Origin of the sequence: Streptomyces rugosispiralis (genome assembly GCF_024505145.1) — a bacterium.
Classification (GTDB): Bacteria; Actinomycetota; Actinomycetes; order Streptomycetales; family Streptomycetaceae; genus Streptomyces; species Streptomyces rugosispiralis.
Genome location: NZ_JANIAA010000014.1, coordinates 56,368 through 113,782, shown reverse-complemented (window position 1 = coordinate 113,782; position 57,415 = coordinate 56,368). Strand labels below are relative to the sequence as shown.

The 57,415-nt window shown below is 71.5% G+C and carries 48 protein-coding genes, 1 tRNA gene and 2 pseudogenes (1 of these 51 cut by a window edge); 22 read left to right on the top strand and 29 right to left on the bottom strand.

Annotated features, from left to right (window positions below; genetic code table 11):
• Positions 1 to 146: the 5' portion of a DUF397 domain-containing protein gene (locus NP777_RS22190; protein WP_044573220.1), read on the bottom strand. The gene continues 136 nt to the left of window position 1, outside the view; 146 of the gene's 282 nt are visible here — the first part of the coding sequence; its start codon is at positions 144 to 146; the stop codon falls past the left edge of the window.
• Positions 147 to 403: 257 nt separating this feature from the next.
• Between NP777_RS22190 and NP777_RS22185 the strand changes: the two genes are divergently transcribed.
• From NP777_RS22185 to NP777_RS22160, 6 genes are all read left to right on the top strand, one after another.
• The gene (locus NP777_RS22185; protein WP_256651917.1) at positions 404 to 2,092 is read left to right on the top strand and encodes a bifunctional 3'-5' exonuclease/DNA polymerase; all 1,689 of its coding nucleotides are present in this window, start codon (positions 404 to 406) and stop codon (positions 2,090 to 2,092) included.
• A 131-nt stretch (positions 2,093 to 2,223) separates the two neighbouring features.
• Positions 2,224 to 3,270, top strand: a complete 1,047-nt coding sequence (locus NP777_RS22180) for a rod shape-determining protein (RefSeq protein WP_256651916.1) — start codon at positions 2,224 to 2,226, stop codon at positions 3,268 to 3,270.
• 174 nt (positions 3,271 to 3,444) lie between these two features.
• A complete protein-coding gene (locus tag NP777_RS22175; RefSeq protein WP_075200395.1) occupies positions 3,445 to 4,041 on the top strand; it encodes a sigma-70 family RNA polymerase sigma factor in 597 nt (198 codons plus the stop codon).
• On the top strand, positions 4,038 to 4,850 hold the full coding sequence (locus NP777_RS22170; RefSeq protein ID WP_256651915.1) for a zf-HC2 domain-containing protein: 813 nt from the start codon (positions 4,038 to 4,040) through the stop codon (positions 4,848 to 4,850). Before NP777_RS22175 ends, NP777_RS22170 begins: the two co-directional genes overlap by 4 nt.
• A gap of 132 nt (positions 4,851 to 4,982) precedes the next feature.
• Complete coding sequence (locus tag NP777_RS22165) at positions 4,983 to 5,528, top strand: RNA polymerase sigma factor (protein WP_037955421.1); 546 nt, start codon at positions 4,983 to 4,985, stop codon at positions 5,526 to 5,528.
• Positions 5,525 to 6,022 carry an anti-sigma factor family protein gene (locus NP777_RS22160; protein ID WP_256651914.1) on the top strand — a complete coding sequence of 166 codons (498 nt, stop codon included), beginning with the start codon at positions 5,525 to 5,527 and terminating at the stop codon, positions 6,020 to 6,022. The genes NP777_RS22165 and NP777_RS22160 overlap by 4 nt, the downstream gene beginning before the upstream one ends.
• 151 nt (positions 6,023 to 6,173) lie before the next feature.
• On the opposite strand, the pseudogene NP777_RS48550 reads toward NP777_RS22160, so the two are convergent.
• From NP777_RS48550 to NP777_RS22135, 5 genes and pseudogenes are all read right to left on the bottom strand, one after another.
• A pseudogene (locus tag NP777_RS48550) lies at positions 6,174 to 6,497 on the bottom strand (signal peptidase II); the annotation flags it as partial.
• Between the two features lie 318 nt (positions 6,498 to 6,815).
• Positions 6,816 to 8,093 (bottom strand): glycoside hydrolase family 5 protein, encoded by a 1,278-nt coding sequence (locus NP777_RS22150; protein ID WP_256651912.1) that lies wholly within the window; start codon positions 8,091 to 8,093, stop codon positions 6,816 to 6,818.
• Positions 8,090 to 8,434 (bottom strand): DNA-binding response regulator, encoded by a 345-nt coding sequence (locus NP777_RS22145; protein ID WP_201852545.1) that lies wholly within the window; start codon positions 8,432 to 8,434, stop codon positions 8,090 to 8,092. Before NP777_RS22145 ends, NP777_RS22150 begins: the two co-directional genes overlap by 4 nt.
• Positions 8,435 to 8,750: 316 nt before the next feature.
• Positions 8,751 to 9,824, bottom strand: a complete 1,074-nt coding sequence (locus NP777_RS22140) for a glycoside hydrolase family 6 protein (protein ID WP_256651911.1) — start codon at positions 9,822 to 9,824, stop codon at positions 8,751 to 8,753.
• Positions 9,825 to 9,842: 18 nt separating this feature from the next.
• Positions 9,843 to 11,054 carry a S8 family serine peptidase gene (locus NP777_RS22135; RefSeq protein WP_256651910.1) on the bottom strand — a complete coding sequence of 404 codons (1,212 nt, stop codon included), beginning with the start codon at positions 11,052 to 11,054 and terminating at the stop codon, positions 9,843 to 9,845.
• A 294-nt stretch (positions 11,055 to 11,348) separates the two neighbouring features.
• Here NP777_RS22135 and NP777_RS22130 point away from each other — a divergent pair, with 294 nt between their 5' ends.
• From NP777_RS22130 to NP777_RS22080, 11 genes are all read left to right on the top strand, one after another.
• Complete coding sequence (locus tag NP777_RS22130) at positions 11,349 to 11,858, top strand: GtrA family protein (protein ID WP_256651909.1); 510 nt, start codon at positions 11,349 to 11,351, stop codon at positions 11,856 to 11,858.
• Complete coding sequence (locus tag NP777_RS22125; RefSeq protein ID WP_256651908.1) at positions 11,855 to 13,150, top strand: glycosyltransferase; 1,296 nt, start codon at positions 11,855 to 11,857, stop codon at positions 13,148 to 13,150. The genes NP777_RS22130 and NP777_RS22125 overlap by 4 nt, the downstream gene beginning before the upstream one ends.
• Complete coding sequence (locus NP777_RS22120; RefSeq protein WP_256651907.1) at positions 13,140 to 15,131, top strand: glycosyltransferase family 39 protein; 1,992 nt, start codon at positions 13,140 to 13,142, stop codon at positions 15,129 to 15,131. Before NP777_RS22125 ends, NP777_RS22120 begins: the two co-directional genes overlap by 11 nt.
• Before the next feature lie 24 nt (positions 15,132 to 15,155).
• Entirely contained in the window at positions 15,156 to 16,745 is a 1,590-nt protein-coding gene (locus NP777_RS22115; protein ID WP_256651906.1) for a hypothetical protein, read from the top strand.
• A 190-nt stretch (positions 16,746 to 16,935) separates the two neighbouring features.
• Positions 16,936 to 17,367 (top strand): hypothetical protein, encoded by a 432-nt coding sequence (locus NP777_RS22110; protein WP_256651905.1) that lies wholly within the window; start codon positions 16,936 to 16,938, stop codon positions 17,365 to 17,367.
• Positions 17,368 to 17,369: 2 nt separating this feature from the next.
• Positions 17,370 to 19,304, top strand: a complete 1,935-nt coding sequence (locus NP777_RS22105) for a PAS domain S-box protein (protein WP_256651904.1) — start codon at positions 17,370 to 17,372, stop codon at positions 19,302 to 19,304.
• A complete protein-coding gene (locus NP777_RS22100) occupies positions 19,301 to 19,990 on the top strand; it encodes a response regulator (protein WP_256651903.1) in 690 nt (229 codons plus the stop codon). Before NP777_RS22105 ends, NP777_RS22100 begins: the two co-directional genes overlap by 4 nt.
• Positions 19,991 to 20,402: 412 nt before the next feature.
• Entirely contained in the window at positions 20,403 to 21,104 is a 702-nt protein-coding gene (locus NP777_RS22095; protein ID WP_391858549.1) for a phosphatase PAP2 family protein, read from the top strand.
• A gap of 5 nt (positions 21,105 to 21,109) precedes the next feature.
• The gene (locus NP777_RS22090; protein ID WP_256651902.1) at positions 21,110 to 21,799 is read left to right on the top strand and encodes a response regulator; all 690 of its coding nucleotides are present in this window, start codon (positions 21,110 to 21,112) and stop codon (positions 21,797 to 21,799) included.
• Positions 21,796 to 23,850: a GAF domain-containing protein gene (locus NP777_RS22085; protein ID WP_256651901.1), complete on the top strand. Its 2,055-nt coding sequence runs from the start codon at positions 21,796 to 21,798 to the stop codon at positions 23,848 to 23,850. The genes NP777_RS22090 and NP777_RS22085 overlap by 4 nt, the downstream gene beginning before the upstream one ends.
• 100 nt (positions 23,851 to 23,950) lie before the next feature.
• On the top strand, positions 23,951 to 24,898 hold the full coding sequence (locus NP777_RS22080; protein ID WP_256651900.1) for a polyprenyl synthetase family protein: 948 nt from the start codon (positions 23,951 to 23,953) through the stop codon (positions 24,896 to 24,898).
• Here NP777_RS22080 and NP777_RS22075 read toward each other — a convergent pair.
• From NP777_RS22075 to NP777_RS22065, 3 genes are read right to left on the bottom strand one after another with little or no spacing between them, the layout of a single operon-like run.
• Positions 24,873 to 26,120 carry a glycosyl hydrolase family 8 gene (locus NP777_RS22075; protein WP_256651899.1) on the bottom strand — a complete coding sequence of 416 codons (1,248 nt, stop codon included), beginning with the start codon at positions 26,118 to 26,120 and terminating at the stop codon, positions 24,873 to 24,875. The two genes, NP777_RS22080 and NP777_RS22075, sit on opposite strands and share 26 nt — an antisense overlap.
• A complete protein-coding gene (locus tag NP777_RS22070; protein ID WP_256651898.1) occupies positions 26,117 to 26,287 on the bottom strand; it encodes a hypothetical protein in 171 nt (56 codons plus the stop codon). The genes NP777_RS22075 and NP777_RS22070 overlap by 4 nt, the downstream gene beginning before the upstream one ends.
• 39 nt (positions 26,288 to 26,326) lie before the next feature.
• Positions 26,327 to 26,683 carry a PRC-barrel domain-containing protein gene (locus NP777_RS22065; protein WP_256651897.1) on the bottom strand — a complete coding sequence of 119 codons (357 nt, stop codon included), beginning with the start codon at positions 26,681 to 26,683 and terminating at the stop codon, positions 26,327 to 26,329.
• Between the two features lie 164 nt (positions 26,684 to 26,847).
• Between NP777_RS22065 and NP777_RS22060 the strand changes: the two genes are divergently transcribed.
• Positions 26,848 to 27,015: a hypothetical protein gene (locus NP777_RS22060; protein WP_020870302.1), complete on the top strand. Its 168-nt coding sequence runs from the start codon at positions 26,848 to 26,850 to the stop codon at positions 27,013 to 27,015.
• A gap of 166 nt (positions 27,016 to 27,181) precedes the next feature.
• On the opposite strand, the gene NP777_RS22055 is transcribed toward NP777_RS22060, so the two are convergent.
• Both NP777_RS22055 and NP777_RS22050 read right to left on the bottom strand, forming a co-directional pair.
• On the bottom strand, positions 27,182 to 28,081 hold the full coding sequence (locus NP777_RS22055; RefSeq protein WP_305890020.1) for an RNA polymerase sigma factor SigF: 900 nt from the start codon (positions 28,079 to 28,081) through the stop codon (positions 27,182 to 27,184).
• 92 nt (positions 28,082 to 28,173) lie between these two features.
• Positions 28,174 to 29,394 (bottom strand): MFS transporter, encoded by a 1,221-nt coding sequence (locus NP777_RS22050; protein WP_256651991.1) that lies wholly within the window; start codon positions 29,392 to 29,394, stop codon positions 28,174 to 28,176.
• Positions 29,395 to 29,522: 128 nt separating this feature from the next.
• Between NP777_RS22050 and NP777_RS22045 the strand changes: the two genes are divergently transcribed.
• Complete coding sequence (locus NP777_RS22045) at positions 29,523 to 29,909, top strand: ArsR/SmtB family transcription factor (RefSeq protein ID WP_256651895.1); 387 nt, start codon at positions 29,523 to 29,525, stop codon at positions 29,907 to 29,909.
• 123 nt (positions 29,910 to 30,032) lie between these two features.
• Positions 30,033 to 30,725 (top strand): DUF4232 domain-containing protein, encoded by a 693-nt coding sequence (locus NP777_RS22040; protein ID WP_256651894.1) that lies wholly within the window; start codon positions 30,033 to 30,035, stop codon positions 30,723 to 30,725.
• A gap of 158 nt (positions 30,726 to 30,883) precedes the next feature.
• Here the strand turns inward: NP777_RS22040 and NP777_RS22035 are convergent.
• The 11 genes from NP777_RS22035 to bldG all read right to left on the bottom strand — a co-directional run bounded on the left by NP777_RS22035 (position 30,884) and on the right by bldG (position 47,895).
• Positions 30,884 to 30,960, bottom strand: a tRNA-Thr gene (locus NP777_RS22035).
• A gap of 103 nt (positions 30,961 to 31,063) precedes the next feature.
• The gene (locus NP777_RS22030) at positions 31,064 to 32,608 is read right to left on the bottom strand and encodes an alpha/beta hydrolase (protein WP_256651893.1); all 1,545 of its coding nucleotides are present in this window, start codon (positions 32,606 to 32,608) and stop codon (positions 31,064 to 31,066) included.
• Positions 32,609 to 32,792: 184 nt separating this feature from the next.
• On the bottom strand, positions 32,793 to 34,019 hold the full coding sequence (locus NP777_RS22025) for a DNA polymerase III subunit delta' (RefSeq protein WP_256651892.1): 1,227 nt from the start codon (positions 34,017 to 34,019) through the stop codon (positions 32,793 to 32,795).
• 159 nt (positions 34,020 to 34,178) lie between these two features.
• The gene (tmk, locus tag NP777_RS22020) at positions 34,179 to 37,511 is read right to left on the bottom strand and encodes a dTMP kinase (RefSeq protein WP_256651891.1); all 3,333 of its coding nucleotides are present in this window, start codon (positions 37,509 to 37,511) and stop codon (positions 34,179 to 34,181) included.
• 121 nt (positions 37,512 to 37,632) lie between these two features.
• A complete protein-coding gene (gene topA / locus NP777_RS22015) occupies positions 37,633 to 40,482 on the bottom strand; it encodes a type I DNA topoisomerase (protein WP_256651890.1) in 2,850 nt (949 codons plus the stop codon).
• A 209-nt stretch (positions 40,483 to 40,691) separates the two neighbouring features.
• Positions 40,692 to 40,889, bottom strand: a complete 198-nt coding sequence (locus NP777_RS22010) for a hypothetical protein (protein WP_256651889.1) — start codon at positions 40,887 to 40,889, stop codon at positions 40,692 to 40,694.
• 296 nt (positions 40,890 to 41,185) lie between these two features.
• Complete coding sequence (locus tag NP777_RS22005) at positions 41,186 to 42,760, bottom strand: DUF7059 domain-containing protein (protein ID WP_256651888.1); 1,575 nt, start codon at positions 42,758 to 42,760, stop codon at positions 41,186 to 41,188.
• A gap of 213 nt (positions 42,761 to 42,973) precedes the next feature.
• A complete protein-coding gene (locus tag NP777_RS22000) occupies positions 42,974 to 43,540 on the bottom strand; it encodes a small secreted protein (protein ID WP_256651887.1) in 567 nt (188 codons plus the stop codon).
• Positions 43,541 to 43,778: 238 nt separating this feature from the next.
• Positions 43,779 to 46,217, bottom strand: a complete 2,439-nt coding sequence (locus NP777_RS21995; RefSeq protein ID WP_256651886.1) for a sodium-translocating pyrophosphatase — start codon at positions 46,215 to 46,217, stop codon at positions 43,779 to 43,781.
• Positions 46,218 to 47,032: 815 nt separating this feature from the next.
• Positions 47,033 to 47,461 (bottom strand): ATP-binding protein, encoded by a 429-nt coding sequence (locus NP777_RS21990; RefSeq protein ID WP_020870239.1) that lies wholly within the window; start codon positions 47,459 to 47,461, stop codon positions 47,033 to 47,035.
• 92 nt (positions 47,462 to 47,553) lie between these two features.
• Positions 47,554 to 47,895: an anti-sigma factor antagonist BldG gene (gene bldG, locus NP777_RS21985; protein ID WP_014061729.1), complete on the bottom strand. Its 342-nt coding sequence runs from the start codon at positions 47,893 to 47,895 to the stop codon at positions 47,554 to 47,556.
• Positions 47,896 to 47,949: 54 nt separating this feature from the next.
• Between bldG and NP777_RS21980 the strand changes: the two genes are divergently transcribed.
• Complete coding sequence (locus NP777_RS21980) at positions 47,950 to 50,406, top strand: DEAD/DEAH box helicase (protein ID WP_256651885.1); 2,457 nt, start codon at positions 47,950 to 47,952, stop codon at positions 50,404 to 50,406.
• Positions 50,407 to 50,535: 129 nt separating this feature from the next.
• Here the strand turns inward: NP777_RS21980 and NP777_RS21975 are convergent.
• From NP777_RS21975 to ssd, 7 genes and pseudogenes are all read right to left on the bottom strand, one after another.
• A pseudogene (locus NP777_RS21975) lies at positions 50,536 to 50,733 on the bottom strand (Rv3654c family TadE-like protein); the annotation flags it as partial.
• 107 nt (positions 50,734 to 50,840) lie between these two features.
• On the bottom strand, positions 50,841 to 51,368 hold the full coding sequence (locus NP777_RS21970) for a TadE family type IV pilus minor pilin (protein WP_256651990.1): 528 nt from the start codon (positions 51,366 to 51,368) through the stop codon (positions 50,841 to 50,843).
• Positions 51,369 to 51,441: 73 nt separating this feature from the next.
• Positions 51,442 to 51,639: a DUF4244 domain-containing protein gene (locus NP777_RS21965; RefSeq protein ID WP_256651989.1), complete on the bottom strand. Its 198-nt coding sequence runs from the start codon at positions 51,637 to 51,639 to the stop codon at positions 51,442 to 51,444.
• A 164-nt stretch (positions 51,640 to 51,803) separates the two neighbouring features.
• Positions 51,804 to 52,625, bottom strand: a complete 822-nt coding sequence (locus NP777_RS21960) for a type II secretion system F family protein (RefSeq protein ID WP_256651884.1) — start codon at positions 52,623 to 52,625, stop codon at positions 51,804 to 51,806.
• Positions 52,622 to 53,584 carry a type II secretion system F family protein gene (locus tag NP777_RS21955; RefSeq protein WP_256651883.1) on the bottom strand — a complete coding sequence of 321 codons (963 nt, stop codon included), beginning with the start codon at positions 53,582 to 53,584 and terminating at the stop codon, positions 52,622 to 52,624. The genes NP777_RS21960 and NP777_RS21955 overlap by 4 nt, the downstream gene beginning before the upstream one ends.
• The gene (locus NP777_RS21950; protein WP_256651882.1) at positions 53,581 to 54,747 is read right to left on the bottom strand and encodes a TadA family conjugal transfer-associated ATPase; all 1,167 of its coding nucleotides are present in this window, start codon (positions 54,745 to 54,747) and stop codon (positions 53,581 to 53,583) included. Before NP777_RS21950 ends, NP777_RS21955 begins: the two co-directional genes overlap by 4 nt.
• Positions 54,744 to 55,853, bottom strand: coding sequence for a septum site-determining protein Ssd (gene ssd / locus NP777_RS21945; RefSeq protein ID WP_256651881.1), 1,110 nt, complete (start codon positions 55,851 to 55,853; stop codon positions 54,744 to 54,746). The genes NP777_RS21950 and ssd overlap by 4 nt, the downstream gene beginning before the upstream one ends.
• Before the next feature lie 453 nt (positions 55,854 to 56,306).
• Here ssd and NP777_RS21940 point away from each other — a divergent pair, with 453 nt between their 5' ends.
• Positions 56,307 to 57,143 (top strand): HAD family hydrolase, encoded by an 837-nt coding sequence (locus NP777_RS21940; protein ID WP_256651880.1) that lies wholly within the window; start codon positions 56,307 to 56,309, stop codon positions 57,141 to 57,143.
• Positions 57,144 to 57,415: the final 272 nt, after the last annotated feature.

Here is a 57,415-nt window from a genome sequence, read left to right as displayed (position 1 = left end):
TCCCCACCGGGCAGCTTGGCGAACTCGACACACGACCCCTGGGAGTTGCTGTGTCTGCTCTTCTGCCAGACGACTCCCCGGAGATCCGCGGCCGCCATGCCGTTGTAGGGGTGGTCGCGCACAGGGCTTCTCCACTGTTCGTGCATGCGTGCAGCTGTCAACTGTCCGGGATCATAGCTGCGTTCCTTTGCGAATGCATGGGCAAATGCATCTGCGTATGCGCAGGTAGATGCACAAGCAGATGCACGTGCACCATCCGTATCGGCATGATCACCCGACACCCGGGATCTTCTGCCCGGAGTGAAGAAGAGCAGTCGTCATGAATGACGTCCGGGTCCCCCTCCGGGTTGAGCGGGCCTCGGACATCGGAGCGTTGTCAGACCCCCCTGCCAGAATCCCTGGCATGAGATGGGCGGCGGCGGAGACGGATCACGGGGGTGTTCGTCTCTGCCCGCTCGACCCCGGGGGAAAGGCCGCCGGACCGGTCGTCGAGGTCACGGCGGAGCAGGGCGGGATCGCCGAGGCCGTGCGGTCCCGCCCCGAGGCCGACCGGTGGGTGTGGCGGTCCACCGCCGAGGTCTATCCCCGGCTGCTGGCCGCCGGGGTCCGGGTCGACCGGGCCTATGACATCGAGGCGGCCGAGGCGCTGCTCCTCGGCCATGAGGGGCGCTCGGGCGCACCGCGTTCGCTCGCCGCCGCCTGGGCGCGGCTGCGCGGGCTGCCCGTCCCCGAGGACCCGCCGCCCCGGGCGGCCGGGGGCCAGCCGTCCCTGTTCGAGCCCGGTCCGCCGCCGCTGCCGCCGGGCACCGACCCGCTGGACGCGCTGCTCGAGGTGTACGCGGGCCAGCTGGTCCGTACGGACGCGGCCGAGCACCCGGACCGGATGCGGCTGCTGACCACCGCCGAGTCGGCCGGGATGCTGATCGCCGCCGAGATGCGGCGCGCCGGGGTGCCCTGGCGCGCCGACCGCCACCGGGAGCTGCTGGACGAGCTGCTCGGCGAGCGCTATCCGGGCGGTCTGGAGCCGCAGCGCCTGGCCGAGCTGGCCGACGAGGTCTCGCGCGCCTTCGGCACCCGGGTGCGGCCCGATCTGCCCGCCGAGGTCGTCAAGGCGTTCGCCCGCTCGGGCATCGCGCTCGGCTCGACCCGCGCCTGGGAGCTGGAGCGGATCGACCACCCCGCCGTGGAGCCGCTGCTGCGCTACAAGAAGCTCTACCGGCTGCACACCGCCCACGGCTGGGCCTGGCTCCAGTCCTGGGTGCGCGAGGGCCGCTTCCGCCCCGAATACCTGCCCGGCGGCACCGTCTCCGGCCGCTGGACCACCAACGGCGGCGGGGCGCTGCAGATCCCCAAGGTGGTGCGGCGCGCGGTGGTGGCCGATCCGGGCTGGCGGCTGGTGGTGGCCGACGCCGACCAGATGGAGCCCCGGGTGCTCGCCGCGATCTCCCGCGACCCCGGGCTGATGGAGGTCGCGGGCAGCGACCGGGATCTGTACGCGACACTGTCCGACCGCGCCTTCTCCGGCCGCCGCGACCTGGCCAAGCTGGCGCTGCTGGGCGCGGTGTACGGCCAGACCTCCGGCGACGGGCTGAAGCACCTCGCGGCCCTGCGGCGCCGCTTCCCGGCGGCGGTGGCGTACGTGGACGAGGCGGCCCGCGCGGGCGAGGAGGGCCGGCTGGTGCGCACCTGGCTGGGCCGCACCTGCCCGCCCGCGGGCGGCGCCGCCGAGGAGACGGCCGACGAGGCGGGGCTGCCGCGGGACCAGGAGGAGCCGTCGTACGGCAGCACCGCGAGCGCCCGCGCCCGGGGCCGCTTCACCCGGAACTTCGTGGTGCAGGGCAGCGCCGCCGACTGGGCGCTGCTGATGCTCGCCGCGCTGCGGCGGTCGCTGACCGGTGCGGGGCTGCGCGCGGAGATCGTCTTCTTCCAGCACGACGAGGTGATCGTGCACTGCCCCGAGGCGGAGGCCGACGCGGTGCGGGAGGCGATCGCCGAGGCGGGCGAGACGGCCGGCCGGATCGCCTTCGGACCGACCCCGGTGCGGTTCGCCTTCACCATGGCGGCGGTGGAGTGCTACGCGGACGCGAAGTAGCCGGCCCCAGGGTGCGGCTTCTCCCCCGACCGGCGCAGCCCCACGGGCAGCGGGCCTGATCGTCCCCACACGATGAGAGCGGAGGGCCGCCGGGCGGCGGCCCGCCACGCCGCCCACAGGGGAGACCTGCCATGACCATCAGCCTCGAGGCACTGCGCCGCTGCTCCATCGCCGTCGACCTCGGCGCGGCCAGGACGCGCGTCTACCTCCGGCGCACCGGGCTCATCGTCGACGAGCCGACCGTGGCCGCCGTGAACACCCACACCGGCGGGCTGATCGCGGTCGGCACGCTGGCGCAGCGGATGACCGGGCGGACGCCCGCGCACATCCGGGTGGTCCGGCCGGTCTCCAACGGCACCGTCGTGGACATCGAGATGGCCCAGCGGATGCTGCGGCTGCTGCTGGGCAACAAGCTGCGCCGCGCCTGGCGGCGCCGCCCACTGGTGAGCGCCGCCGTCTGCGTCCAGCACGACGCCGACCCGCTCGCCCAGCGGGCCGCCGTGGAGACGCTCACCGGGATCGGCGCCAGGCGGGTCGAGCTGGTGGACACCCTGATCGCCGCCGCCGTGGGCTGCGGTCTGCCGGTGGAACGGCCCGAGGCGACGATGATCGTGGTGTGCGGCGCGGCCACCACCCAGGTCGCGGTCCTGTCGCTGGGCTCGATCGTGGCCGCCGAGCGGGTGCCGGTGGGCGGCGAGAGCGTGGACCACGCCGTCATCCAGCATCTGCGCAACGAGCATGCGCTGATGCTGCCCAGCCAGGCCGTCCACCCGCTGCATCAGATCGTCAAGGACAGCGCGGGCGGCGTGGACGGTGCCCCGGCCGCACAGAGCACCGAGGTGCACGGCCGGGACGTGGCCACCGGGCTCGCCCGGACCGTACGGATCGATGTCGAGGGCGTACGGGCCGCCATCCGCACCCCGCTCACCGGGGTGCTGGACGCCATCGGCACGGTGCTGCGCCGCTGTCCGCCGGACCTGGTGGCCGACCTCGCCGACCGCGGCATCATGCTGGCGGGCGGCAGCGCGGTGCTGCCCGGGTTCGACACGATGCTGCGCGAGGCCACCGGGATGCCGCTGAACATCGCCGACCACCCCGACGTCTGCGCGGTCGAGGGGCTCGGCGCGATGCTCGACGGCAAGGTGCAGCCGCTGCTGCTGGACGCGATGGTCTCCTGACCCGTTCCGCGCCCGTACCTCAGTACCTCGCCCCGGCACCTGCCCCCCCTGACCCCTGGTCGGAAATTCTTCGTGACGCGTTGAGCGGCTGCCTCCCCCCGTGCGTAGTGAAGGGGGAAGAGGCCGACATGGCCGCCGATCCCCCCCGGGGCTCAGACCGGGAGTCGTCCGTTGATGTTGTCCAACTCAGGTCAGGTCCTGGAGGTTCAGGTGCACGACGACGCCGCCGTGGCCGATGAGCGTCCGTCAAGATCCAGGCGCGGTACGCCGGATGAGCAACTCATGCGTGCGCTCTACCAGGAGCACGCCGGGCCGTTGCTCGCGTTCGTGCTGCGTCTGGTCGCGGGCGACCGGCACCGCGCGGAGGACGTCGTCCAGGAGACCCTGGTGCGCGCCTGGCGGAACGCCGACCAGCTGTCCCGGGCCACCGGCTCCATCCGGCCCTGGTTGGTCACCGTCGCCCGGCGGATCGTGATCGACGGACACCGCAGCCGGCAGGCCCGGCCGCAGGAGGTCGACCCCTCCCCGTTGGAACTCATGCCCGCGGAGGACGAGATCGACCGTGCACTGCGGCTCATGACCCTGACCGACGCGATGCAGGACCTCAGCGACGCCCATCGCGAGGTGCTGGTCGAGACCTACTTCAAGGGGCGGACCGTCAACGAGGCGGCCCAGACCCTCGGCATACCCAGCGGGACGGTACGGTCCCGGGTCTTCTACGCGCTGCGCTCGATGAAGCTCGCGCTCGAGGAGAGAGGAGTTACGGCATGACAGCGCAGACGCACCACCCGGGACATGACGCCGTTGGCGCGTATGTGCTCGGCGTGCTCGACGAGGCGGAGGCCACCTATTTCGAGGAGCATCTGGCCGGCTGCGACCAGTGCGGACGGCAGCTGGACGAGCTGACCGGACTGGAACCGCTGCTGGCCGATCTGGCCGCCGACGTCCCCGGGATCCACGGCAGCCCCGGGCGGACCCAGCTCACGGGCCACACTCCGCATGCCTTCAGCGCCACTCCCAACGCCATCGAGACCCTCACCGCGCGCCCCGGTCCGGCCCTGTTCAACCGGATGGTCGGCGAGGTCGCCGCGTCCCGCGCCAAGCGGCGGCGGCGCGGTCTCTACCTGGTCGCGGCGGCGGCCGTACTGATCGTCGGCGGCCCGGTCGGCACGATCGCGGTCACCTCCGGCGGCTCGGACACCTCCGTCACGGCCGCCCCCAGCGAGAGCGCCCTCTTCGAGGGCATGCCCGACAAGGTGCGGGGCACCGACCCGGACACCAAGGTGAACGCGGCGGTCGCGCTGGAGGACAAGATGTGGGGCACCGACGCCGTCCTCCGGCTGAAGAACCTCAAGGGCCCCCTGAGCTGCAGCCTGATCGCGGTCTCCAAGGACGGCCATGAGCAGACGATGATGACCTGGTCCGTGCCCGAGCGGGGCTACGGGATCGAGGACAGCCCCGATGCGGAGGCGAGAAATCCGCTGTGGGCGCACGGCGGCGCGGGCATGCAGCGCTCCGACATCGAACGCTTCGAGGTCCGTACGGCCGACGGAAAGCGCCTGGTCTCCCTGAACGCCTGACCTGCCACCCGAACGTCCGACCTGCCACTCGGATCGCCGATCAACCCATGCGGCGCGGTGAGCGAGATGTTACACAGAGTGTGATATGTCGTGCTTCGCGTCCCGGGGGGTCCGGATCCGAGGAGGCACCCCGTGGCTGACCCGGACGCCCATCAGCAGCGCATGTTCGCTCAGTATGTGCTGCCCGAGGTCGAGGTGCTGCTGCGCGTGGCCATGTCACTGACCACCCAGCGAGCCGACGCCGAGGATCTCGTGCAGGACACGTTACTACGGGCGTACCGGGCAGTCGGCCGTTTTGACGGGAGACATCCACGGGCCTGGCTGCTGACGATCATGCGGCATGCGGAGGTCAGCCGGCGCCGCCAGCGCCGGCCCCGGCTGCTCGACGATCCGGACACGGAGCTGGAGCGGCTGGTCCCGGCCCGGGACGCGACGCCGGAGGAGCTGGTGGTGGACACGACGTTCGACGAGGCCGTGGACGCCGCGTTCACGGCGCTTCCGCTGCGGGACCAGCAGGTGGTGCGGCTGGTGCATGTGGACGGGCTGTCGTACGCGGAGGCCGCACAGGTGCTGGACGTCCCCAAGGGGACGGTGATGAGCAGGCTGCACCGGGCGCGCAAGCGGATCCGGAACCAGCTGCTGGCCGCGGGAGTGGAATCGGAGCGAGGTGGCGCATGAGCAGATGGACATGGTGGCGGACCACGCGCACCACGGGGACCACCCAGACCGCCGGACGGCTCAGGACCACACGATGTCCGCTGGGCGCGCCGATGCTCCAGTCGTATCTGGACGGGGAACTGGACGCCCCGGCCGCGGCCCGGGTGCGCACCCATGTGGCCGAGTGCCACCGCTGCGCCCGGGAGCTCGCCGTCTACCAGCGGATCAGCGAGGCGCTGGCCGCCCGCGCGACGATCGACGAGGCGGTGCTGGACCGGCTCAGGGACTTCGCGGAGTCCCTCGCGGAGCGGGAGAGCCGGGAGCCGGGGACGGAGGGGGCGCCGCAGGAGCCGATCCCGGGGACGGAGACGGTGCCGCCGGAGGCGGTGCCGAACGAGACGATGCCGAACCATGCGATGCCGGCCGAGGCGATGCCGACGGAGACGGTTCCCGGGACGGCGCCGAGGGCGGATCGGGACGCCGAGCAGGGCGCGGTGCACAAGGCGGGAGGCTGACGGCCACCGGATCGAGCCCCGGGCCCGGGGCGCTCCCGCCCGGACCGGACAGCGCGACGGCCCCCTCGCGCGCCCGTGAGGGTCTGCGCAGCAGCACGGCCGCGGTGAGCAGGGTTCCGGTGATCAGGGCCGCGTCGGCGAGGTTGAAGACCGGCCCGCGGGCGTCCAGCGTGATCCAGTCGATGACAGCGCCGCGCAGCGGGCCCGGCGACCTGACCATCCGGTCGGCGCCGTTGCCCATCGCTCCCCCGGCGATCAGCCCCAGGCCCAGCGCCGCGCCCCGGCCGCGGACCCGCAGCCCGGCACCGGCCGCGCCCAGCGTGGCCACCGCGCCCGCGAGCGTGATCACCACGATCAGCGCGGGCCGGCTCTGGCCCAGGCCGAAGGCCACTCCGGTGTTGCGCACCAGCAGCGCGCAGAACGGCCCGAACCGGGCCTGCGGCCCCGCGGTGCCGCTCCAGGCGGCCAGCGCCATCGCCTTGCTCAGCTGATCGGCCGCGATCACGGCGAGCGCGACCAGGGGAAAGAGCAGCCGGCCGGTCGCCGGATGGGGCTTCATCATCGGCCTCCCTGGGGTGGGGGGCCGGTCCGCGGGCGCGGTCCACGGCCCGGGAAGGAAACCCGCCGGGCGGCCGCCCCGCTTCCCTTCCGGCGGAACGAATCCGGAGCAAACGCGCATCGGGGGAGAAAAGACGAGGGCCCGCAGGCGACATTGCCTGCGGGCCCTCGCTGCTTGCCAACGCCGTGATCAGCTATGTGGTCATCGGCGGTGTACCGAAGGGGCTACTCCGACTCACTTCCCCTTCTTCGCCTCCAGGAGCGGCGTCTGGTACTTGGCCAGCATCTTCATCTTGTTCTTGTCGATCGTCTTCCAGTCGTTCTTCAGCACACCGCCGGTGTCGCCCGAGTCCGGGTTCCAGGTCCAGTAGGTGTAGCTGATCTGGTGCTTCTTGAGGTAGTCCATCAGGGCGTTCTGCCAGACGGCCTCGGAGCTCTTACCGGCGGTCTTCTTACCACCGAACTCACCGAGCAGCAGCGGGGCGATGTTCTGCTTCTTGATGTACGCCCAGTGCTTGTCCCAGATGGCCGGCATGTTCTTCGGGAAGTCCTTCGCCATGAACCAGTTCTGGTTGTAGACGCCCGGACCGTAGTCGTGCGCCGAGTAGACGACCTTGTTCGGCTCGTCGAGCTTCACCGGGTGCTTCTTCACACCCTGGAGGTCACCGCCCCACCAGAACTGCTCGTTCTTGTGGCGGTCCGTGCCCTCGACGAAGATCAGCCAGTTCTTGTTGACCTTGTGGATGGCGTTACCGGCCTTGGTGGCGGCCAGCTGCCAGTCGGTCTTCGGGTTGCCGTCGCCCCACGTGGCCTGGCCACGCGGCTCATTGTGCAGGTCGGCGCCGATCACCCGGTCGTTGTTCTTGTAGCGCTTGGCCAGCTTGACCCAGTCGTCCATCCACTGCTTCTCGCTGAGGCTCTGCGAGTACCACAGCTCACTCTGGCCGTACTGGTCCGGACGGTGCTGGTCCAGGATCACCCGGATACCACGGTCGGTGGCACCCTTCACGATCTTGTCCATGATCTGCTGGGGGGTGAGGCCCTTCAGATCGGGGTTCTTGTGCCAGTCGATGCCGTTGGGCTTGGCGGACGACTTGAACATCTCGTTCGCGTACGGCAGACGCAGGGTGTTGAAGCCCTGCTTGGCCATCTGGTCCAGCATGGACTCCCAGTTACGGGTCCACAGGCCGTGCGGCGCGTAGGTGCCGGTCTCGAAGCCGAACCAGTTCACACCGGTCAGGACGACCTTCTTACCGTTGGCGTCGACGATGTCGCCCTTCTTGGTGGACAGGGGGCCTTCGGCACCCGCGCCGGTGGCCTTGGTGCCGACGGCGGAGGTGGTGGTGGTGGCCGACTGGCCGTCGGAGTTGTTCACCGCGAAAGCGGTGACCGTGCCACCCACGGCAGCAGCAGCGACGACGGCCGCGGCGATACCGAAGCGGAGACGCTGCGAGCGCGGCGCACGCTTGGTCTCGGTGGTCGGGGCGTTGTTCTGGTCCATGGGGGAATTCATTCGGAGATGCTCCTGAGCAAATCGGGTACTGCGGTTTTCAGGACGCTGGGGTTGTTCGTCGGAGATTCCAGACATTCCATCTGCGGGTCGGAGACTGCGGTCAGCCGGACAATCCGCGCGGACGGTAGGAGTTCACCGATCAGGCGAACCAACCGCGCTTTCCAGCTGGGCTCATCCACGTCGATCAGCACCACATCCGGCTGCATGTGGTGGGCCAGAGAGATTGCCTCTCGGGCCGACCCTGCAATTCCGGATAGCTCCAGTCCGGGCTCCTCGACAACGAGATCGGCGAGAGCACTCAACACCAATGGGTGGTGCTCCACGACGAGAACTCTGTGCATCGATGGGAGCTCCTTCGGGGCTTGTCCTTTCGCTTCTCGACATTAGGGAGTGACCGCGGCCGGAATCGCCGTACGCCTGACTGAAATCTACGTACCTCAATTGCGGGAATTCCGGGCACACCAAACGGCCGAATTCCGCCTACCACGATTGAGGTAGGAGAATTCGGCCGCTTTATATGGATTATGTCCGTTTTGGGGGGTGGTCTGAGGGGCTCAGCGGGTGCTCAGGGCGTGCTCAGCGGCCGCCCAGGGGCTCCTCAGACATGCGAAAGGCGCCGGTCACGGGGTGACCGGCGCCTACGGGATGAGCGGAGCGTCAGCGCGTCAGCCGGTACGCGTAGCCGGGGACGAACATCCCCGCACCGGCGGCACAGCCGTCCGCCTGGCCCGGCTGCTTGATCCACAGGAAGGCGTCGACCCCGGGGATGCCCGTGGCGGCGGTGGGCGGCCGGCCCAGCTTGCGGCCCGGCGGATCGCAGAAGCTGTGCTTACGCGTGGGCCCCGCCCCGTTACGGCTGGTGTCCACCACAACCCCCAGCCGGGGCCGGCGCAGCTCCCGGATCACGGACAGCCCGTAGCGCACCTCGTCGGCCGTGGCGTTGAAGTTGGAGACGTTGACCGCTATCCCGTCCCCGTACCGCTCTATACCGGCGCGCCGCAGCCGCTCGGCCATGGTCCGCGCGGGCTGCCATCCGGAGTTCCCGGCGTCGTAGTACACCCGGGCCCGGGGCGCGCCCCGCTGGAGCGCCCGCGCCGCGTACGCCAGCGCCGCGAACCGATCCGCCCGCTGCCGCCGCTTGAGACAGCTCATATGGGCCAGCGCGTCCGGTTCGAGGATGACGATGGCGCGCCCGTGCCCTATCCCCCGGGTGAGGGCGTCGCTCCAGCGCCGGTAGGCGGCGGTGTCCCCGGCGCCGCCCGAGCTCAGCTGCTGGCAGTCGCGCTGGGGGATGTTGTAGGGGACCAGCACCGGGATCCGTCGCTGGGCGGCGGCGGTGCGGACGAGGTTGCGGGCCCGCTCCTCGATCAGGGACTCATTGGTCTCGGTGAGCCAGGCGGCCTGGGGCTCGGCGGCGATCCACCGGCCGATGGCCGCCGCCCGCCGGTCGTGCGGATGGTCCCGCACCCAGGTCGCGGCCGGGTTGTGGGGGTCGACGTAGAAGCGGGTCGTGGCCGGGAAGAACGGCTTGGCCACGGGGAGCGACGGCCTGGTGGCGGGCGCCCGCACCGGGCCCACGAACAGGGCCTGCACGGTGGTCGCCGCCATCACCACCTCGACCACCAGCACCATCACGATCAGCTGGGCGATGCCCCGCCCCGCCCACCGGGAGGTGCGGGCCCGCGTCGGCGGGCGGGGGTGGCGGCCGCGGCCGCACAGTTTCGTGATCATGGCGAGTCCTGCCCGGCCTCAGCCGCGGTGGGAGTTGTCGGGCGGCCTGCGACGGCTGATGAGCACCACCGCCAGAATCGCGAGCACCACCAGGACCCCGGCCACCACACCTATCGTGATCAGGGCGGATTGATCCCCCTGGGTTTTGGCGGCGGCGTCCGGGGTGGCGGACGGATGGCGGCGGGGCGCGGAGAGTTCGGCGGAGGCGGGGGGCGCGGCCCGGTCCGCGAGCGCCTTGGCCGGGGCGATCACCCCGTATCCGTAGCGCGGGTCATGGCCCGAGGAGCCCTTGCGGTGGGCGGTGTCGATCAGCTTCTGGACCACCTGGTTGGCGTTCCAGCGGGGGTGCTCCGAGCGCAGCAGCGCGGCGCCCGCCGCGACCCAGGGCGCCGCGAAGCCGGTGCCGTCGCCGGTCCAGTAGTCGTCGTTACCGGAGGTGGTGAGGATGGCGACGCCGGGGGCGGCCAGGAGGGTCTTCCCGCCGTGGTGGGATGAGCTCCAGACGGCGCCCTTCTTGTCGGTGGCCACCACGGCGACCACGCCGGGGAGGGCGGCCGGGTAGGTGGGCCGGTTGCCGATCTTGCCGTTGTCGCCCGCGCCCGCCACGATCACGGCGTCCTTGCCGACGGCGTACTTCACCGCGGACCGCAGTGCGGGCGTCGGCCGCTTGAAGGTGACGCCCAGGTCGATGACGCGCACGCCATGGTCCACCGCGTGCCGGATGGCCTTCGCGGTGGGATCGGCGAGGGGCGTTCCGTCGCGGTAGACGTCGAGCGGCATCACCTTGGCCTTGGGCGCGAGCCCGTACACCCCGTCGCCGCGGTAATTGCGGCCGGTGCCGACGATGATTCCGGCGGCATGGGTGGACTGCTCGGCCGCCTTGCCGCCGTCCCGGGTGCCGTAGCCGCCGGTGCCGCCCGCGAAATCCTTTCCGCGCACCACGCGGCCGCGCAGATCCGGATGGGAGGCGTCGACCCCGGTGCCGATGACCGCCACGGTCACTCCGGCGCCTTTGCTGAATTTCCAGGCGCGCTCCGCCTCGAGCGCGGTCAGCGCCCATTCGGAATCATGCAGCCCACCGGAATCGCGCAGCTCGCTGAATTCGCGCAGCTCGCCGGAATCGCGTGGCCCACCGGAATCGGAATCACTTGCCGCAGCCGGCGTGGCCAGTGCGAGTGTCATCACGGCGATGACCGCTCCGGCCCGGCCGGCGAATGGATGGCGTGACATCACATGACCTGACATTACGTCACCTACTCTCCTCGCACGGGACGCAAGGCCGTCCGGCCCATTTCATCTTTGGGCATCCCCCGCAGGTACTGGCACCCGCGAGAGAGTGAGCGTCCCGTCCCTTCTTTGGGGGACCGGTCCGGATAACCCGGCCCCGGCTCTCCCCAATACGGGGGATACGAGGGGTCCGCCGAAGGTGTACCACCCGCTCCCCCGGGCGCGGGTACTACCTCCTTTTCGGGTGACGCACTCTTGGGTCAACGGCGATAAGAGCCTCCTGTCGAGGGAGTCGCGATGCAGCGTTTCCGAACGTTCAGCGAGCGCACCGGAGAGCCGGGCGAAGAGGCGGACAGCACCGACCGTAATGCCCGCGGGCGGGCCGGAATACTGTCCCGAGCCCGCCGGATCCGGAACCCGATGGCGGGCATGCCCGGTCTGGCCCTGCGTTTCGCGGTGGTCGGCGGGGGCGGTGTGGTCGTGAACACGGTGGTCCTCTTCGCCCTCTATCACTGGGCCGGACTGCCGCTGCTGGCGGCGTCGTCGATAGCGGTGGAACTCGCCGTGGTCCACAACTATCTGCTGAACGACCGGTGGACCTTCGCGGTGGCCACTCCGTCCCTCCGCCGATTCATCAAGTTCAATATCTCGGTCCTGGGCGGACTCGGGGTCAATGTGCTCATCGTCTGGACACTGGTGCACACCGGAACGCATCTGCTGCTTGCGAATTGCGTCGGCATCGCGGCGGCTTTCGCGGTGAACTTCGTGTCGAGTACCGGCTGGGTCTGGGGGAGGCGGGGCCGATGATTGTCTCCATCATCTACCTGGTGCTGATCGTGGTATCGATTCTGCTCACCGTGCAGTCGGCCCATGTCCTCTATCTCATGCTCTACACCTGGGACCGGGCGGATGCCGAACGGCGGGCCAGGGCCCCGGATGAATTCCTGCCGCCCCAGATCTCCTTCAGTGTCCTGCTGCCGGCCCGGCATGAGGAAGACGTCATCCAGAGCACCATCGAGCGCGTGGTGCGGGCCAACTACCCGGCCGAACTGCTGGAGGTCTTCGTGATCTGCTCACAGGACGACGACGGCACGATCAAAAAGGCCGAGGAGAAGATTGACGAGCTGAAGCGGAAGGGGCTGCGCAATGTGCGGGTCGTGGTGTTCGACGACAAGCCGATCAACAAACCGCACGGTCTCAACACCGCTCTTCCGCACACCGCCAACCAGGTGGTGACGATCTTCGACGCGGAGGACGACATCCACCCGGAGATCTTCAACCTGGTGAACACCGTGATGGTGCAGGAGAAGGTCAGGGTGGTCCAGGCCGGTGTGCAGTTGATGAACTACGAGTCCAACTGGTACTCGACGCTCAACGTCCTGGAGTACTTCTTCTGGTTCAAGAGCCGGCTGCACTACCACGCCCACTACGGCTCGATCCCGCTCGGTGGCAACACCGTCTTCTTCGCCCGTGAGCTGCTGCTGCGGCTGGGCGGCTGGGACGACCGCAACCTCACCGAGGACGCCGACATGGGTCTGCGGATATCCGCCATGGGCGAGCGGGTGCGCGTCGTCTACGACGACCGGTATGTGACCAAGGAGGAGACCCCGCCGACCCTCGGCCACTTCATCCGGCAGCGCACCCGCTGGAGCCAGGGCTTCATGCAGACCCTGAAGAAGGGCACCTGGAAGAAGATGCCGACGCGCAAACAGCGCTGGCTCGCCTTCTACGTCCTGGTGTTCCCGCGCGGGCAGGCGCTGCTCGGCATCTATCTGCCGATCTCACTCGGCATGATCCTGATCCTCAAGGTGCCGGTGCTGATCGCGCTCTGTTCCTATCTGCCCGTACTGCTGCTGGCCGCGCACTTTCTGGTCCAGGCGGTCGGTCTGTACGAGTTCACCGGCGCCCACGGCCTCGAAGCCTCGCCGAAGGCCATCGTGCGCATGGCCATCGCCTGGTTCCCCTTCCAGATGGTGCTGGCGTACGCCGCGCTGCGGGCCATGCGGCGCGAGATGCTCGGCCGCCATGACTGGGAGAAGACACAGCACGTAGGCGCCCACCGGGCCACCACCGAGGAGGCGGAGTCGCGTGTCGGATAACAACACGCCCTCGCGGCCGGCGGCCGTCGGCGCGGAAGGCCGGAAGACCGCGGCGGACAAGAATCCCGCGCCGAGCAAGAAGACCGCGCCGGACAAGACCACCGCGCCAACCAAGAAGACCACGCCGGACAAGACCACCGCGCCAACCAAGAAGACCACGCCGGACAAGACCACCGCGCCAACCAAGAAGACCACGCCGGACAAGACCACCGCGCCGACGAAGAGCACCACGCCGACCAAGAAGATCGCGGCGAACAAGAGCACCACCCCGGGCAAGAAGACCGCGCCGAACAAGAATCCCGCGCCGGCCAAGGGCACCGCGGCGGCCAAGGGCGCCGAGGCCCCCGCCCGGCGTCCGCGCCGCCGCCCGCGGTTCTCCGTGGAGCGCGGCTGGTTCCCGCCGCTGGGGACCAAGGGCAGGATCGCCCTGGTCGCCTCGCTGTTGACCGGGCTGCTCACCCACGGCTACCACCTGTTCCGCTACCCCCTCTACCTCACCGACGAGGGCATCTACATGCAGCGGGCGTGGTCGCTGGTACGGGAGACCAGCCTGTCCCCGTACACCTACGACTACGACCACGCCCCGCTGGGCTGGATCACCCTGGCCGGATGGGTCTACCCGCTGCCGAAGCAGTTCGAGACCTTCGGGAACGCGATCAACACCGGTCGGTTTCTGATGCTGCTGGTGCATATCGCCAGCGTCTATCTGCTGTTCGAGATCGCCCGGCGGCTGTCCGGCAGTGTGCTGGCCGCCACCGTCACCTCGTTCCTCTTCAACGTCTCGCCGATCGCGGTCTACTTCCAGCGGCAGGTCCTGCTGGACAACCTGATGATGCTGTGGCTGCTGCTGAGCCTGTTCATGCTGCTCAGGCGGGAAGTCACGATCAGATCGGTGTTCGGCGGCGGGCTGGCGCTGGGGATCGCGCTGATCACCAAGGAGAACGCGATCTTCTTCGTGCCCAGCTTCATGTATCTGCTCTACCGGAGGGTCAAGGGCTCGGCCAGCAGCCGGTTCACCAGCACCCTCTGGCCGTTCGCCGCGGCCGCCCCGATCGGCGCCTATGTGACCTACGCAGTGCTCAAGAACGAGCTGCTGCCGAGTGGTTTCGACTTCGATCTGAACAACCCGCCCGCGGACCATGTCTCGCTGCTCTACACCCTGTGGTGGCAGCTCAATCGCAACCAGGGCACCCTCTTCAGCCACACCGGGCTGCTGCAGACGAGTTGGCTGGTCCGGGACAAGTTCCTGCTGATCGCCGGGGTGTGCGCGATGGTGATCTGCCTGTGGATCGGCCTGCGGGACCGCAAACGCAATCTGGGCTTTCTGATCGCCGGGACGCTGGCCCTCGGGTACGCCTTCTATCTGGTGCGCGGCAGCGTGGTGCTGGACTTCTATGTCACCCCGCTGATCCCGATGCTCGCGCTCAACCTCGGCATGGTGACGGACCGGCTGCTCAAGGGCACGTTCGCCAATCGGTTCATGCGTGGCGCGCATTCTGTGACCCGGGTCGCCGTGCCATCGTTCGTGGCCATTCTGCTGCTGGCGTCACCGGCCTCCGGATATCTCGTCCACACCAATACCGAGGGCCATACGCAGATCGCCGACCAGTACCAGTCGAAGATCAATCTCACCGCGATGCAGCATGCCCAGATCGCCTGGGTGCGCAAGCATGTACCGCCGAATTCGCGCATCATCATGGACGACGACCTGTGGGGTGAACTGCACGATGTGCGCCCGTTCTACCCGTACGCGCATTCCCACTGGAACGCCTCGTCCGACCCGGATGTCCGCGACAAACTGTTCAGGAAGAAATGGCAGTACGTGGACTACATCATCATGTCGAACAAGATGCGCAGATCCATGATGCTCAACAATGGCGACGGCCGAGAGAACTGGATTCTCCAGGCGCTGCGCAATTCCACCCGCGTCTGGTCGGAGACCCGGGGCAATATCAAGCTGGAAATCTACCGTGTGCGGTAGCCATCGGAAGAGGAGGTGAAGGCCATGCCTCAGTACGACGACGACTGGGATGTTCCGGAGGACACGGATGATCCCGAGAACGAGGAGAACATCCCCGACGAAGAGGAAATCCCCGAGGAGGAGGAAATCCCCGACGAGGAAAACACCCTCGACGAGGAGGACACCCCCGAGGAGGACATCCTCGACGAAGAGGAAACCCCCGAGGAGGAGGAAATCCCCGACGAGGAAAACACCCTCGACGAGGAGGACACCCCCCACGGTGAGAAGAAGAAAAAGCTCACCTGGAAGACCGCCCTGCTCGCACTCGTGGTCTTCGCGATCGTCGGATCGCTCGTCCAGGTGGTCGCGCGCGGCGGCTTCGGAGGCGCCCTGGACACCACCGGCAGCGGAGGCGGCAGCGCCCCGAAGAAGGAGCACCACTCCCGGCAGCAGCAGGAGATACGCCCGCCCAAGCAGCCCAAGACCATCAAGCTGGGCAATCAGCGGGTCCCCCAGGCGTCCGGTCCGATCATCGTGATCAACCCGGGCCTGGTCACCCCCGGCGGCAGCGCCGCGGTCGAGGGCGGTGGCTTCGACAAGAAGGCCACCGTGGACATCCTGCTCAAGGCCCGGAAGACGGACACCAAGGGCCGCGCCATCGGCAGCGTGCGCTCGGACCGGTTCGGGTCGATCTACGCCCGGTTCACCATGCCCGAGACCGCGGGCAACCGGCCCGCCACCCTGGTCGCCCAGCAGCGCGGCAGCAGCAAGACGGCGGAGGCCAAGGTGATCACCGGTGGCGCCGTCGGCACCGCCAAGATCAACAAGATGGTGGGCCGACCCGGCGACGTGGTGACGGTCACCGCCCGCGGCTTCCGCCCGGGTGAGCCGATCGACGTCTTCTGGGGACGGACCACCGGCATCCCCGTCACCACGCTGCACACCGACAGCAGCGGCAGCGTCGGCCAGGCGGCGATCAAGGTGGGCGTGGCCCCGACCGGCTCCAGCACCCTGGTCCTGGTGGGCAAGCGCAGCAAGACCACGGCCACCGCGCCCTTCCAGATGCTGGCCATGTACCCGTCGATGAAGTCCAAGCCGTACGCGCTCAAGGCCGGCCAGCGGATCACGCTGTCCGCCAACAAGTTCGCGCCCGGCGAGCGGGTGCTGGTCTATATCAACTCCACCGGCGGCCTGCCGGCCTTCACCGCCCAGGCGAACGCCATGGGCCAGATCCGCGACGTGGCGTTCAACGTGCCGTTCGGCCTCAAGGGGCGGCAGACGCTGATGGCGATCGGCGACCAGAGCCGGGCCGTGGTCCGCTCGGGCTTCACCGTACTGCCGTACACCCCGTCCGCCGAGCCCAGCGCCTTCGGCGGCAGGGCGGGCACCACGCTCAGCTTCTATGTCGCGGGGTTCGCCCCGGGCGAGACGGTGGACGCCTACGCCGGTTCGGGCTCGAAGGGCCAGCGCAAGATCGGGACCTTCCAGGTGGACAGCCGGGGCAAGGCGTCGGCCGTGGGCTCGTACAAGATCACCACGGCGGATGAGAGCGGTGTGTCCTTCCAGCTCGTCGGCCAGAAGAGCGGTGGCGTCGCCAGGGCGAGCATCAACATGTCCCAGGGCCACGGGGGTTAGGGACCGCGAGTGGCGCCGAGGGAGAACGTGGGCCGGGCCGGGCCGCCCGCCGGAGAGCGGCGGGAAGCGGCGGAGGCGGCGGGGAAGCAGGCCCACGTTCCAGGGAGCGATCGGCCGCCGACGGCCGTGGGGCGGCTCACCCGGGCGGCTCACCAGTTCCGTAGATGTACCATGCGTCCTGGAGTGTCCTATGAGCGTAATTTTCGGCCCTAACTCACGAAGAGTCCTACAATTCCTGACCCACATCGAGGACCTCTCCCCGGAGGAAATCGACCGGGTGGCCGATCTGTGGAAGCAGACGTCCAGCCAGACCCGCGCCGAGGGCTGGGCGGTGGTCCACCGCACCACCACGCCCGAGGAGCGGTACCGGATCCTGGTCGCCGCCTCGGTGGCGCGCCGGGCTGCCCTGGACGCCGCGCGGAACCACAAGAAACACGACTGGGCCTTCTGGGCCGCGGTCTGGGACGCCGCGGCCGCGGTCGCCGTCTGCGACCGCATCGGAAGCCACTACAACGTGCTGGTCGCGCCACTGGCCGCGGTCATGCCATCGCTGGCGCACTGCCGGCGCGATGAACTCGAGCCCCGCGAGCTGCAGGGCGCCGTCCTCAAAGGAGGTGGGTAGCGATGGGCGACAACCGGATCGCCGTTGTGGTGGCCGATGACGACCCAGCCGTCCGTGAGGCGCTCGCCGACCTCATCGACTCCCACCCGGACCTGGAGCTGGTGGGCCTGGCCATCAACCATGAGCAGGCCGTACGCGCGGCGGTGGACCACCGCCCGCAGGTCGTGATCATGGATGTGCACATGCCCCGGGGCGACGCCCCCAGCAGCGTCCAGGCCATCCGCGACCAGGTTCCCGAGGCCCGGGTGGTGGCGCTGTCCGCTCACGGCGAACGCGAGACCGTGCTGAACATGCTCGCCGTCGGGGCCAGCGGCTATCTGGTCAAGGGCACCCCCGCCGAGGAGATCCTCGACGCGATCATCCGGGCCGCCCGCGATCAGTTCAGCATGTCCGCGGAGCTGCTCGCCGACTGCGCCGAGCCGCTGCGCCGCGCCGAGCGCGCCTCCTGGCGGTTCGAGGACCTCGTCGGCAACCGCCTGGAGGACTCGTATCTGGAACTGCTCGGCCACGCGCCGTGCGGAGTGCTGGTGGTCGGCCCGCGCGGCCGGATCGAGTACGCCAACGCCCACATCCGGCACATGTTCGGCTACGGCTCGGCGGAGCTGCGCGACAAGCGGCTGCGGGACCTCGTCCCCGAGCGCTACCGCACCGCCTCCGAGCAGCTGATCGGCCGGGTCTTCACCACACCGTCCGCGATGAGCGGCCGCCGCCGCGACGGCAGCGAGTTCCCCGCCCAGTTCAGCGGCGGCCATCTACAGGGCCGGCAGCCCCGCGGGGTGGTCTTCGTCGCCGACCTCAGCCAGCTTCGGGCGGCCGAGAGCCGGTTCCGCCAGCTCATCGAGTCCTCCCCGGACGCGATGCTGATCGTGGACACCGGCGGCCGGATCCAGGCGGCCAACCACCGCACCGAGGCGCTCTTCGGCTACGACCGCGACCATCTGATCGGCCGGGCCGTGGAGGCGCTGCTGCCCGACCAGCCGCTCACCGTCTCGCTGCGCGAATGGGACGACAGCCTGGAGGAGCCGGTCGGCCACAGCATGGAGCTGGTCGGGCGGCGCAGCGACACCAAGCAGTTCCCCGCCGACGTCAGCATCAGCCCGCTGCGTACGGAGGAGGGCCTGCTCACCGTCCTGACCGTCCGCGACATCACCGAGGTGCAGCGCGCCCAGTTCGTCCTGGAGCGCAGCCTGGAGCTGCTGGAGGTCACCGACCGCGACCGCCAGGCGCTGCTCAGCCATCTGGTGCACGCCCAGGAGGCCGAGCGCGGCCGGATCGCCGCCGACATCCACGACGACACCATCCAGGTGATCACCGCAGCCAGCCTCCGCCTCCAGCAGCTTCGCCGACGGCTGCGGGACCCGGACGAGCAGCGGGTGATGGACAAGCTGGACGAGACCCTGAAGCTCTCGCTCAGCCGGCTGCGCCAGCTGATCTTCGACCTGCGGCCGTCCAGCCTGGAGCACGGCTGTCTGGCCGGGGCGCTGCGCGGCCTGCTGGAGCAGATGCGCACCGAGACCGGTGTCACCTACCGGCTGGAGGACCGGCTCACCGCCCACCCCCCGGCCGAGACGATGGCGCTGATCTACCGGACCGCCCAGGAAGCGCTGGTGAACGTCCGCAAGCACGCCCACGCCAAGACGGTCCATGTGCAGTTGCTCGGGCTCGACGACGGCTGCCTGGTGCGGATCGTCGACGACGGCGAGGGCTACAACCCGCTCGAGGTGGAGTCCCGCCCCGGTCATCTCGGGCTCTCGCTGATCCAGGAGCGGGCCCAGATCGCGGGCGGCTGGTGCCGGATCGAGAGCGAACCCGGCTCCGGCACCACCGTGGAGTTCTGGGTGCCGCTCGGCACTCCCCCGGACGCCCCGCTCACCACCCCCGACTCCTCCGACTCCCCCGACTCCCCCGACTTCCCCGAAGAGGACCCGCAGCCGTGACCGCACCTCCCGAATTGACGAAGGTGCTGATCGTCGAGGACCACCGGGTGGTGGCCGAGGGGCTGTGGGCCCTGCTGGCCGAGTACTCGGATCTGACGGTGGTCGGCTGGGCCGACTCGGTCGCCGAGACCGTGCCCATGGCCAAGGAGCTGAAGCCCGATGTGGCGCTGGTCGACTTCCGGCTGCCCGACGGCACCGGGGCGGACGCGGCCGGCGGCATCCGGGCCCATGACCCGTCCGTCGCCATCGTGATCCTCAGCGCCGACGCCAGCGACTCGGCGCTGCTGGCCGCCGTGGAGGCGGGTGCCTGCGGCTATCTGCTGAAGTCGGCGAGCGGCGACGAGATCGCGTCCGCCATCCGCTCGGCCGCCGAGGGCGAGACCCTCATCCCGGCCAGCACGCTGGTGGAGGTGCTGGCCCGGCACCGCGAGGACGCGCGGTCCACCGCCGAGCAGACCGAGCGCCTGGAGAGCCTGACCCCGCGCGAGCAGGAGATCCTCACGCTGATGAGCCAGGGCCTGGACAACCGGGCCGTCGCGGAGCGGCTGAGCATCAGCTACGCCACCGTGCGCACCCATGTGCGCAGGATCCTGGAGAAGCTGGAGGCGCGCTCGCAGCTGGAGGCGGTCGCGAAGGCCGCCGAATTCGGCTTCAAGCCCGCGCAGCCGGAGGGGCCGGAGGAGTGAGCGACGGGCTGAGAGGAGTGAGCGACGGGCTGATCTGACCCGTGTCCGCCTTCGGTACGGCGGTGGCCCCCCGCTGGTGCGGGGGCCATTTGCGTTTCGCCGTACGGGGGCCATTTGCGTTTCGCCGTACGGGGGCCATTTGCGTTTCGCCGTACGGGGGGCGTTTGCGTTTCGCCGTACGGCGGCCGTTTGGCGTTTCGCCGTACGGGTTCACCTGGATGCGCCCGTACGGATGGGGGCGAGGCCACCTGGGGCGGGGCCACCTGGGGGCGAGGCCGCCTGGGGGCGAGGCCGCCTGGGGGCGGGGCCACCTGGGGGCGGGACCACCTGGGGCGGGGCGGCCGGGGCCAAATGGGGCAGAAAGTCCCCCTTCGGATGGAATCGCGGAGCTACCGAGACGGGTTCCCTCCTCATGCGAGTCCCTGGACGGATCCGATGCCCGCTGAGCCCGCTGAGCCGCGGGCGCACGATCGCCTTCCTGGGGGCCGCCGCCTGTTACGCGGCGATCCTCACGGCCGTCCTCACCGGCTCGCAGCTCGTCCGGTTCGACTGGCAGGTGGCCCTGTTCAAGCCGTACGCACAGTGGCCGGGGGCCCGGCCGGTGCTGGACGCCTTCGTCATCGCGGGCCAGCGCGGCCCCACCGCCCTGGCCGCCCTGGCCTGGGCCGTCTGGCGGGGCGTCCGGACCCGGAGCCTCCGTCCGCCGCTGGTCCTGGCCGTGGCGCTGCTGCTGCTCAACGCGAGTGTCGGCGCCGTCAAGATCCTCACCGGGCGGCTGGGCCCGTACGAGGCCCGGACCCCCGGGTCCGCCGAGCTCTTCCACGGCGGCATGGTCTTCCCCTCCGGTCACACCGCCAACGCCGTCGTCGTCTGGGGCACCCTCGCCTATCTCGCCGGTCGCCACCGGCGGACGGGCGCGCTGGTCGCCGGTGTGATGGCCGTCGGCATCGGTCTGACCACCGTCTATCTGGGCACCCACTGGGTGAGTGACGTCCTGGGCGGATGGGCGGCGGGCGTCCTCGTCCTGCTGGCCCTCCCGCTCTTCGAACCGCTGATCGCGACCGTTTCCGCGTATGTCTCCGCCCGTGCGGCGGGGTACTCCATGGGCAGGTGAACCAAGTGGCGCTTCGCGTGCTGATCGCAGACGACCATGCGGTGGTCCGGCAGGGCCTGCGCATGATCCTTGGCCTCGACAACGACATCAAGGTGGTCGGCGAGACGACCAACGGCCGGGAAGCCGTGCGGCTGGCCCGGGAGCTGTGCCCCGACGTCGTCCTGATGGATCTGCTGATGCCGGTGATGGACGGCGTGTCCGCCACGGCGGAGATCCGCCAGGACCTCCCCGAGGTCGAGGTGGTGGCGCTGACCAGCTCCCTCGACGACGCCATGGTCATGGGCGCGGTCCGGGCGGGGGCCATCGGCTTCCTGTTGAAGAACGCCGAGGCCGACGACCTCCGCAACGCGGTGAAGGCCGCGGCCGCGGGCCAGATCCATGTCTCCCCCGCCGCGATCTCCCGGCTGATGGGCCAGGTCAGGGAGCCCAGCGGCCCGGAGCAGCTCACCGAGCGGGAGACCGAGGTGCTGACCATGCTCGCGCGCGGCAAGGCCAACAAGGAGATCGCCCACGATCTGCGGATCGGCCAGCAGACGGTGAAGACGTATGTGAGCCACATCCTGACCAAGCTCGGAGTGCACAGCCGGACCCAGGCGGCGGTCTACGCGGTGCAGTCCGGCCTGGTGCCCGCGGGTGAACTCACTCCTCCGGAAACAGTGGAGTCGACGACGAGGGAGCAGTGGTGGTCGGCGTGATCAGTACACGATGGGCCCCGACTCGGTGGACCCCGACCCGGCGACGGCGGAGCGCCACCGCGCTCGCCGAGGTCACTCAACACATCCTGGCGGGCGAGACCGCCGACGCCACGCTCCGGCTGATCGCCCGCCGGGTGCGGGAGCTGCTGGGCGCCGATATGGCCCGGGTGATGGTGCTGGAGCCGGGCGACGTCCTGACGATACGGGCCACCGACGGTGCCCCGTGGACCGCGCCGAGCGGTCCGCTGACGCCCGGCGGCTCCTCCCCGGCCCGCCAGGCGATCCGGGCCGGACGGCCCGCGGTCTCCGGCGACGACCGGCGGCCCGTCACCGGCGACGGACGGCGGGCGCGGCGGCGCGGCCGGGACCCCCGGCACGCGGTCCCGGCCTCGGTGCTGGACGCGCCGCTGCTGGTGCGCGGCCACCCGGTGGGGGTGATCGAGGTGGCGAACCGCGGCGGCGGGCGCCGGCTCACCCACGCCGATGTGAGCACCGTGGGGCTCTTCGCGGCGGCCGCGGGCCACGCGGTCGCCCAGATCCGGCACCGGGAGCATCTGCGGCGGCTGGCGTCGGCGGCGGCCGGGCCGGGCACCAACGGTTCCGGGGGCGCGTCCTTGGGGTCTTCGGGGTCTTCGGGGCTGCCGGATCCTTCGGGGCCGTTGGAGGGTTCGGGAGCCGTGGGGCCCACGAAGGCTTCGAAGGCTTCGGGGTTCGCCGGGGCCGCCGGGTTCGCCGGGGCCTCGGCGGCCGCTGGGGCTTCGCGGACCGCCCTGCCCTCGGGTTCTCCTTGGGGCTCGTCCGGCCCGTCGGCGTTCCCCCGTTCCTCCGGTGCCTGCGTACGGCGCACCCTGGACTCCCTGGCCGCGGGCGCGGTGGCCCGTACCGGCGCCGCGAGCTGCACGGTCTATCTGCTGGAGCCCGGCCCGTCGGCGAATCTGCGCCTGGTCGGCGGCGGCCACGGGCACACCCCGCCGTCACGGAAACCGGCGCTGGAGGCGATCGGCGGGGCCGCGCCCGTCATCCACGGCGGCGGCCGTACCGGCGCGGACGGCGAGGGCCCGGCGCGGGGCGCGGTGGCCGCCTGGCCGCTGCTGCGCGAATCCACCGCGATCGGCGCGATGTGCTGTCACTTCCCGCCCGGCCGCGACCCCGGCGAGGCGGACCTCACCCTCCTGGAGGTGATCGCGGGGCATGCGTCCTGCGCGGTGGAGAACGACCGGCAGCGGGCGGCCACCCAGGAGAGGGCCGTCCACGAGGAGCGGCATCGCATCTCGCGCGAGCTCCACGACTCGGTCTCACAGGCGCTCTACGGCATCGCGCTGGGCGCCCGTACCGCCCGCGAGATGCTGGAGCGCGACATCGACAGCGCGGAGCCGGTGGAAGGCCGGACCAAAGCGCCGGGACACGCGGAAGCACCGGGTCACGCGGAAGTACCGGGACACGCCGAAGTACCGGGACACGCCGAAGCTCCGGGACACGCCGAAGCGCCGGGTCGGGTCGAGCCGGTGGCGGGGCACCAGACCGCCGGGGAGGTCGTGGACCTCGCCGAGCTGGCCGAACTCGCCGAGCCCATCGAGTACATCCGGCGGCTCGCGGACGCCGCGATCGCCGAGACCCGGACCCTGCTCTGCCGGCTGCGGCCCGAATCGCTGGAGACCGAGGGCCTGGTGGCCGCGCTCACCCAGCATGTCGAGGCGCTCCGGGCCCGGTACGGAATCGCCACCGAGGCGAAGCTGGACGCCGAACCGGAGACCACACCGGAGGCCAAGCACGCCCTGTACCGGATCGCCCAGGAGTCGCTGCACAACGTCGCCAAGCATTCGCAGGCCCGGAACGTACGGCTCCATCTGCTCAACGAACCGGGCGCGGTGACCCTGACGGTCGCCGACGACGGCGTGGGCTTCGACTGCAAGGGCTCCTTCCCCGGCCATCTCGGGCTGCTCTCCATGCGGGAGCGGGCCCGTGAGGTGGGCGGCACGCTGAACGTGGACAGCCGCCCCGGGCAGGGAAGCCGCATCCGGGCCAGGATCCCGGCCGCGCCGGATTCCTGATCCGCCGCCCCGAGCCCCCCGCTGACGACCCGTCCTGAAACCACTCACCGACGACACGCACTCAGGCCCGCCACTGACGACATATGAGACATTTCTGTCCATGCAGCCGACCGTGCGGGACCACGCGCTGGTGGACGGCCTCCGGGCCGGCCAAGCGGCGGTGGAAGAGGGCCTGTTGCGGGCCACCAAGAGCGATGTGCCGTTCATCACCGAGGCCGCGCGGGAGCTGACGCGCACGGCCGGGCGACGGCTCCGGCCGCTGCTGGTGCTGCTGGCGGCGCGGTTCGGCGACCCCGGCGCACCGGGCGTGGTGCCCGCCGCCGTGGTCGTCGAACTGACCCATCTGGCCACCCACTACCACGACGGCGTCCGGGACGAGGCGGCCGTACGGCGCGACGCCCCGCGCCCGGACGCCAACTGGGACAACACGGTGGCGGTGCTCACCGGCGACTTCCTCTTCGCCCGCGCCTCGCACCTCCTGGCCGACCTGGGGCCGGAGGCCGTACGGATCCAGGCCCAGGCGTTCCGGCGCCAGGTCACCGGCCAGATCCTGGAGACGACCGGACCGCGCGCCGGCCGCGACCCCGTCGAGCACCATCTGGACGTGCTGGCGAGCCGGACCGGCTCGCTGACCGCCGTCTCCGGACGGCTGGGCGCGCTGGCCTCGGGGGCGGACCCGGGCGTCGCGGACGCCCTCGCGCGGTACGGCGAACGGCTGGGCGTGGCGAGCCATCTCGCCGACGAGGTGGCGACCCCCGCCGCCCGCCGCCCCACCCTGCCCGTCCTGCTGCTGGCGGGGGCCGAGGATGCCGCCGACCGGGAGCTGTACGAGCTGCTCACCGGGCCCGCCGAGCGGGCGGGGCACACGGAGGCGGTGGCGCGGCTGCGCACTCATCCGGTCCTGGACCGGGCCCGCGAGGAGACCGCCCGTCAGGTCGACGCCGCCCGCGCCGCCCTGTCCGCGCTGCCCGACTGCCCGGCGCGGGACGCCCTGGAGTCGCTGTGCCAGACGGCGGTCGCGCCTACGGCACCCAGTAGTTGTGGCTGACCACCAGCATCGACTGGAGCCCCACCCCCGCCGCGTAGGCGCGGGCCGGATCGGGCGGGGCGGCGCACATCCGCGCCCACAGCGCGTCCAGCCAGCGCTGCGCCGCCCCGGCCGCTTCGTGGCCCTCGCCCTCCGTCAGCGCGGCGACCGCGAAGGGCGCGAAGAAGGCGGGCGAGCCCGGGTCCCCATAGGCCGTGCCGTCGAGCCGGTATCCGCTCCGGATCCGCCCGGGATCACCGCCCGTCGCCGTCCTCGCCCAGCGGCTGAGGTCCCGCGCGGCCGCCCGGGTGCGTGCGTCGCCGCTGGTCACCGCGTCGGCGCCGAACCGCCAGGGGACGCGGCAGGCGTTCCAGTGGTAGTCGCCGTCGTGCGGGCTCTCCAGGACCTGCCCCGGCGCGGGCCCCGGCTCGCCGGACGTGGTGTCCACGACGAAGTCGGGGAGCAGCCCGGTGGCCGGGGCATGGCGGGCGCGCAGCGCCCCGGCCAGCGACAGCTGCGCGTCCAGCACCTGGTCCCACCGCGGATCGCCGGTGGCCGCCCGGAACGCCCGGAAGTGGTCCGGCATCCAGTCCGACGTACGGGAGACCTCGTCAAAGCGGCCCGAGGACCAGTCGCCGAGCTTGGTCAGCCGGGTGGTGGGGTGCACCTCGCACTCCATGACGGCGTCGATCCGCCGTACCGCGAGCGCCTCGTAGTCGTAGTGGTCGTAGCGGTCGTGCTCGTCATGGCCACCGGAGCCACGGCCACCGGGGCCGCCGGGGCCGCTGCCCCACTGACGGTCCGCGAGCAGCAGCCCGTACGCGATGTCGAGGTCGCCGTCGGTCGCCGAGTCCCGTCCGCCGACGTCCCGGCCGTCGGCGTCCTGCTGGGCGGCGTGCAGATCGGGGTGGTTCACGGAGGGGTGGGCCAGGACATGCCGGAGGATGCCGTCGAAGAGGGCGTGGGCATCGGGGTCGGCGCCCGCCATCAGCGCGGTGATCACCAGTCCGTAGCCCTGGGCCTCGGCCACGTAGGGGTGCGCCGCGTCGGGGGTGAACACCGCGCACCGGCCCCGGCCGCCCGCCTCGTCTCCCGACCGCAGGAAGGACGCCTTCCAGAGCCCGTAGTGGTCCAGGACCCGCCGGTCGGCCACCGCCGGATCGCCGGTGGGCCGGAGCGTGCCGGGGGCGTACGGGACGGCATGCGCCCCGAAGGGGACGCGGGCCCCGGCGCGTCCCGTCATCGGATCCGGCGCCGCCGGGGCCTCCGCGCCAGCCGCACCAGCCCGAAGACGATGTCGACCACCAGCACCACCGCACCGATGATCAGCAGATAGCCCAGCCCGTGCACCACCCAGCCGATGAGGCCGAGCACGATGGCCACGATCACCAGGAACAGGAAGAGCGCCACGGCCGACACCTCTCCTCGATCGTCAAGCGTCCTCGGCCATCAACGGCGCGCGAGCTGCCGCCCGCCGCCCGGACCCGACTGGTACGTCTTCCCGTAGTGCTGGAAGATCGCCCCCTCCTGCTCCGCGGGCAGCACATCGTCCATGCCGAGCGAGGGCGCCTTCTTCACCAGCGACCGTGCGTAGGAGACCCGCACATAGCCCGGCCCGACCACCGCGTCGTCCACGGGGACGAACACCAGACGGTGGCGGGTGGGCAGTCCGGTGCGGACGGTGGCCATGGCGGGTTCGTCGGTGGACGTGGCCACGTAGATCGCCTCGAGCACCCCGATCTTGCGGCCCTGCTCATCGACGACATCCCGGTCGCGCCACTCACGGATATCGGCTGGCTGGATCATGACGTATCACCCTCTGACCTCTGCCCCTCCAGCCTGCCTCCGCTCACCGTGGGACGCCACGCCACCCGGCCACCAGGAGTAACCGCGTGTTCGAAACAGCATGAATTGATCAGGTGTGCCGGATTCCCGAAGGGGTACTCGGCGCGGCGAGGAGGTTGGTAATCATGGTTCCCCTGCTTGTCGTTCTTCTTCTCGCTCTACTGCTCTTCGGCGCCGGATTCGCCCTGAAGGCCCTGTGGTGGATCGCGGTCATCGTGCTCGCTGTCTGGCTGATCGGCTTCATCGCCCGACCGACGGTCGGCGGGCGGCGAGGACGGTGGTACCGCTGGTGACCCGAAGACGGCACAGATGAACCACAACGCATGACCGAAGGGGCCCGGCCGGAGAATTCTCCGACCGGGCCCCTTCGGTCGCGTTCTGTTGTGATCAGCAGCGTTGTGATCAGCAGTGTTGTGATCGGCAGCGCGGCGGCAGTGCCCTTCGCACACTTACGCGGGCTTACTCCTCCGTGAGCATTCCGCGCCGCAGCCTGCCGAGCGCACGGCTGAGCAACCGGGAGACATGCATCTGGGAGACGCCGAGCTCGGCGCCGATCTCCGACTGCGTCATCTCCTCGCCGAACCGCATCTGCAGGATGCGGCGATCCCGCTCACCGAGCTGCTCCACCAGCGGCTTGAGCGCTTGCAGGTTCTCCACGGCCTCCATGGCCGGGTCGACGTCGCCGAACCGGTCCGCGTACGTGGTCACGCGCGCGGCGCCGCCCTCCTGGTCCGCGGGCGCGTCCAGCGAGGTGGTGAGATAGCCGTTGCTGGCCACCAGTCCGTCGACGACCTCGTCCTCGCTCAGCCGCAGATGCTCCGCGAGCTCGGCCGTGGTGGGCGACCGGTCCAGCCGCTGGAACAGTTCCTCGTTCGCCTTGGCGAGGTCGATCCGCAACTCCTGGAGCCGGCGGGGGACATGCACCGCCCAGCTGGTGTCGCGGAAGAACCGCTTGATCTCGCCGACGATGTACGGAACGGCGAAGGTGGTGAACTCCACCTCGCGGCTCAGGTCGAACCGGTCGATCGCCTTGATCAGCCCTATGGTGCCGACCTGGACGATGTCCTCCATCTCCACCGAGCGGTTGTGGAACCGCCGGGCGGCGTACCGGACCAGCGACAGGTTGAGCTCGATGAGGGTGTTCCGCACGTACTGGTACTCGTGCGTCCCCTCCTCCAGCTCCGTCAGCCGGTCCAGGAACGTCTTGGTCAGCGCCCGCGCGTCCTTGGGCGCCACCTTCGCCGGATCGTCCACCGTGGGCAGGTCGACGGGACCGGAGGTCTCAACTCCATTCAGTGCCTTGTCACTTACGCGAACGTCATGTGCCTGCTCAGCTTCCGCTGCTGTCAGCATCGACATCGTCGCGGGTGCCGTGTCGTTCACCGTCGCACTCCCTGTATCGGCTGCATGCATAGGCTGATTGGGGTCCCGTCTACCCACCCTCCATGCCCTCATGCCTCTTTCCTTTCGACAGCCGACGGGCCGGTGCGGACCACCAGGCCCCCGACGAGGGCCAACGCCATGAGCACGGCCCCGAAGACGGTCGCCCCCGCCGTGAGCCCCACCGCGTCGCTGAGATAACCCGCCGTTACCGGCAGTACGCCCGCGGGCACATAGCCGCCGACGTTGAACGCCGCGTTGGCCTCCGCCAGCCGGCTCGGCGGAACGCTGGAGTTGAGCAGCGACAACCCGCCGAGCTGCCCCATCCCCTGTCCCGCCCCGGCGAGCAGCGCGGCGGCGACGAGCAGCGGCACGGAGGAGGCGCGGACGGCGGCGATGAGCGCGCCCATGCCGAGCGTCGTACTGACCGCGCCGGCGAGGAGGATCGTCCGCCGATCCAGCCGCTGGACCACGAACTGCGCACCGGTCGCGGTGAGGAACATCACGAAGGCCATGGCCCCCGCGACCACCGGGCTGGTGGTGTCCAGCAACCCGGAGAGCAGCGACGGTCCGAGGGAGAGCACGAAGGAGGTGGCGGTGATCCCGGGCGCGAAGACGGCGATTCCCATGAGGAGTTCCCCGCCGCTCCCCCGAGGCACCCCGGGAATCCGCACCCAGGCGCCGCTCGTGGGCGCGGCCTGTGCGGACGCACCGGAGGAACCACCCAACGGCATCCGCACCACGACCAGGACCGCCGCCACCAGCAGCACCGCCTCCAGGGCGAACACCCCCTCGCCCAGCACCCCCGCGAGCAACGGCCCAAGCCCGGCCCCGAACACCATCGCGCACGAGGCGAGCAGCGCCGCCAGCCGCCGTCGCCCCGGCCCGGCCACATCGGTCACCGCCGCCATTCCGGCGGAGACGACGGCGCCGACCGCGACCCCGCTGAACAGCCGCGCCACGATCAGCGCCGCCACGCTCGACGCACTCGCGAAGATCGCGCACGCCGCCAGCGCGAGCCCGAGCGCGGGCAGCAGTACGGGCTTCCGCCCCACCCGGTCCGACACCACGCCCGAGACCAGCAGCGAGCCGAGCAGCCCGACGATGTAGCAGGCGAAGATCACCGTCAGGGTGCCCTTGGAGAACCCGATCTCGCGCTGCCACCGCACATACAGCGGCGTGGCCGCGTTCGAGAGCACGAACACCGCGGTCACCGGCCACGCGGCGGTCCACACCCACCGGGTGGCGACGCCGCCCGCCCCTCCGCCGGCCTCCCGCACACCCGGGACCACCCCCGCCCGACTCCCGAACACGACAGCTCCTCCCGATGAACACTCAGTACGACTTGAGTCGAACATAGCATGCAGTACGATTGGACTCGTACAAAGAGCCGCGCACCGAGGACCCACAGGACCCAGCCATGACCCCCCGGACCGCCGAAAACGGACGCCCCGCCATCAAGGCACTCCCCGAACCCCCCGATCTCCCGCCCCCGCTCCCGGAGCCGGCCGTGGCGGACATCCGCCTGGAGACGGTCCTGGCGGCGCTGAGCGACCCGCTCCGCCTCCGCATCGTGCGCAAACTCCTCCTCGAATCGGAGAAGTTCGATCACACCTGCGGCTGGTTCGGCCTCGACCGCCCCAAGTCCTCCCTCACCCACCACTTCAAGGCCCTCCGCGAGGCAGGCATCACCCGCCAGCGCCAATACGGCCTGGAGCGCCGCAGCCACGTCCGCATCGCCGACCTCGACGCCCGCTTCCCCGGCCTGCTGGACCTCGTGGCCGACTGGACCCCACCGGAGCGCTGACGGCGGGCGTTAGCCATGCGTTAGCGGATCGGCAACGACCGTTAAGGGAACGCCAGCGGCGGCCGACACCATGGATGGTGCGTGAGCAGGAACCGCACAAACCGAAAGCCCATGGGGGTCGTCATGTCGCACCACATTCTCAACCGCCGTATCCGTAAGGCCGGTGCGGCCGCGCTGATCGCCGCCGCCTCGGCCGTCGCCCTCACCGCCTGCGGGAGCAATGACTCCTCGTCCGACGCCAAGGGGAGCTCCTCCTCCCACGCGTCGTCCTCCGCGAAGTCGTCCCAGTCGGACGCCTCGATCCACAGCCAGGCGGGCAGCCAGACCGGCAAGCAGACCGGCAAGCAGGCAACAGCCCTGGGTTCGGGCGCCGACAAGGCCCAGGCGACCTCCGAATGCCAGCCGGGCACGCTGCGGGCGACCCTGGACTCCGCCGGCACCTCCCAGGCGGAGATGAACCACCGGGGCACCTTCCTGAAGGTGACGAACACCGGCGACGAGACCTGCGTCATCAGCGGCTACGCCGGGGTCGCCCTGGAGGGCGCCGGCCACACCGCCATCAAGACCAACGCCCGCCACGGAAGCACCTACTTCGCCACCGACCCGGGCGCCCACCCGATCACCCTCGCCCCGGGCAAGAGCGCCTGGGCCGACCTGGTGTGGACCACCACCGGCGCCGGGACCGCCCACGCGAAGTACCTGCAGATCTCCCCGACGGGCAGCAACTCCCACAGCACGGTCGCCTTCAACCACGACCTCGACAACAGCACCCTCTCCCTGACCGCCTGGTCCGCCAAGCCCCCCATCAACGCCTGACCCCCGAGAACCCGAGAGCCCCCGCCCGGACTGTGTCCGGGCGGGGGCTCTCGGGTTCTCGGCACCACAGACAGCCGCGCGGCCCGCGCACGGCGTCGCCGACGCATCCGCTGATGCAAAGAACCCCAGCTCGGACACTGTCCGGGCTGGGGTTCCAGTGGAGCCGCCTAAGGGAATCGAACCCTTGACCTACGCATTACGAGTGCGTCGCTCTGGCCGACTGAGCTAAGGCGGCATGCCGCGTAGCCAGATTGGCAGCAGCAGCGTCGCCAAGTCTACACAGTTTCGAGGGGTGCTCCGTACGGGCCCGGGTGGGGCCTGGGCTGGGGCGGGGCTGGTCAGTGGCAGCGGGTGTGGGGGGCGGGTGGGCGGCCGGTGAGGAGGTAGGTGTTGATCGCGTTGTCGATGCAGCCGCTGCCCCGGCCGTAGGCCGTATGGCCGTCACCGTCGTAGGTGAGGAGGGTGGCGGAGGAGAGCTGGCCGGCGAGGGCGCGGGCCCAGGGGTAGGGGGTGGCCGGGTCGCGGGTGGTGCCGACGACGACGATGGGGTCGGCGCCCCTGGCGTGCAGGGGGTGAGCGGTGCCGGTCGGGTGGACGGGCCAGTAGGCGCAGTTCAGGGCCGCCCAGGCGAGGGCCTTACCGAAGACGGGGGACGCCTTCTGGAAGTCGGGGACGGCCTTCTTGACCTCGGCGGGGGTGCGGAAGGCGGGTGGGAGGTCGAGGCAGTTGACGGCGGGGTTGGCGTACATGAGGTTGGCGTACGAACCGTCGGTGTCGCGCTCGTAGTAGAGGTCGGCCAGGTTGAGCAGACCGCCGCCGTGGCCGCCCATCGCGGAGCGGAGGGCGGTGCGCAGCTGGGACCAGGCGGTCTCGTCGTACATGGCGGAGATCACGCCGATCGTGGCGAGGGACTCGCCCAGGGCGCGGGACTCGCCGGTGCGGGCCGGGTGGGAGTCGAGGCGGGCGAAGAAGGCGCCGAGCCGCTCGCGGGCGGCGGCCACGGAGCCGGTGCCGAGGGGGCAGCCGGTGCGGCGCACGCAGTCCTTGGCGAAGGCGATGAAGGCGGTTTCGAAACCGGCGGTCTGGTCGCGGTTGACGCGCCGGGAGGACAGCGTCGGGTCGAGCGCGCCGTCGAGGACGAGACGGCCGACGCGGCGGGGGTAGAGGTCGGCGTAGGTCGCACCGAGGAAGGTGCCGTAGGAGGCGCCGACGTAATGCAGCTTCCGGTCGCCGAGCGCGGCGCGCAGCACATCCATGTCGCGTGCCGCCTCGACCGTCGAGACATGGCCGAGGATCCGGCCGGAGCGGGTCGCGCAGCCGCGGGCGAACCTCTTGTAGGCGGCGACGAGGCGGTCGGTCTCGCCGCGGTCGTCGGGCGTCTGGTCGGTCTGGGTGAAGGCGTCCATCTGCTTGTCGCTCAGACAGGTGATGGGCTCGCTCCCGGCCACGCCGCGCGGGTCCATCGCCACCATGTCGTAGCGGGCGCGCACCCGGGCCGGGTAGCCGATGGCCGCGAAGCTCTGCAGATAGCCGACCGCGGAGCCGCCGGGTCCGCCGGGGTTCACCAGGAGCGAGCCGAGGCGGCGGCCGGTGCCGGTGGCCTTCTCACGGGAGACCGCGAGCCTCAGATCCCGGCCGGTGCCGGGTCTCGCGTAGTCGAGCGGGGCCTTGAGCGTGGCGCATTCGAAGTCCGCGCCACCGCAGGGGCGCCAGCTCAGTGTCTGCTCGTAGTACGGCTTGAGGGCGGCGGGGACGGCCTTCTTCGACAGCGACGCGGCGCGCGGTGCGGAGGCGTCGGCCGAGCAGCCGGAGGACAGCAGGGCGGCGGCCGTAAGGGCGGCGACGAGGGTCCGGAGCGGGCGGCTGCTGTGTCGGGTGCGCATGGGCTGATCCCTCGGTTCGCGGTCGAGTCGCGGGATCGCGCCGGCCGGATCACATGGATCACCCTACTGGTTCCCAAAGGATCACCTGTACTGGTTCCTATGGGGTAGGACCGGTTCGCCCCCTTACGGAGAGTATCCACTCGGACACGCTTCATGCGGTCGGCGACGAACCCGTACGGGTGACTCAGCCCGCCCGCAGCGCCATGGTCATCGCCTCGACCGCCAGCAGCGGCGCCACATTGCTGTCCAGCGCCTGACGACAGGCCGTGATCGCCTCGATCCGGCGCAGTGTCCGCTCCGGCTTCGAGCCCGACGCGATCCGTTCCAGCGCGTCCCGTACGTCGGTGTTGGCGAGCGCGACCTGGGAGCCGAGCTGGAGGGCCAGCACATCCCGGTAGAAGGCGATCAGATCGGTGAGCGCGAGGTCGAGGCTGTCGCGCTGGGTGCGGGTGGCGCGGCGCTTCTGGCGGTCCTGGAGCTCCTTCATGGCCCCCGCCGTACCGCGCGGCAGCCGCCCGCCCGTACCGGCGGCGGCGCCCAGGGCGGCGCGCAGTTCCTCGGTCTCCTTGGCGTCGACCTCCTCCGCCACCTGCTTGGCGTCCTCGGCCGCCGCGTCGATCAGCTCCTGGGCCGCCTTGAGGCAGCCGCCCACGTCGTCGACGCGCAGCGGGAGCTTCAGGACGGAAGCGCGGCGGGCGCGGGCCCGCTCGTCGGTGGCCAGACGGCGGGCGCGGCCGATATGCCCCTGGGTGGCGCGGGCCACGGAGGCGGCGAGCTCGGAGTCGATGCCGTCGCGCCGGACGAGGATGTCCGCCACGGCGTCCACCGGCGGCGTACGGAGGGTGAGGAGACGGCAGCGGGAGCGGATCGTGGGCAGCACATCCTCCAACGAGGGCGCGCACAGCAGCCATACGGTGCGCGGCGCGGGCTCCTCGACGGCCTTGAGGAGAACGTTGCCCGCGCCCTCGGTAAGGCGGTCGGCGTCCTCCATGACGATCACCTGCCACCGGCCTCCGGCGGGCGACAGCTGGGCGCGGCGGACCAGCTCACGGGTCTCCTTGACGCCGATGGTGAGCATGTCCGTACGGACCACCTCCACATCGGCGTGGGTGCCGACCAGAGCGGTGTGACAGCCCTCGCAGAAGCCGCACCCGGGGGCGCCGCCGAGCGCCCGGTCCGGGCTGACGCACTGCAGCGCGGCGGCGAAGGCGCGGGCGGCGGTGGCCCGGCCCGAGCCGGGCGGGCCGGTGAACAGCCAGGCGTGGGTCATCTTGGACGACGCCATGGGCTCCTCTACGGGACCGGCGGCCGCCTCGCTCACCGCCGTGACCAGGGCGTCCGCATCCCGCGCGGCAGCCGAAAGCTGGGCCGCCACTCGGTCCTGCCCGACCAGGTCGTCCCACACCGCCATGGCTGCCTCCGCCGCTCGTCCCTACGGCACCCCATTGTGGTGCACCCCACCGACACCCGAACGCGTCACCCGCCGCTGACGCCACCCGGCCGGCGGGCCCCGTCGACACCCCGGCCAACAGCCGGGCGCGGCCATCCGCAACTGCGCCCGGCCATGCCGTCAGCGGCGGCGGCCGTCCTCGTCGTCGCGGGGGCCGAGCAGTTCGTCGGCCAGGGACGGGAGGTCGTCCAGGGGGGTCTCCTCGGCCCACTCCGGGCGGCGGCGCCGACGCGGCGGTTCCGCCCCACCCTGCGTCTGGCTCTGGTCATGCCCCTGGCCCTGCCCGTACTGCGGCATCTCGCGCGTGCGCTCGTTGCCCTGGCCGTGCTCCTGGCTCTGGCCGTGGCTCTGGCCCTGGCCCTCGTCCGGGCGGAACAGCCACGGCGGGACCCGCTCCGCCGGGTCGGCGGAGCGCTCGTCCCTTACGGGCGGCAGGACGGCCGTCTCGTCGGCCGCGTTCGTGGGCGGCTCGGCGGGCGGCTGGGGCAGGACCGCCGTCTCCTCGGCGTCCGAGTCGCCCCGGCGCTCCGGGCCGCCCTCGGGCCGTACGGGCGGCAGCACAGCGGTCTCGTCGGCGTCCGGGCCGCTCTGGGGCGGCACGGGCGGCGCGGGAGGCACAGGCGGCAGCACAGCGGTCTCATCGGCCGTCGCCGGCCCGGTGCCGGGACGGCCGGACTCGCCGCCGTACCCCGCCCGCGGGTCGAACCTCGGCGTCTGGACCGTCTCCGTCGTGTCCGGGTGCGGGTCGTCCGGGTCGTCCGTGCCGGGGCCCGCCGCGCCCCGGGTGCCGTCGGCGCCGCCGGTGCCCCGGGAGCCGTCCTCGGGCGGCGGGGCCGGGGTCTCGGTCTCCACGGTCGGCGCGTCCGCAGCGGAGGGCGCCGCGTCCGCCGCCAGCCGTGCCTGCTCCGCCCGCAGCAGCGCCTCCTCGGCCTTGCGCTGCTCCTCCTGGCGGCGCGCCTCGGCCTCGGCCCGGCGCAGCGCGTCCGCCTCCGCCTGGAGGCGGCGCCGCTCCTCCTCGGCGGCGCGGGCGCGGTCCTCGGCCTCGATGCGCTTGCGGTCCTCCTCGGCCCTGCGGCGCGCGTCCTCGGCCCGCTGACGGGCTGCCTCCGCCTGCCGCTCGGCCTCGCGCCGGCGGGCCTCCTCCAGCTCGCGCCGCTTGCGCTCCTCCTCCTCGGCGCGGGCCTTGGCGAGCGCCTCCTGGCGCTCGCGCTCCAGCCGCTCCTCCTCGGCCTTACGGGCGGCCTCTTCCTCGGCCCGGCGACGGGCCTCCTCCTCGGCGGCCTTACGGGCCTCCTCCTGGGCCTTCACCTCCGCCTCGGACAGCGGCAGCATCTGGTCCAGGCGGTGGCGCACCACGGAGGTGACCGCCTCCGGCAGTTGCCCGGCGTCGACGACGATGTAGCGGGCCGGATCGGCGGCGGCGAGGGCCAGGAATCCGGCCCGTACGCGCTGGTGGAACTCGGCGGGCTCGGACTCCAGCCGGTCCGGGGCCTCGGTGAAGCGTTCGCGCGCGGTCTCCGGCGAGACGTCCAGCAGCACCGTCAGATGCGGCACCAGGCCGTTCGTCGCCCAGCGCGAGATGCGGGCGATCTCGATCGCGGCGAGGTCGCGCCCCGCGCCCTGGTAGGCGACGGACGAGTCGATGTAGCGGTCGGAGATGACGACCGCGCCGCGCTCGAGTGCCGGGCGGACGACGGTGTCGACGTGCTCGGCGCGGTCCGCCGCGTACAGCAGCGCCTCGGCGCGATGCGAGATCCCGGCGGACGAGACGTCGAGCAGGATCGAGCGCAGCCGCTTGCCGATCGCGGTCGCGCCCGGTTCACGGGTCACCACGACCTCGTGCCCCTTGGCCCTGATCCACTCGGCCAGCGCCTCCACCTGCGTGGACTTGCCCGCGCCGTCGCCGCCCTCGACGGCGATGAAGAAGCCGGTGGCGGCCGGGCCCTCGTCCACGCCGCCCCTGCCGAGCAGCGCCTCACGCAGATCGCGCCGCAGCGGCACGCCCTGGCGGTCGTCGGTGCGGCCGAGAACCAGCGCGGCGACGGGCAGCAGCAGCGCGCCCACCAGCATCAGGGTGAAGGCCGCGCCGCCGTGGGCGAAGACGAAGTCGCCGCTGCCGAGCCGGTGCGGCCCGATGACGGCGGCGAGCAGCGGCGCGGCGACCGCGCCGAGCCCGACGCCGACGCGGACGACGGCCTGCAGATGCTCGGTCATCCGGGGGCGGCGGGTCTCCTCGGACTCCTGGTCCAGGAGGGAGTGGCCGGTGTGGGCGGCGACACCCGCCGACACGCCCGCGATCAGGGCGATCAGCACGACGGTGGTGGTGTCGTGCACCAAGCCCACCGTGAGCAGCGCGAGCCCGGTCAGCGCGACCGCCAGCGCCAGCAGCCGGCGCCGCGACAGACCCGGGAGGACCTTGGGGGCCCAGCGGATGCCCATCGCCGGACCGCCGGTCAGGACGAGGACGAGCAGCGCGAAGCCGACCGGCCCGCCGCCGAGGTCCACGGCCTGCAGCGGGGCGACGCCCACGGCCGCGGCGATCGCGCCCGCCACCCCGGCGCAGGCGAGCACCAGCAGCGGAACGGCTCCGGTGCGACCCTTGTCGGCGCCGCTCCCGGAGGCGGCGCGGGGGCGGCGCAGCCCCTCCAGGGGGGAACGGGTGCGGCTGGTCTGCGCGCCGGGCAGTTCGATGAAGGTGAGGATCGAGATCGACGCGGCGAAGAGCCCGGCGCCGACGTACGAGCCGAGCGCGGCCTGGTGGGTGTGGAACCACTCCACGCCGGTGCCCAGCAGCCTGCCGATGAGGGTGACGACGAGCAGCGCGGCTGCGGCGATCGGCAGCGTCAGGAAGTTCGTACGGAGCGAGAGCCGGCGCAGCGCGTCCAGGTGGTCGGGCAGCGGCCGCACGGCGGCGCCCTCGGCGGGCGGTGCCGGGAGCAGCGAGGGGGCCGCGCCGTCCTTGGCGACGGTCCAGAAGCGCTCCACGACCCCGACGACGAAGGTGGTGATCAGCAGCCAGGCGACGGCGTCGGCCGGGGCCCAGTCGATCCACAGCGGCGCGATGAGGAGCAGCACCAGCCGCAGACCGTCCGCGCCGACCATGGTCCAGCGGCGGTCCAGCGGCCCGGAGGGCCCGATCAGCGCGGCGAGCGGCCCGAGGAGCACCGCGCCGAACAGCACGGTCGCGAAGAGCCGTACGCCGAGCACCACCGCCACCGCGAAGGCCGCGCCGCGATACCCGCCGCCGAAGGAGTCGGCCGCCACGGATGCCTGGAGCGTCAGCAGCACCAGCACCAGTACGGCGAGCACGTCTCCGGCACCGCCGACGAGTTGAGCGCTCCACAGCCGTCGCAGCGGCTGATAGCGCAGCAGGGCTCGTACGGCCCGCTCGCGGGAGTCCGCGGCAAGGGCACCGGAAGTGGCGGTCACGTCCGTTGGCTGCTCTCGCGTCATCCCGCCAGCCTATCCGGATCACATGAATCCACGGTCCCCCGGCCGAACAAACGGGCGGTGAGGCGTGGATGGCGTGCGGTTTGCTCCGCCTTCCTCCGCTTTCCCGCCCGTCGTCGGCCGGCTACTCGGCGTTGGCCGACGACCTCTCGGCCGCCGTCTTCTTCGCGGCGGTCTTCGCGGTCGTCTTCTTGGCGGCCGTCTTCTTCGCGGTCGTCTTCGTCGCCGCGGTCTTCTTGGCGGCCGTCTTCTTCGCCGTCGTCTTCTTGGCCGCGGTCTTCTTCGCCGCCGTCTTCTTGGCGGTCTTCTTGGCCGGGCCCTTGGCACGCTTCTCGGCGAGCAGCTCGAAGCCGCGCTCGGGCGTGATGGTCTCCACGTCGTCGTCGCGGCGCAGCGTCGCGTTGGTCTCGCCGTCCGTGACGTACGGGCCGAAGCGGCCGTCCTTGACCACCACGGGCCGCTCGCTGACCGGGTCGGTGCCCAGCTCCTTCAGCGGCGGCTTGGCCGCGGCCCGGCCACGCTGCTTGGGCTGGGCGTAGATCGCCAGCGCCTGCTCGAGCGTGATGGCGAAGATCTGGTCCTCGGTCTCGAGCGACCGCGAGTCCGTGCCCTTCTTCAGGTACGGGCCGTAGCGGCCGTTCTGCGCGGTGATCTCCACGCCCTCGGGGTCGGTGCCGACCACGCGCGGCAGCGACATCAGCTTGAGCGCGTCCTCCAGGGTCACCGTGTCCAGGGACATCGACTTCAGCAGGGAGGCCGTGCGCGGCTTGATGGCGTTCTTACCGCTCTTGGGGGTGTCCTCGGGGAGCACCTCGGTGACATACGGACCGTAGCGGCCGTCCTTGGCGACGATCATGCGCCCGGTCTCGGGGTCGGGCCCCAGCTCGAACTCACCGCTCGGCTTGGCGAGCAGCTCATCCGCGAGCTCCACGGTCAGCTCGTCCGGCGGCAGGTCGTCGGGGACGTCGGCGCGGCGGCCGGTGCCGCCCTCGACCTCCGTCGGGCGCTCGACGTACGGCCCGTAGCGGCCGACGCGCAGCACGATGCCGTCGCCCACGGGGAAGGACGAGATCTCCCGGGCGTCGATCGCGCCCAGGTCGGTGACGAGCTCCTTGAGGCCGCCGAGGTGGTCGCCGTCGCCGTTCCCGGCCTCGGCGGCGCCGGCCTGGGCGCCCTCGCCGAAGTAGAAGCGCTTCAGCCACGGCACGGCCTCGGCCTCGCCGCGCGCGATGCGGTCGAGGTCGTCCTCCATCTTGGCGGTGAAGTCGTAGTCGACCAGCCGGCCGAAGTGCTTCTCCAGCAGGTTGACCACGGCGAAGCTCAGGAAGGAGGGCACGAGCGCGGTGCCCTTCTTGAAGACGTAGCCGCGGTCGAGGATGGTGCCCAGGATCGTGGCGTAGGTCGACGGGCGGCCGATCTCGCGCTCTTCCAACTCCTTGACCAGCGACGCCTCGGTGTAGCGGGCCGGGGGCTTGGTCGCGTGGCCGTCGGCGGTGATCTCGTCGGCGGTGAGCCGGTCGCCCTCGGCGACCTGCGGCAGCCGGCGCTCGCGGTCGTCCAGCTCGGCGTTCGGGTCGTCGGCGCCCTCCACGTAGGCCTTCATGAAGCCGTGGAAGGTGATCGTCTTACCGGAGGCGGAGAACTCGGCGTCCCGGCCGTCGCTCGCCTGCCCGCCGATCTTGACGGTGACCGAGTTGCCGATCGCGTCCTTCATCTGGGAGGCGACGGTCCGCTTCCAGATCAGCTCATAGAGCCGGAACTGGTCGCCGGAGAGGCCGGTCTCCGCCGGGGTGCGGAAGCGGTCCCCCGAGGGGCGGATGGCCTCGTGCGCCTCCTGGGCGTTCTTGACCTTGCCCGCGTAGGTGCGCGGCTTGTCGGGCAGGTAGTCGGCCCCGTACAGCTGGGTGACCTGCGCCCGTGCCGCCGCCACCGCCGTGTCCGACAGGACGGTGGAGTCCGTACGCATATAGGTGATATAGCCGTTTTCGTACAGCTTCTGCGCGACCTGCATGGTGGCCTTGGCGCCGAAGCCCAGCTTGCGGCTGGCCTCCTGCTGCAGGGTCGTGGTGCGGAACGGCGCGTACGGCGAGCGGCGGTACGGCTTGGACTCGACCGAGCGCACCGTGAAGGCGGTGTCGGCGAGGGCCGTGACCAGGGAGCGGGCACCCGCCTCGTCCAGGTGGAGGACGTTGAGGCCCTCCTTGAGCAGCCCGAGCGAGGTGAAATCACGCCCCTGGGCGACCCGGAGGCCGTCGACGGCCGTAAGGCGGGCACCGAAGGTGCCGGGGTCGCTGACATCACCCGCCCGGCCGGTGGCGAAGGTGCCGGTGAGGTCCCAGTACTCGGCGGAGCGGAAGGCGATGCGATCGCGCTCCCGCTCGACGACGAGACGGGTGGCGACGGACTGGACCCGGCCCGCGGACAGGCCGCGCATGACCTTCTTCCACAGGACCGGCGAGACCTCGTAGCCGTAGAGGCGGTCGAGGATGCGGCGGGTCTCCTGGGCGTCGACGAGGCGCTGGTTCAGCTCGCGCGGGTTGGCCACGGCGGCCCGGATGGCGTCCTTGGTGATCTCGTGGAAGACCATCCGGCGCACCGGGACCTTGGGCTTGAGGACCTCCTGGAGGTGCCAGGCGATGGCCTCGCCCTCGCGGTCCTCATCGGTGGCCAGGAAGAGCTCGTCGGAGTCGGCGAGCAGTTCCTTGAGCTTCTTGACCTGGCTCTTCTTGTCAGCGTTGACCACATAGACGGGCTGGAAGTCGTGCTCGACGTCCACGCCGAGGCGCCGGACCTCGCCGGTGTACTTGTCGGGGACCTCGGCCGCCCCGTTCGGCAGGTCCCGGATGTGCCCGACGCTGGCCTCGACCACGTATCCCGGGCCGAGGTAGCCCTTGATCGTCTTCGCCTTGGCAGGCGACTCGACGATGACGAGTCGGCGGCCGCCCTGTGCGGTCTCGCTGGTGGTCGGGGACAACTTGGCTCTTCTCTCCGGTCGACTCTCGGTGAACGGGCAGTGCCGTGCGGGTAACGCTCACGGCCTCCCTCTGCGGTGACGCTGCGGAGTGTGACGGTACATCCCGCCCCCGTGTCAAACGGAAAAAGCCCGCAACGCCACTCGAACGGTAACCCGACAACCGTCCTGTCTGCCGCCCGGACCGGCACGAGGCAGCGTGGAAGGCCCTGTCAGGCGTAACCCAGGCACCAGATTCCGCCGCCGAGCGCGGCGATGCCGAAGAGAAGGGAGAGCACCGCGGAAGCGACAGGACTCACACCGTGCGCGACGGGCACACGCTGCCTCAGACGCGCCGCCGTCCACAGCAGCAGCGCGGCGCCGAACAACACGAATGCCGTTCCGGCGAAGATCGCAGGTCCGCTCTCCATGGCGGGAGCGTGGCACGCACGGGAGGCGTGAGCGCGAACCCCCGGTGAACAGCGCGCGTCGCCTCGCCGGGCCCCGTCCGCGCCCGTCCCGTGGCGGTTCCGGGCCCGTCCCGTGGCGGCCCCTTCGGCGCGCCCGGCGACAGCTTCCTGCCATACGGGGGCGCGTGGCAGAGCGCTGTACCACCGGCGCACGCCCCAGCGCATGCGCGGCGCGTTCCTTGTCGTGGCGTCCCTATGCCGTCATGCCTGTGCCGTCAGGCCAGTGCCGTCACGCCTGTGCCGTCACGCCTGTGCCGTCATGACATCCCTATGCCGTCGTCGCCGACCGGCCGCAGAAAGCCCTGCTCGACCAGGAGCCGGATGGACTCAGGGGTGCGGTCGCGCAGCACCACCGGGTCCTCCCCGAGCAGCTGGGCGATGGCGTCCAGGATCCGGCCGGCGCTCAGTGTGCCGTCGCACACACCCGCGAAGCCCGCCCCGACCGTGTCCACCTTCGTCGCGCGCCGCATCCCGCGGTGCTGCCTGAGCACCACATGCTCGGGGTCCTCGGCCCCGGGCGGGCCCACCTGCTCCTGGACGACCTCGTCGGCCAGCCGGAAGTGGGTGGTCAGCAGCGCCGCGTCGTCATGCGTGCGCAGGAAGTCCTGCCGGTCGAAGTGGGCCATGACCTCGGCCCCCAGCGGCTGCTCGACCGGATGGGGCCACTCCTCCACGGTCACCGAGGGCCGGTCGGCGCCGGACTTGCGCAGGGTGATCCAGCCGAAGCCGACCGCCGTGGTCCTCCGCGCCTCGAACTCGTCCAGCCACGCGTCATAGCGCGCCGCGTACGCCTCGGGACCGGCCAGGTGCTCACCGGCGTCACGCAGCCACAGCTCGGCGTACTGGGTGACGTCCTGCACCTCGCGCTGCACGATCCACGCGTCACAGCCGGGCGGGATCCAGGAGGCCAGCCGATCACGCCAGTCCTCCCCCTCGACGTGCTGCCAGTTCGCCAGCAGCTGACACCAGCCGCCGTCCGCGAGATGGCCGGCGGACCGCTGGACGAGGGTGCGGCACAGATCGTCCCCGGACATCCCGCCCTCCCGGTAGACCAGCTCGCTGCCCTCCGGGGAGCGCGGGGAGATCACAAAGGGCGGATTGGAGACGATCAGGTCGTACGTCTCGTCCCGGACCGGCTCGAACAGCGACCCCTCCCGCAGATCCGGCTCCGGCGCCCCGGACAGGGCGAGCGTCAGCCGGGCGATGGCCAGGGCCCGCGGATTGCGGTCCGTGGCGGTCACGCGGGAGGCGTGGCGGCCCGCGTGCAGCGCCTGGATGCCGGAGCCGGTGCCGAGGTCGAGGACCCGGTCCACGGGCGCGGGCACGGTGAGACCGGCGAGCGTGGTGGACGCGCCGCCGACCCCCAGGACGAGCCGGGAGCGGTCCGCACGGCCGCGCGCCCCGCCCGGGCCACCGATCCCCGCCGCGCCGCCGACCGCGCAGCCCAGGTCGGAGACGATCCACCAATCCTGGCCCTCGGGACCGCCGTAAGGGCGCACGTCCACGCTGGCGCGCACCTCGTCGCCCTCGCGCACCAGCCAGCCGTCGGCGAGGCAGTCCTCGGCGGGGAGGGCCGCGGCCGCCCGCCCGTACGCCACGGGGCACTGCAGCAGGAAGAGCCGCACCAGGGTCTCCAGCGGGCCGCTCCCGCCCCGGGTGGCGCGCAGCGCGGGGACGGTCTCCCCGCGCGCCAGGGCCGTATAGGCGGACGGGCCGAACAGGTCGAGCAGACCGTCGGCGGTGAAGGAGGCGGCCGACAGCGCCTCGCGAAGGCGGGCGGTGCGCTCGGGGTCGGCGGTGGGGAGGCGGAACGAGGGCTGGTGCGTACTCACGCCCCCATTGTCACGGCAACCACCGACAGCGGGCGACGGCAGTCGGCATCGGGACGACATCGCCCGCGCCGACCGGGGTGACGGGCCGACAGAGGGCGCGCCAGAGGGCGGCGTTGGCCCCTGGCGGCAGAACTCCCGGGCGGTCCGCGCAAGGGGCTGCTGGGACCGCTGGGAGGACGGCGAGGGCTACGAGGAGCGGCGAGCCGGCCAGGACTACGTCGTGGCGCCGCCGGCCGTCTTCGGCTTCTGGCAGCCGGGCTGCTTGGCCATCGCCGAGCCGACCTTGCCCTCCTGGAGCTTCTGCAGGGCCTGGTCACCCGACTTGCTGAGCTTGTCGAGCTCATCGGCGACGCCCGCGAGCCCCTGGGCGAACTTGGACTTGTCCGAGGTGTCCAGCTTGTCGATGGCCGACTTCAGCTTCGTGTACGACCCCGAGGTGGCGTTGAGCTCCTTCACCGCCTGCTGCTGGGTCTTGTCGCCGCTGTCCACGGGCGGCGGGCCCGCCTTGTTCACGGCCTTGGCGAGTGCCCCGTAGGACTCGGAGATCTCCTGGAACGCCTTGGAGTCGGTCTGCTGCAGCTTCTTGGAGTCCTGCTCGTCGGCTGCGCCCTGGATCGCGGTGTTGGCGCCCTGGATCTTCTTCAGCTGAGGCTGCACCTCGTCACAGACCGATTTGGCCCAGTCGTCGACCTTCTTGTCCTCGTCGCCGCCCCCGCAGCCGGTCAGCGCCAGTACGAGTGCCGCACCGCCGGACAGTGCAGCCACAAGCTTCTTGTTCACCGGATTGGTCCCTTCCATGGCTCTCGGCCCCGGAACATACACGTCCATCCGGCGAAGCCCACCGGGAGAGCGTCCCGTATGAATATCTTTAGAGCTATTTGCACCACACTCATTGTGGACATGGCCTCATCGAGCGGATGGCGCACCGCGGACAGGGAAGCGGGCGGACGATGTGCCGTCGCACACCGCCCGCCCGCATGTCGCGAGGGCTTTCCCGGCCCCCTGGCCCCTTCCGGGGTCAGGACACCACCGCCGCGTCGGCTGACTTCGCCACGTGCTCGGAGTTGTCTTCGTCACCTACGGCGATTCCGCGCCGCTTGGAGATGTAGACGGCGGTCACGATGATCACGACGGCGAGCGCCGCGACGACCGCGCGCAGCCCCGGGCTGGCGTTGCCCCCGTAGGAGAACTTGACCACCGCGGGCGCGATCAGCAGCGCCACCAGGTTCATCACCTTCAGCAGCGGGTTGATCGCGGGGCCCGCGGTGTCCTTGAAGGGGTCGCCGACCGTGTCGCCGATCACCGTCGCGGCATGGGCCTCGCTCCCCTTACCGCCGTGGTGACCGTCCTCGACCAGCTTCTTGGCGTTGTCCCAGGCGCCGCCGGAGTTGGCGAGGAAGACGGCCATCAGCGTGCCGGTGCCGATGGCGCCCGCCAGGAACGAGCCGAGCGCGCCGACCCCGAAGGTGAAGCCGACGGCGATCGGCGCCATGACGGCGAGCAGACCCGGTGTGGCCAGCTCGCGCAGCGCGTCCTTGGTGCAGATGTCGACGACCCGGCCGTACTCCGGCTTTTCGGTGTAGTTCATGATCCCGGGCTTCTCGCGGAACTGCCGCCGCACCTCGAAGACCACCGCACCGGCCGACCGCGACACCGCGTTGATCGCCAATCCGGAGAAGAGGAAGACGACGGCGGCGCCGAGGACGAGGCCCACGAGGTTGTTGGGCTGCGAGATGTCCAGGTTCAGGTTCATCTCCCCGGCCACGGAGGTGTGCACTTCGCTCACCGCTTCGGCGATGGCGTCGCGGTACGAGCCGAAGAGCGCCGCCGCGGCCAGCACCGCCGTCGCGATGGCGATGCCCTTGGTGATCGCCTTGGTGGTGTTGCCGACCGCGTCCAGGTCGGTGAGCACCTGCGCGCCCGCGCCCTCGACGTCGCCGGACATCTCGGCGATGCCCTGGGCGTTGTCGGAGACCGGACCGAAGGTGTCCATGGCGACGATCACGCCGACCGTGGTGAGCAGACCGGTACCGGCGAGCGCCACGGCGAACAGCGCCAGCATGATCGAACTGCCGCCGAGCAGGAAGGCGCCGTAGACGCTCAGCCCGATCAGCACCGCGGAGTAGACGGCGGACTCCAGGCCGAGCGAGATACCGGAGAGCACCACGGTGGCCGGGCCGGTCAGCGAGGTCTTGCCGACGTCCCGCACCGGACGCCGGGTGGTCTCGGTGAAGTAGCCCGTGAGCTGCTGGATGAGCGCGGCCAGCACGATGCCGACGGCGACCGCGACGAGCGCGAGCACCCGCGGGTCACCGCTGTGGCCGAGGATCTCGCGGTTGGTGACACCGTCGAGGTCCGCGTAGCTGGACGGCAGATAGGCGAAGACCGCGATCGCCACCAGGGCCATGGAGATCACGGCGGAGATGAAGAAGCCCCGGTTGATGGCGCTCATCCCGCTGCGGTCGGAGCGGCGCGGGGCCACGGCGAAGATCCCGATCATGGCGGTGACCACGCCGATGGCCGGTACGAGCAGCGGGAAGGCCAGTCCGGAGTCGCCGAAGGCGGCCTTGCCGAGGATCAGCGCGGCCACCAGGGTGACGGCGTACGACTCGAAGAGGTCGGCGGCCATACCGGCGCAGTCCCCGACGTTGTCGCCAACGTTGTCCGCGATGGTCGCGGCGTTGCGCGGGTCGTCCTCGGGGATGCCCTTCTCGACCTTGCCGACGAGGTCGGCACCGACGTCGGCGGCCTTGGTGAAGATGCCGCCGCCGACCCTCATGAACATCGCGATCAGGGCGGCGCCGAGCCCGAAGCCCTCCAGCACCTTGGGCGCGTCGGCAGCGTAGACCAGCACCACGCAGGAGGCGCCCAGCAGTCCGAGGCCCACGGTGAACATGCCCACCACACCGCCAGTACGGAATGCGATCTTCATTGCCTTGTGCGAGACGGCCGTGAGATCCACGCTCGGCTTACCGGGCGCGGACGCGGCCGAATCTCCATTGACCGGTGTGGTGGGGGGCTCGGGGGTGGCCTCACGGGCGGCGGCCGCGACGCGCACATTGCTGCGCACCGCGAGCCACATCCCGATATAGCCGGTCGCCGCCGAGAATGCCGCACCGATCAGAAAGAACGCCGAACGCCCGATGCGCTGCGGCCAGTCGTCCGCCGGCAACAGCATGAGCAGGAAGAACACCACCACGGCGAATCCACCGAGGGTGCGCAACTGCCGGGCCAGATAGGCATTGGCGCCTTCCTGAACGGCTTCGGCGATCTTCTTCATACTGTCCGTGCCCTCGCCGGCCGCGAGGACTTGTCGCACCAGCACCACCGCGACCGCGAGTGCCGCGATCGCGACGGCGGCGATCACCAGCACGATCACACGGTTGTCGTCGGTCAGCTCTGCGGCGGCCAGGGTTGGGGTGAGGTCCAGCTGATGAGGGGTGAGAGGCCCCGCCATTCGTCCTCCTTGACGTTTGGCACATGGGCGCGCAGCAGTTCTGCGACCGCAGAAGAGCCGCCGCGCTCAGGCGTCCTGAGCTCGAGATGTGGACGGATTGTAGGGAGCGTCACACGATCAAAACAGGGCGCCGGAATGGGAATTCCCCCGCACCAGCGAAGATCAATAGGTTTGGCGGTACGAATTCCTTCGGAAGAAGGAAGGTCGACAATTCGGTGACGGATGTAAAGTGATCTCTATAATGATCTATATAGATGATCTCAATGGCGATCTTTCGGCGGTTGCACCGCACCGATAAAAGGGCTGTTCAGAGCCTACGCCCGAGATCGAAATAGTGCGCGCCGAGAGATACGCCAGGGGCGCGCCCGGGGCGCGCCGCAACGATCCCGCCGAGCGGGCGCGGGCACGCCGACAGCCGGACCGGCGATCTTGAAACGGCCGGTCCGGTGGTCCGGAAGATCGGGCGAGGGATGACGGGCGGACGACCCCTCGAGGGCCCGATTCGGCGGCCAGAACAAGCTCCGGCCCGCGCCGGGCCCGGGGGCGAGGCAAGAGGCCCGGCCCGCTGAAGGCAGAACCCGAACCGGCCAAGGCAAGCTCCGGCCCGCGCCGACTCCGGGGCGAAGCAAGAGGCCCGGCCCGCTGAAGGCAGAACCCGAACCGGCCAAGGCAAGCTCCGGCCCGCGCCGACTCCGGGGCGAAGCAAGAGGCCCGGCCCGCTGAAGGCAGAACCCGAACCGGCCAGGACACGGACCGAACCGGTACGGGCGGAACCCGAACCGATGGGCCAGTCCGCCAAAAGGTCCTGGCTCGGGCTAGGACACCAGAGGCTGGGGCGAGGTCGGCCAGCTCATCCGGATCACTCCACCGGTCTCGCTGGTCGTCACCTCGACATCGTCGACGAGCCCGCTGATGACGGCGAGACCCATCTCGTCCTCGCCCTCGGCCTCGTCATCCGCCTCCGGATGGGAGCCGGGCGCCAGGGCGGCCGAGGTCGGGGATTCGTCACCGACCTCGATGGAGAACTTCTTCTCCTCCTCGGTCAGGATCACCCGCACCGGTGCCTCCACCCCATTGCTCAGGTGGAGCCCGACCGCGCGCGTACAAGCCTCGCCGACCGCGAGCCGCACCTCGTCGAGCACGGCCTCATCCACCCCCGCCCGGCGCGCCACGGCCGCCGCGACAAGACGAGCGGTCCTGACGTGCTCGGGCAGCGCGCTGAAGCGGAGTTCGACGGTGGCCATGCCATCCCCCTCGGGCGTATGGGCGTGCGTATGGGGAGGGCCGGGCGAGCGCCGCCCGGAACCCCCTTCTGTGTCTTCCTTCGGCGATCTTGTCAGTCGGTCGCCGCGACCGCGTCCTCGACCGAGGTGTGAATCGGGAACACCTTGGTCAGGCCGGTGATGCGGAAGATCTTCAGAATGCGCTCCTGGTTGCAGACCAGGCGCAGCGAGCCCTCGTGGGCCCGCACTCGCTTGAGCCCGCCGACGAGCACGCCGAGTCCGGTGGAGTCGAGAAAGTCGACGCCCTCCATGTCGACGACCAGGTGGTAGTTGCCGTCGTTGACAAGCTCGACCAGCTGCTCGCGCAGCTTGGGCGCGGTGTATACATCAATCTCGCCACCGACCTCGACGACCGTGCGGTCATCGACGGTCCGAGTCGACAGGGACAGGTCCACGGATCCTCCAGCACCTTGCATCGAGCGGTCGCCCCCCATGGATCGGCAGCCGCGATGGCATTCAATCACTTACCAGCAGGCGTGCACGACGCCTTAGGACCATTGTCCGTCAGACCAGTGACACACTCGGTGTCGATGGCCGACAACCAAATCCCGCGGCAGGCGGGCATACGCCCCTCACCCCGGGCCGTCCTCGGTCGGCTGAGCACCGGGGCGAGCCGGAGCACGCGCATCACTCATACGGAGCACTTGCCCCCACGCCCGGGAACCCATGCCGACTGGCCCTCGGCGATCCGGCCAGAGGTGATCAACGCCATTCGCGCGGTCGGCATCGAGCGCCCCTGGGCCCACCAGGCGCGCACGGCCGAACACGCGCTGCGCGGCGAATCCGTGGTCGTGGCCACCGGAACCGCCTCCGGCAAGTCCCTCGCCTATCTGGCCCCCGTCCTCAGCACCCTGCTGGACGGCTCGGAGGAGCCCAACGGCCGGGGGACGACCGCCCTGTACCTCTCTCCCACCAAGGCGCTGGCCGCCGACCAGCGGCGTGCGGTGGCCGGCCTCACCGCCCCGCTGGGCACCGGCGTCCGGGCGGCGGTCTACGACGGCGACACGCCCGTCGAGGAGCGCGAGTGGGTCCGGCAGTACGCGAACTACGTGCTCACCAACCCCGACATGCTCCACCGGGGCATCCTGCCCGGCCACCCCAGATGGTCCTCCTTCCTGCGTGCGCTGCGCTATGTGGTCATCGACGAGTGCCACACCTACCGGGGTGTCTTCGGCTCCCATGTGGCCCAGGTGCTGCGCAGGCTGCGCCGCGTCTGCGCCCGCTACGGCTCCTCGCCCGTGTTCCTGCTCGCCTCGGCCACCGCCTCCGATCCGGCGGTCGCCGCGTGCCGGCTGACCGGCGTGTCCGTGGTGGAGATCACCGAGGACGGCTCGCCCCGCGGCGAGGTCGTCTTCGCCCTCTGGGAGCCGCCGTTGACCGAACTCCACGGCGAGCAGGGCGCCCCGGTGCGGCGCACGGCCACGGCCGAGTCCGCGGACCTGCTCACCGACCTGGCCGTCCAGGGCGTCCGTACGGTCACCTTCGTGCGCTCCCGGCGGGGCGCGGAACTCATCGCGCTCATCGCCCAGGAGCGGCTCGCGGAGGTGGACCGCTCGCTGCCGGACCGGATCGCCGCGTATCGGGGCGGCTATCTCCCCGAGGAACGCCGCGCCCTGGAGAAGGCCCTGCACTCCGGTGAGCTGCTGGGGCTCGCCGCCACCACCGCCCTGGAGCTGGGGATGGACATCGCCGGGCTGGACGCCGTGGTCGTGGCGGGCTATCCCGGCACCCGGGCCTCCCTGTGGCAGCAGGCGGGGCGGGCCGGGCGCACCGGCGAAGGGGCCCTCGCGATCCTGGTCGCCCGGGACGACCCGCTGGACACCTATCTCGTCCACCACCCGGACGCCCTCTTCCGGCAGCCGGTGGAGTCCACCGTCCTGGACCCGGACAACCCCTACGTCCTCGCGCCGCACCTGTGCGCGGCCGCGGCCGAGCTTCCGCTCACCGAACCCGATCTGGAGCTCTTCGGGCCCGCCACCGAGGAGCTGATGCCGCAGCTGGAGCAGCGCAAGCTGCTGCGGCGCCGGGCGAAGGCCTGGCACTGGACCCGCCGTGAGCGCGCCGCCGACCTCACCGACATCCGCGGGGCGGGCGGCAGTCCGGTCCAGGTCGTGGAGGCGGCCACCGGGCGACTGCTGGGCACCGTGGACGCCGCGGCGGCCCACACCACCGTCCACGAGGGCGCCGTCCACCTCCACCAGGGCCGGAGCTATCTCGTCAAACAGCTCGACCTCGACGACTCGGTCGCCCTGGTGGAGGAGGCCAGTCCGCCCTACTCGACCACGGCCCGCGACACCACGGCGATCTCCATCCTGGAGACCACCACCGAGATCCCCTGGGGGGACGCGCGGCTGTGTTTCGGCTCCGTCGAGGTCACCAACCAGGTGGTCTCCTTCCTGCGCCGCAAGCTGATCACCGGTGAGGTCCTCGGCGAGTCCAAGCTGGACCTTCCGCCGCGCACCCTGCGCACCCGGGCGGTGTGGTGGACGGTGACCGACGACCAGCTCGAGGAGGCCCGGGTGCACCCCCAGGCCCTCGGCGGTGCCCTGCACGCCGCCGAGCACGCCTCGATCGGCATCCTGCCGCTCTTCGCCACCTGTGACCGCTGGGACATCGGCGGGGTGTCCGTCCCGCTGCACCCCGACACGCTGCTGCCCACCGTCTTCGTCTACGACGGGCACCCGGGGGGCGCGGGCTTCGCCGAGCGCGCCTTCCACACGGCCGCCCGCTGGCTGGCGGCCACCCGAGAGGCGATCGCCGTCTGCGAGTGCGAGGCGGGATGCCCGTCCTGCATCCAGTCGCCCAAGTGCGGCAACGGCAACGACCCGCTGGACAAGAAGGCCGCCATCCGCCTGCTGACGACCCTGCTCGCCGGCGCCCCGGAGCAGCCGCCCACCGGCGAGTGACCGCTCCCTGCCGAGTGGCCGCTCCCCGCCACCTGGTGGGGGTGGCGGTCCGGTGACGGGAGTGCCCGCGGGCCCCGCCCGGGCCCGGGCCCGGAGGGTGAACGGGCCGGTACGCACCTCCGCCGTGAGATCCGCGATCTCACCGCTCAGGGCGCAGCTCACCACGCGCGCCCCCTGAGCGGAGGCCACCCGCCGGGCGAGGCCACACGCCGTGCGCGTCCCCTCCAGGCCGTGGTCCGCCGCCGCGAGCGCCGCCAGATCGGCGGCGCCGCCCGCCCGATGGCGCGCCACCATGGCCTGCCCGGCCGCCAGTACGGCCGCGAACACCACGCACAGCGCCGTCGCCGCCAGCGCGGTCCAGACGGTGGCCGACCCCCGGTCGTCCGCCCTCCTCACGGGGCCGCGTCCCGGGCTCACGAGGCCGCGTCCCGCGCTCACGGGACCGCCTCCCGGGCCGCCGCACCGTCCACGCCGCCCATACCGCCCGCACCGGCCCCGCCCATCGCGTCGTCCGCGCCCACCGTGTCCTCGGCGAGCGCGGCCGCCTCACCGCGCAGATTCACCGCCAGCGGACCGGGACCGATGGCGTGCGCCCGGACCCGCACCCGCACCATGTCCCCCTCCCGCCACAGCTCGACCCGCGCTCCATCGGGCGCGGCCGAGCGGGCGGCGGCCATCGCGTCCGCCTTCGGCTCCGAGCGCGCCGCCGCCCGCGCCCCGGCCCTGGCCGCGTCCACGCACTGCAGCTGCGCGGACGCCGCCATCAGCCCCCAGATCAGCATCAGGGCGAACAACGCCAGCACAGGCAGCGCGACGGCCGCCTCCGCCGTGACGTAGCCGCTGTCCCGCGCAGGGCCCCGGGCCCCCGGGGAGCCCGTCCTGGGCTCGCTCCGGGCCCCCGGGACGCCGCCACGGGCCCTCCGGACGCTGCCGGCCCTCCGGACGCCACTGGCCTTCGGGATACCGCTGCCCGTCGGGACGCCCCGCGCGCCGCTCCTGGCGCGCGAGCCCGTCCGCTCCCCTGTCCCCGGCGACTCAGAACTGCGCATCGAGCGCCCGTCCAATGACCGACTGCAGCGCACCGCTGACGGCTCCGCTGGTCACCACTTTGTAGAGCACCGCGGCGAAACCACATGCCGCGATCGTTCCCATCGCGTACTCGGCGGTGGTCATGCCCGCCTCGGCCTTCACCCGCGCCGCCGCGTAGCGCCGTACCCACCACTGCTTCATCATGTCGGCCCCCATGTCCTGTCCGCGGTGTCGTCGACCGCGGTGTCGTCGTTCGTCCTGCTGCTGTCGTACAACTGCCGCTCGTGCGGCTGTCGTTGATGCCGCCTGTACGGCTGTCGTCGATGCCGCCGTCGTTCGCCGTGTGGCCGTCGTGGTCCCGCCCGTGCTCAGGGGCCGTCGCCCGCCAGGCCGCGGGCCAGCCCGATCATCACCGGGGCCAGACCGACCAGCAGGAACGCCGGGAGGAAGCAGCCCGCGAGCGGCGCGTTCACCAGCACACCGGTGCGGTCGGCCCGTCTCATCGCCTCGCGTCCCTGCTCGGCCCGGCATTCGGCCGCCAGCCGGGACACCGGCTCCACGGCCGGAGCGCCCGTCACCCCGGCACGTTCCAGGGCGCGTGCCAACCCCTGCGCTCCAGGCAGAGCGCCGATGCGCCCCCAGGCATGGGCCGGTTCACCGCCCAGCCGCAGCTCCGCCGCAGTCTGGGCAAGCCGCTCGCCGACCGGGCCACCGAGCGAACCTCCCACCGCCTCCGCCGCCCTCCGCGGGCCCGCTCCGGCCGCCAGGCAGGCCGTCAGCAGATCGGCGGCCAGCGGGATCTGGCCCGCGGCGAGGGCCTCAAGGCGCCGGTCAGAGCCGGACCGCCCGGCCGTGGCCCGGCGGTGCCGCTGCCACCGCCACAGGCCGCACGCCGCGGCGAGCCCCAGCGCCCACCCCGGCGGCCCTCCGACGAGGACGACGGCGATCGTCAGCGCGCCACCCGGCGCGGCCCAGGCGGGCAGAGCGCCCACACCGGCCCCGGCGCACCACCGCCGCCACGGCCGGGCCCGGCTCGGCCGTCCGTCCTCCGCCGCGCCCGGCAGCAGCACCGCCAGCCGTCGTCGGACGCATCGCTCCCGACGGGCCTCGGCCATCGCCATCGCCGTACACAGGGCCGCCGCCAGGAAGGCCAGCGAAATCCCCAGGCTGTGGACAACCTCGGTACTCATCGGCCACTCCGGCGATCCGCCGGGCCTCGGCCCAGGTGCGGATCCCCTCGCCGTCGCCCCGGCTCACGCGCGGCTCGTACCATCCGGCCGGTCCAGACCAGGCCCGCCCACTCCAGCAGGCCGCCCACCAGCAGACAGCTCAGCCCGGCCGGGGTGTGCAGCAGCACATGCAGCGGATCGGAGCCCATCAGGCCGCCCAGCACCAGCCCGACGACGGGCAATACCGCCAGCCCGAAGGCGGTGGCCTTGGCTCCCGCCAGCTTGGCGTCCAGGCTCTCCCGCTGGTCCCGCTCGGCGCGCAGCGCCGCCGCCACCCGGTCGAGACCCGCCGCCAGCCCGGCCCCCTCGTCGACCGCCACCTGCCAGCACGCCGCGACCCCGGTCAGCCCCTCGGCGCCCGGCAGCCGGGCCACCCTCCGCAGCGCGTCCGGCACATCCCCGCCGAACCGCGCCGCGGCCGTCACCAGCCCCCAACGCTCCCTCAAGTGCCCCGGGTCCACCGCCAGCAGCGCCTCGCCGGGATGCCGCCCGGCCCGCAGCTCGCCCGCCACGGTGGCACAGAGCTGGATCACCCCGGCGGCGCGCCGCACACGGTCCCGCTCGCCCCGCCGGGACCGCAGCCACCGGCCGACGACCGGAGTGGCCAGCATCGCCCCGAGCAACGGCAGAACGGACGCGCCCAGCAGCGCGATCACACATCCGACCGGCAGGCACAGCAGCTCACGCCCCATCCGCCCGCCGTACTTCACCCGCCAGCGCTCCCGCAGCCAGGCGGCGGTCTCGGACAGCCGCCGCACCGGGTCGGCTCCCGCGGGCTCGACGGGTCCGCCGCCGGCCAACAGCAGCCTGGCCCGGCGCAGCTCCCGGTCCCGGCCAGTGAGCAGCCATAAGGCCGCCCCCACGCACAGCGTCGCGGCGCAGAGCGTCAGCGCCCCCGGCTCCCCTACCGCGCCCGTCATGCCGCGCCTCCGCCTCGTGCGCACAGCCGCTGGAGCCGCTGCCAGCCCGCCGCCCGCTCGAAGCCCTCCGGGCTCCAGACGGCCGCGGGGACGGTCGTGACGAAGCCCGCCCGGTCCCGGTCCAGCACATGCAGCTCGGCGATCCTGCGCCGCCCGGCGCGGTCCCGCACCAGGTGGACCACGACCGACAGCGCCGCCGCCAACTGGCTGTGCAGCGCCGCCCGGTCCAGACCGGCGGTCGAGCCGAGCGCCTCCAGCCGCGCGGGCACGTCGGCCGCCGTATTGGCGTGGACAGTGCCGCAGCCGCCCTCATGGCCAGTGTTCAGAGCTCCGAGAAGGTCGGTGACCTCGGCGCCTCTCACCTCCCCGACCACCAGCCGGTCGGGGCGCATCCGCAGCGCCTGCCGCACCAGGTCCCGCAGGGTGACCTGGCCACGGCCCTCCTGGTTGGCGGGGCGGGTCTCCAGCCGGACCACATGCGGGTGGTCGGGCCGCAGCTCGGCCGAGTCCTCGGCGAGGACGATCCGCTCGCGCGGGCCGACCAGCCCCAGCAGGGTGCTCAGCAGCGTTGTCTTGCCCGAGCCCGTGCCGCCGCTGATCAGGTAGGACAGCCGGGCGTCCAGCATGGCCCGCAGCAGCCGCGCGCCGTCCGGTGGCACCGTTCCGGCCGCCTCCAGCTCCGCCGGGGAGAACGCCCGGGGGCGCACCACCCGCAGCGACAGACAGGTCGAGCCGACCGCTACCGGAGGAAGCACCGCATGCAGCCGGGTCCCGTCCGGCAGCCGGGCGTCCACCCACGGCCGGGCGTCGTCCAGCCGCCGCCCGGCCACCGCGGCGAGCCGCTGCGCGAGCCTCCGCACCGCGGCCGCGTCCACGAAGGTGACCCCCGTGCGCTCCAGCCCCGAACCACGGTCCACCCACACCTCGTCGGGGGCGGTGACCAGGACGTCCGTGACGTCGGGGGCGGCCAGCAGCGGCTCCAGGGGGCCGGTGCCGACCAGCTCCGAGCGCAGCGCCTCCACCACCCCGAGCACCTCGGTGTCGCCGAGCAGCCGACCCTCCTCGCGCAGGGCCGACGCCACCCGCGCGGGTGTGGGCTCCGCGCCGCTCCCGGCCAGCCGCAGCCGCACCGCGTCCAGCAGATCCGGCGATACGACGCTCATGCGGTGACACCTCCCTCGTCGGCGAGGGCACGCGCCCAGAACTCGGCGCAGAACCGGCCGAGCGGGCCACGGGGGCTGCCGCCCGGGGGCTCCCCGCCGTCGAACGCGTCCGCCAGACCGGGCTCCGGCGGCAGCTGACCGGCCAGCGGCAGCCCGAGCAGCTCCGCGATCTCCTCGTCGCCGAGCTCCGGCCCGCACGGGCCCCGCACCACCGCCCGCAGATCCCGCAGCACCATGCCCACCGTGGACGCCACCCGGTGGGCGGCCGCGACCGCTCGCAGCTCCGCCGGGACGACCAGCAGCCCGAGGTCGATCTGGGACAGCGCCTCGGCCGCCGCGTCGTCGACGCGGCGGGGCAGATCCACCACCACGACCCCGCCGCGCCGTCGGGCCGCGGCCAGCACCGCCCGCATCGCGGACGGCGGGATGACGACCGAATCGCCGCGGTCCCAGCTGAGCACCCGCAGCGCGTGCAGTTCGGGCAGCGACTCCTCCAGGGCACTTCCGGCGACCCGCCCCCGCGACTCGGCGAAGGCGGGCCATCTCAGCCCCTGCGCGCCCTCGCCGCCGAGCAGCACATCGAGCCCGCCGCCCAGCGGATCGGCATCGATCAGCATGGTGCGCCGGCCGGAGCGGGCCGCGGTGACCGCCAGGGCGCAGGCGAGGGTGGAGGCGCCCGCGCCGCCGCGGCCGCCGATCACCCCGACGGTCAGGGCCTGCCGCCCCACGCCTTCTGCGACATCGGCGATCCGGTCCACCAGCCAGGTCTCGGCATCGGGTAAGAACGCCACATTGTCGGCGCCGAGCGCCACCGCCCGCCGCCAGATGCCGTGGTCGTCCAGATCGCGCCCGATGAGCAGCACCCCTTGTCTGCGAGCTCGGTCGGACAGCCGGGCGGCCGAGTCGTCGCCGACCAGAATCAGCGGTGCGGTCTCCCAGCTGCCCCGGCGAGTGAGCGCGCCATGCGCCACTTCCGGTTCCGCTCCGGCCGCCGCGCACAGCCGCAGCAGATCGTCGAGAAGCGCCTCGTCCTCGGTGACGATGAGCGGTCTGCTTCGCTGTCCTTCGGTCGCCGAAGGGCGTTCCGGTGTGATGGATGCAGTCACGATCCCCTCCCATATCGGTTACGCGCTCTCACTCCCGCGAACAGCGAGTGCGAGCACCGCGGAGAATCACCGTGCCGCGATCCAGAAAATCTTGGGGATCTTGGTCCAAAACCGTGGACAACTCATCAGTTGTGAATATCCCAGTCACCTAAACCAGTGACTTCCGGAGAGCAGCCTAGCGATTACGTACGGTTACCGTTCAAGCTGTGGAGAGGCGGGCCGCACGGGCCCGAGGAAGGGGAAGCAAGATCTGATGAGAACGCCCAAAAAGCGTCCGGACATGCGACGACCCCCGCCGGGGGGGAGAGCGGGGGTCGTCCCCACGGCCGACTCGGGGGGGGAGGAGTCGGGCCGGGTTAGCACGGTCGCGAACGATCCGTGACTTCCATGGTGTACCCGAGAGCCTTCTCAGGCAAACCCACGCGCCTGAGCTTACGCCGAATGGTGGGCCCTATGCTCGGCGTCGTGGAAAACCACTCCTTGCCTCGGACAGCTGCCTTCTTTGACCTGGACAAGACGGTCATTGCGAAGTCAAGCACTCTCACCTTCAGCAAGTCCTTCTACCGGGGTGGGCTGATCAACCGCCGGGCCGCACTGCGTACTGCCTATGCACAGTTTGTCTTCCTCGCCGGCCGCGCCGATCACGAGCAGATGGAGCGGATGCGCAAGTACCTCTCCGCGCTCTGCCGAGGATGGAATGTCCAGCAGGTCAAGGAGATCGTCGCGGAGACCCTGCACGACCTCATCGACCCCATCATCTACGACGAGGCCGCCTCGCTCATCGAGGAGCATCACACCGCCGGCCGCGATGTGGTGATCGTCAGCACCTCCGGGGCGGAGGTGGTCGAGCCGATCGGCGAGCTCCTGGGCGCGGACCGCGTGGTGGCCACCCGCATGGTCGTCGAGGACGGAGTGTTCACCGGAGAGGTGGAGTACTACGCCTATGGCCCGACCAAGGCGGAGGCGATCGCCGAGTTGGCGGAGTCGGAGGGCTACGACTTGTCGCGCTGTTACGCCTACAGCGATTCGGTGACCGATCTCCCGATGCTGGAGTCGGTCGGCCACCCCCATACGGTCAACCCGGATCGGGCGCTGCGGCGCGAGGCGGCGGCCCGCGGCTGGCCGGTGCTCTCCTTCAACCGCCCGGTGCGGCTGAAGCAGCGCAGGCCCTCACTTTCCATGCCACCGCGTCCGGTTCTCGCCGTGGCGGCGGCCGTCGGCGCGGCCGCCGCCACCGCCGGACTGCTGTGGTACACCAATCGACGCCGCGCCCTTTATGCCCGCATTTAGGGGTAACACCAAAGATCTGCGGCGAGGGGTTCCGATTGGCCTCTCGCAGGAGTACAAAGGAATCGACGGCCCGCGAGACCAGGGGTATCCGGGAGGAAACCCCCAGACGCCAAGGCCCCACGGACCGAGCACAGATGCTGAGCACCCACGCGACGTCGACCCGTCGATTACGGGCCAGCCGCACCAGGTGACGGGCAGAAGTTCCCGACCTGATGGGCGAATGAGATTGCACGCATGGTAACCCGGCAGCTGTGCCAGCGGCGGTGCCCACG

Excerpts from the sequence above, each read along its gene's own strand:
- NP777_RS22065 (WP_256651897.1), bottom strand. The coding sequence starts at position 26,683 with ATGATCCAGCCAGCCGATATCCGTGAGTGGCGCGACCGGGATGTCGTC.
- NP777_RS22055 (WP_305890020.1), bottom strand. The coding sequence starts at position 28,081 with ATGTCGATGCTGACAGCAGCGGAAGCTGAGCAGGCACATGACGTTCGC.
- NP777_RS22040 (WP_256651894.1), top strand. The coding sequence starts at position 30,033 with ATGTCGCACCACATTCTCAACCGCCGTATCCGTAAGGCCGGTGCGGCC.
- NP777_RS21960 (WP_256651884.1), bottom strand. The coding sequence starts at position 52,625 with ATGAGTACCGAGGTTGTCCACAGCCTGGGGATTTCGCTGGCCTTCCTG.
- NP777_RS22185 (WP_256651917.1), top strand. The coding sequence starts at position 404 with ATGAGATGGGCGGCGGCGGAGACGGATCACGGGGGTGTTCGTCTCTGC.
- NP777_RS22045 (WP_256651895.1), top strand. The coding sequence starts at position 29,523 with ATGACCCCCCGGACCGCCGAAAACGGACGCCCCGCCATCAAGGCACTC.
- NP777_RS22140 (WP_256651911.1), bottom strand. The coding sequence starts at position 9,824 with ATGATCACGAAACTGTGCGGCCGCGGCCGCCACCCCCGCCCGCCGACG.
- NP777_RS22025 (WP_256651892.1), bottom strand. The coding sequence starts at position 34,019 with ATGGCGGTGTGGGACGACCTGGTCGGGCAGGACCGAGTGGCGGCCCAG.
- NP777_RS22150 (WP_256651912.1), bottom strand. The coding sequence starts at position 8,093 with ATGAATTCCCCCATGGACCAGAACAACGCCCCGACCACCGAGACCAAG.
- NP777_RS21965 (WP_256651989.1), bottom strand. The coding sequence starts at position 51,639 with ATGATGAAGCAGTGGTGGGTACGGCGCTACGCGGCGGCGCGGGTGAAG.
- NP777_RS21990 (WP_020870239.1), bottom strand. The coding sequence starts at position 47,461 with ATGGCCACCGTCGAACTCCGCTTCAGCGCGCTGCCCGAGCACGTCAGG.
- NP777_RS22010 (WP_256651889.1), bottom strand. The coding sequence starts at position 40,889 with ATGGAGAGCGGACCTGCGATCTTCGCCGGAACGGCATTCGTGTTGTTC.
- NP777_RS22110 (WP_256651905.1), top strand. The coding sequence starts at position 16,936 with ATGAGCGTAATTTTCGGCCCTAACTCACGAAGAGTCCTACAATTCCTG.
- NP777_RS22125 (WP_256651908.1), top strand. The coding sequence starts at position 11,855 with ATGATTGTCTCCATCATCTACCTGGTGCTGATCGTGGTATCGATTCTG.
- NP777_RS22160 (WP_256651914.1), top strand. The coding sequence starts at position 5,525 with ATGAGCAGATGGACATGGTGGCGGACCACGCGCACCACGGGGACCACC.
- NP777_RS21955 (WP_256651883.1), bottom strand. The coding sequence starts at position 53,584 with ATGACGGGCGCGGTAGGGGAGCCGGGGGCGCTGACGCTCTGCGCCGCG.
- NP777_RS22095 (WP_391858549.1), top strand. The coding sequence starts at position 20,403 with ATGCGAGTCCCTGGACGGATCCGATGCCCGCTGAGCCCGCTGAGCCGC.
- NP777_RS21995 (WP_256651886.1), bottom strand. The coding sequence starts at position 46,217 with ATGGCGGGGCCTCTCACCCCTCATCAGCTGGACCTCACCCCAACCCTG.
- NP777_RS21940 (WP_256651880.1), top strand. The coding sequence starts at position 56,307 with ATGCTCGGCGTCGTGGAAAACCACTCCTTGCCTCGGACAGCTGCCTTC.
- NP777_RS22030 (WP_256651893.1), bottom strand. The coding sequence starts at position 32,608 with ATGCGCACCCGACACAGCAGCCGCCCGCTCCGGACCCTCGTCGCCGCC.
- NP777_RS22075 (WP_256651899.1), bottom strand. The coding sequence starts at position 26,120 with ATGACGGGACGCGCCGGGGCCCGCGTCCCCTTCGGGGCGCATGCCGTC.
- NP777_RS21980 (WP_256651885.1), top strand. The coding sequence starts at position 47,950 with ATGGCATTCAATCACTTACCAGCAGGCGTGCACGACGCCTTAGGACCA.
- NP777_RS21950 (WP_256651882.1), bottom strand. The coding sequence starts at position 54,747 with ATGAGCGTCGTATCGCCGGATCTGCTGGACGCGGTGCGGCTGCGGCTG.
- tmk (WP_256651891.1), bottom strand. The coding sequence starts at position 37,511 with ATGACGCGAGAGCAGCCAACGGACGTGACCGCCACTTCCGGTGCCCTT.
- NP777_RS22170 (WP_256651915.1), top strand. The coding sequence starts at position 4,038 with ATGACAGCGCAGACGCACCACCCGGGACATGACGCCGTTGGCGCGTAT.
- NP777_RS22115 (WP_256651906.1), top strand. The coding sequence starts at position 15,156 with ATGCCTCAGTACGACGACGACTGGGATGTTCCGGAGGACACGGATGAT.
- NP777_RS22080 (WP_256651900.1), top strand. The coding sequence starts at position 23,951 with ATGCAGCCGACCGTGCGGGACCACGCGCTGGTGGACGGCCTCCGGGCC.
- NP777_RS22175 (WP_075200395.1), top strand. The coding sequence starts at position 3,445 with ATGTTGTCCAACTCAGGTCAGGTCCTGGAGGTTCAGGTGCACGACGAC.
- NP777_RS22135 (WP_256651910.1), bottom strand. The coding sequence starts at position 11,054 with ATGTCACGCCATCCATTCGCCGGCCGGGCCGGAGCGGTCATCGCCGTG.
- NP777_RS22060 (WP_020870302.1), top strand. The coding sequence starts at position 26,848 with ATGGTTCCCCTGCTTGTCGTTCTTCTTCTCGCTCTACTGCTCTTCGGC.
- NP777_RS22130 (WP_256651909.1), top strand. The coding sequence starts at position 11,349 with ATGCAGCGTTTCCGAACGTTCAGCGAGCGCACCGGAGAGCCGGGCGAA.
- NP777_RS22105 (WP_256651904.1), top strand. The coding sequence starts at position 17,370 with ATGGGCGACAACCGGATCGCCGTTGTGGTGGCCGATGACGACCCAGCC.
- NP777_RS22180 (WP_256651916.1), top strand. The coding sequence starts at position 2,224 with ATGACCATCAGCCTCGAGGCACTGCGCCGCTGCTCCATCGCCGTCGAC.
- NP777_RS22145 (WP_201852545.1), bottom strand. The coding sequence starts at position 8,434 with ATGCACAGAGTTCTCGTCGTGGAGCACCACCCATTGGTGTTGAGTGCT.